The organism is Luteococcus sediminum, assembly GCF_054783495.1.
This window is the reverse complement of sequence record NZ_BAAGQL010000020.1, coordinates 1-57,671: the sequence shown is the minus strand read 5'-3', so window position 1 is coordinate 57,671 and position 57,671 is coordinate 1. Positions and strand designations below refer to the sequence as shown.

At 68.6% G+C, this 57,671-nt stretch carries 46 protein-coding genes and 1 pseudogene (1 of these 47 running past the window's edge); 28 read left to right on the top strand and 19 right to left on the bottom strand.

Annotated features, from left to right (window positions below):
• Together ACYVKA_RS11495 and ACYVKA_RS11490 are read right to left on the bottom strand one after the other, a co-directional pair.
• A protein-coding gene (locus tag ACYVKA_RS11495) for a UvrD-helicase domain-containing protein (protein ID WP_460705548.1) crosses the window boundary here: on the bottom strand, window positions 1-918 show its 5' portion. 669 nt of this gene lie to the left of the window's left edge; only the first 918 of its 1,587 coding nucleotides appear in the window; the start codon lies at window positions 916-918; its stop codon lies off the left edge, out of view.
• Window positions 915-2,846, bottom strand: coding sequence for an ATP-dependent nuclease (locus ACYVKA_RS11490; RefSeq protein WP_460705546.1), 1,932 nt, complete (start codon window positions 2,844-2,846; stop codon window positions 915-917). Before ACYVKA_RS11490 ends, ACYVKA_RS11495 begins: the two co-directional genes overlap by 4 nt.
• A gap of 597 nt (window positions 2,847-3,443) precedes the next feature.
• On the opposite strand from ACYVKA_RS11490, the gene ACYVKA_RS11485 reads away from it, so the two are divergent.
• The 5 genes from ACYVKA_RS11485 to ACYVKA_RS11465 all read left to right on the top strand — a co-directional run bounded on the left by ACYVKA_RS11485 (window position 3,444) and on the right by ACYVKA_RS11465 (window position 11,176).
• Entirely contained in the window at window positions 3,444-6,095 is a 2,652-nt protein-coding gene (locus ACYVKA_RS11485) for an ExeM/NucH family extracellular endonuclease (RefSeq protein ID WP_460705544.1), read from the top strand.
• 94 nt (window positions 6,096-6,189) lie between these two features.
• Entirely contained in the window at window positions 6,190-7,332 is a 1,143-nt protein-coding gene (gene ispG, locus ACYVKA_RS11480) for a flavodoxin-dependent (E)-4-hydroxy-3-methylbut-2-enyl-diphosphate synthase (protein ID WP_460705542.1), read from the top strand.
• Between the two features lies 1 nt (window position 7,333).
• Window positions 7,334-8,188 (top strand): GNAT family N-acetyltransferase, encoded by an 855-nt coding sequence (locus tag ACYVKA_RS11475; RefSeq protein WP_460705540.1) that lies wholly within the window; start codon window positions 7,334-7,336, stop codon window positions 8,186-8,188.
• A 375-nt stretch (window positions 8,189-8,563) separates the two neighbouring features.
• Window positions 8,564-10,309, top strand: a complete 1,746-nt coding sequence (locus ACYVKA_RS11470) for a proline--tRNA ligase (protein ID WP_460705538.1) — start codon at window positions 8,564-8,566, stop codon at window positions 10,307-10,309.
• 78 nt (window positions 10,310-10,387) lie between these two features.
• Window positions 10,388-11,176 carry a sulfite exporter TauE/SafE family protein gene (locus ACYVKA_RS11465; protein ID WP_460705536.1) on the top strand — a complete coding sequence of 263 codons (789 nt, stop codon included), beginning with the start codon at window positions 10,388-10,390 and terminating at the stop codon, window positions 11,174-11,176.
• Between the two features lie 49 nt (window positions 11,177-11,225).
• On the opposite strand, the gene ACYVKA_RS11460 is transcribed toward ACYVKA_RS11465, so the two are convergent.
• Window positions 11,226-12,221 carry a ferritin family protein gene (locus ACYVKA_RS11460; RefSeq protein ID WP_460705534.1) on the bottom strand — a complete coding sequence of 332 codons (996 nt, stop codon included), beginning with the start codon at window positions 12,219-12,221 and terminating at the stop codon, window positions 11,226-11,228.
• 179 nt (window positions 12,222-12,400) lie between these two features.
• Between ACYVKA_RS11460 and rimP the strand changes: the two genes are divergently transcribed.
• From rimP to rbfA, 5 genes are all read left to right on the top strand, one after another.
• Entirely contained in the window at window positions 12,401-12,952 is a 552-nt protein-coding gene (rimP, locus tag ACYVKA_RS11455) for a ribosome maturation factor RimP (protein WP_460705532.1), read from the top strand.
• On the top strand, window positions 12,952-13,929 hold the full coding sequence (gene nusA, locus ACYVKA_RS11450) for a transcription termination factor NusA (RefSeq protein ID WP_394275995.1): 978 nt from the start codon (window positions 12,952-12,954) through the stop codon (window positions 13,927-13,929). The genes rimP and nusA overlap by 1 nt, the downstream gene beginning before the upstream one ends.
• Window positions 13,930-14,018: 89 nt before the next feature.
• Window positions 14,019-14,249 (top strand): YlxR family protein, encoded by a 231-nt coding sequence (locus tag ACYVKA_RS11445; protein WP_460705530.1) that lies wholly within the window; start codon window positions 14,019-14,021, stop codon window positions 14,247-14,249.
• A gap of 220 nt (window positions 14,250-14,469) precedes the next feature.
• Entirely contained in the window at window positions 14,470-17,511 is a 3,042-nt protein-coding gene (gene infB, locus ACYVKA_RS11440) for a translation initiation factor IF-2 (RefSeq protein WP_460705528.1), read from the top strand.
• A 169-nt stretch (window positions 17,512-17,680) separates the two neighbouring features.
• Window positions 17,681-18,106 (top strand): 30S ribosome-binding factor RbfA, encoded by a 426-nt coding sequence (gene rbfA / locus ACYVKA_RS11435; RefSeq protein WP_460705526.1) that lies wholly within the window; start codon window positions 17,681-17,683, stop codon window positions 18,104-18,106.
• Window positions 18,107-18,186: 80 nt separating this feature from the next.
• Here rbfA and ACYVKA_RS11430 read toward each other — a convergent pair whose 3' ends face one another.
• Entirely contained in the window at window positions 18,187-19,800 is a 1,614-nt protein-coding gene (locus tag ACYVKA_RS11430; protein ID WP_394276519.1) for a solute symporter family protein, read from the bottom strand.
• Window positions 19,797-20,210: a DUF485 domain-containing protein gene (locus tag ACYVKA_RS11425; protein WP_394276518.1), complete on the bottom strand. Its 414-nt coding sequence runs from the start codon at window positions 20,208-20,210 to the stop codon at window positions 19,797-19,799. The genes ACYVKA_RS11430 and ACYVKA_RS11425 overlap by 4 nt, the downstream gene beginning before the upstream one ends.
• Before the next feature lie 263 nt (window positions 20,211-20,473).
• Between ACYVKA_RS11425 and truB the strand changes: the two genes are divergently transcribed.
• Window positions 20,474-21,361, top strand: coding sequence for a tRNA pseudouridine(55) synthase TruB (gene truB, locus ACYVKA_RS11420; RefSeq protein WP_460705524.1), 888 nt, complete (start codon window positions 20,474-20,476; stop codon window positions 21,359-21,361).
• Between the two features lie 7 nt (window positions 21,362-21,368).
• Here the strand turns inward: truB and ACYVKA_RS11415 are convergent, their stop codons facing one another.
• Window positions 21,369-21,680 (bottom strand): AzlD domain-containing protein, encoded by a 312-nt coding sequence (locus ACYVKA_RS11415; protein ID WP_394276516.1) that lies wholly within the window; start codon window positions 21,678-21,680, stop codon window positions 21,369-21,371.
• Window positions 21,677-22,339, bottom strand: a complete 663-nt coding sequence (locus ACYVKA_RS11410) for an AzlC family ABC transporter permease (RefSeq protein WP_394276515.1) — start codon at window positions 22,337-22,339, stop codon at window positions 21,677-21,679. The genes ACYVKA_RS11415 and ACYVKA_RS11410 overlap by 4 nt, the downstream gene beginning before the upstream one ends.
• A gap of 116 nt (window positions 22,340-22,455) precedes the next feature.
• On the opposite strand from ACYVKA_RS11410, the gene ACYVKA_RS11405 reads away from it, so the two are divergent.
• Window positions 22,456-23,352 (top strand): bifunctional riboflavin kinase/FAD synthetase, encoded by an 897-nt coding sequence (locus tag ACYVKA_RS11405; RefSeq protein ID WP_394276514.1) that lies wholly within the window; start codon window positions 22,456-22,458, stop codon window positions 23,350-23,352.
• Between the two features lie 33 nt (window positions 23,353-23,385).
• Here ACYVKA_RS11405 and ACYVKA_RS11400 read toward each other — a convergent pair whose 3' ends face one another.
• The 7 genes and pseudogenes from ACYVKA_RS11400 to ACYVKA_RS11370 all read right to left on the bottom strand — a co-directional run bounded on the left by ACYVKA_RS11400 (window position 23,386) and on the right by ACYVKA_RS11370 (window position 29,466).
• Window positions 23,386-24,468, bottom strand: a complete 1,083-nt coding sequence (locus ACYVKA_RS11400) for an SLC13 family permease (protein ID WP_460705556.1) — start codon at window positions 24,466-24,468, stop codon at window positions 23,386-23,388.
• Entirely contained in the window at window positions 24,468-24,938 is a 471-nt protein-coding gene (locus ACYVKA_RS11395) for a hypothetical protein (RefSeq protein ID WP_460705522.1), read from the bottom strand. Before ACYVKA_RS11395 ends, ACYVKA_RS11400 begins: the two co-directional genes overlap by 1 nt.
• Before the next feature lie 311 nt (window positions 24,939-25,249).
• Window positions 25,250-26,404, bottom strand: a complete 1,155-nt coding sequence (locus tag ACYVKA_RS11390) for a sodium ion-translocating decarboxylase subunit beta (RefSeq protein ID WP_460705520.1) — start codon at window positions 26,402-26,404, stop codon at window positions 25,250-25,252.
• Complete coding sequence (locus ACYVKA_RS11385) at window positions 26,401-26,907, bottom strand: acyl-CoA carboxylase biotin carboxyl carrier protein subunit (RefSeq protein ID WP_460705518.1); 507 nt, start codon at window positions 26,905-26,907, stop codon at window positions 26,401-26,403. Before ACYVKA_RS11385 ends, ACYVKA_RS11390 begins: the two co-directional genes overlap by 4 nt.
• A 169-nt stretch (window positions 26,908-27,076) precedes the next feature.
• Entirely contained in the window at window positions 27,077-27,265 is a 189-nt protein-coding gene (locus ACYVKA_RS11380) for an OadG family transporter subunit (RefSeq protein WP_460705516.1), read from the bottom strand.
• Window positions 27,266-27,274: 9 nt separating this feature from the next.
• Window positions 27,275-28,820: pseudogene (locus ACYVKA_RS11375) on the bottom strand (acyl-CoA carboxylase subunit beta).
• A 163-nt stretch (window positions 28,821-28,983) separates the two neighbouring features.
• The gene (locus ACYVKA_RS11370; RefSeq protein WP_460705514.1) at window positions 28,984-29,466 is read right to left on the bottom strand and encodes a GNAT family N-acetyltransferase; all 483 of its coding nucleotides are present in this window, start codon (window positions 29,464-29,466) and stop codon (window positions 28,984-28,986) included.
• A gap of 283 nt (window positions 29,467-29,749) precedes the next feature.
• Between ACYVKA_RS11370 and rpsO the strand changes: the two genes are divergently transcribed.
• Together rpsO and ACYVKA_RS11360 are read left to right on the top strand one after the other, a co-directional pair.
• Complete coding sequence (gene rpsO / locus ACYVKA_RS11365) at window positions 29,750-30,013, top strand: 30S ribosomal protein S15 (protein ID WP_394276507.1); 264 nt, start codon at window positions 29,750-29,752, stop codon at window positions 30,011-30,013.
• Window positions 30,014-30,352: 339 nt separating this feature from the next.
• The gene (locus ACYVKA_RS11360) at window positions 30,353-32,560 is read left to right on the top strand and encodes a polyribonucleotide nucleotidyltransferase (RefSeq protein WP_460705512.1); all 2,208 of its coding nucleotides are present in this window, start codon (window positions 30,353-30,355) and stop codon (window positions 32,558-32,560) included.
• Window positions 32,561-32,859: 299 nt separating this feature from the next.
• Here ACYVKA_RS11360 and ACYVKA_RS11355 read toward each other — a convergent pair whose 3' ends face one another.
• On the bottom strand, window positions 32,860-33,045 hold the full coding sequence (locus tag ACYVKA_RS11355) for a hypothetical protein (RefSeq protein WP_460705510.1): 186 nt from the start codon (window positions 33,043-33,045) through the stop codon (window positions 32,860-32,862).
• Between the two features lie 140 nt (window positions 33,046-33,185).
• On the opposite strand from ACYVKA_RS11355, the gene ACYVKA_RS11350 reads away from it, so the two are divergent.
• The 4 genes from ACYVKA_RS11350 (at window position 33,186) to ACYVKA_RS11335 (ending at window position 42,712) form a co-directional block, all read left to right on the top strand.
• Window positions 33,186-34,478 carry a M16 family metallopeptidase gene (locus ACYVKA_RS11350; protein WP_460705508.1) on the top strand — a complete coding sequence of 431 codons (1,293 nt, stop codon included), beginning with the start codon at window positions 33,186-33,188 and terminating at the stop codon, window positions 34,476-34,478.
• Window positions 34,479-36,623: 2,145 nt separating this feature from the next.
• Entirely contained in the window at window positions 36,624-37,355 is a 732-nt protein-coding gene (locus ACYVKA_RS11345; RefSeq protein WP_460705506.1) for a hypothetical protein, read from the top strand.
• An 83-nt stretch (window positions 37,356-37,438) separates the two neighbouring features.
• Window positions 37,439-41,341, top strand: coding sequence for a Pls/PosA family non-ribosomal peptide synthetase (locus tag ACYVKA_RS11340; RefSeq protein ID WP_460705504.1), 3,903 nt, complete (start codon window positions 37,439-37,441; stop codon window positions 41,339-41,341).
• Between the two features lie 54 nt (window positions 41,342-41,395).
• On the top strand, window positions 41,396-42,712 hold the full coding sequence (locus ACYVKA_RS11335; RefSeq protein ID WP_394277702.1) for a M1 family metallopeptidase: 1,317 nt from the start codon (window positions 41,396-41,398) through the stop codon (window positions 42,710-42,712).
• Between the two features lie 580 nt (window positions 42,713-43,292).
• On the opposite strand, the gene pulA is transcribed toward ACYVKA_RS11335, so the two are convergent.
• A complete protein-coding gene (gene pulA, locus ACYVKA_RS11330) occupies window positions 43,293-46,007 on the bottom strand; it encodes a pullulanase-type alpha-1,6-glucosidase (RefSeq protein WP_460705502.1) in 2,715 nt (904 codons plus the stop codon).
• Window positions 46,008-46,198: 191 nt separating this feature from the next.
• Here pulA and dapB point away from each other — a divergent pair, with 191 nt between their 5' ends.
• Window positions 46,199-46,939 carry a 4-hydroxy-tetrahydrodipicolinate reductase gene (dapB, locus tag ACYVKA_RS11325; protein ID WP_394277700.1) on the top strand — a complete coding sequence of 247 codons (741 nt, stop codon included), beginning with the start codon at window positions 46,199-46,201 and terminating at the stop codon, window positions 46,937-46,939.
• A gap of 204 nt (window positions 46,940-47,143) precedes the next feature.
• On the opposite strand, the gene ACYVKA_RS11320 is transcribed toward dapB, so the two are convergent.
• The gene (locus ACYVKA_RS11320) at window positions 47,144-47,773 is read right to left on the bottom strand and encodes a GNAT family N-acetyltransferase (RefSeq protein ID WP_460705500.1); all 630 of its coding nucleotides are present in this window, start codon (window positions 47,771-47,773) and stop codon (window positions 47,144-47,146) included.
• A 282-nt stretch (window positions 47,774-48,055) separates the two neighbouring features.
• Between ACYVKA_RS11320 and ACYVKA_RS11315 the strand changes: the two genes are divergently transcribed.
• From ACYVKA_RS11315 to hepT, 5 genes are all read left to right on the top strand, one after another.
• Window positions 48,056-49,732 carry a ribonuclease J gene (locus tag ACYVKA_RS11315; RefSeq protein ID WP_460705498.1) on the top strand — a complete coding sequence of 559 codons (1,677 nt, stop codon included), beginning with the start codon at window positions 48,056-48,058 and terminating at the stop codon, window positions 49,730-49,732.
• 155 nt (window positions 49,733-49,887) lie between these two features.
• Complete coding sequence (gene rpmB / locus ACYVKA_RS11310) at window positions 49,888-50,073, top strand: 50S ribosomal protein L28 (protein WP_394276477.1); 186 nt, start codon at window positions 49,888-49,890, stop codon at window positions 50,071-50,073.
• A 115-nt stretch (window positions 50,074-50,188) separates the two neighbouring features.
• Window positions 50,189-52,414 (top strand): ATP-dependent DNA helicase RecG, encoded by a 2,226-nt coding sequence (locus ACYVKA_RS11305; protein ID WP_460705496.1) that lies wholly within the window; start codon window positions 50,189-50,191, stop codon window positions 52,412-52,414.
• A gap of 30 nt (window positions 52,415-52,444) precedes the next feature.
• Complete coding sequence (locus ACYVKA_RS11300) at window positions 52,445-52,852, top strand: hypothetical protein (protein WP_394276475.1); 408 nt, start codon at window positions 52,445-52,447, stop codon at window positions 52,850-52,852.
• On the top strand, window positions 52,849-53,286 hold the full coding sequence (gene hepT / locus ACYVKA_RS11295) for a type VII toxin-antitoxin system HepT family RNase toxin (protein ID WP_394276474.1): 438 nt from the start codon (window positions 52,849-52,851) through the stop codon (window positions 53,284-53,286). Before ACYVKA_RS11300 ends, hepT begins: the two co-directional genes overlap by 4 nt.
• Before the next feature lie 70 nt (window positions 53,287-53,356).
• Here the strand turns inward: hepT and ACYVKA_RS11290 are convergent, their stop codons facing one another.
• A complete protein-coding gene (locus tag ACYVKA_RS11290; protein ID WP_394276473.1) occupies window positions 53,357-53,773 on the bottom strand; it encodes a pyridoxamine 5'-phosphate oxidase family protein in 417 nt (138 codons plus the stop codon).
• A gap of 139 nt (window positions 53,774-53,912) precedes the next feature.
• Here ACYVKA_RS11290 and ACYVKA_RS11285 point away from each other — a divergent pair, with 139 nt between their 5' ends.
• The 4 genes from ACYVKA_RS11285 to coaD are packed head-to-tail and all read left to right on the top strand — an operon-like array spanning window position 53,913 to window position 56,778.
• Window positions 53,913-54,410 carry an RNA polymerase sigma factor gene (locus ACYVKA_RS11285; RefSeq protein ID WP_460705494.1) on the top strand — a complete coding sequence of 166 codons (498 nt, stop codon included), beginning with the start codon at window positions 53,913-53,915 and terminating at the stop codon, window positions 54,408-54,410.
• Window positions 54,407-55,639 (top strand): hypothetical protein, encoded by a 1,233-nt coding sequence (locus ACYVKA_RS11280; RefSeq protein ID WP_394276471.1) that lies wholly within the window; start codon window positions 54,407-54,409, stop codon window positions 55,637-55,639. The genes ACYVKA_RS11285 and ACYVKA_RS11280 overlap by 4 nt, the downstream gene beginning before the upstream one ends.
• Before the next feature lie 40 nt (window positions 55,640-55,679).
• Window positions 55,680-56,291 carry a 16S rRNA (guanine(966)-N(2))-methyltransferase RsmD gene (rsmD, locus tag ACYVKA_RS11275; RefSeq protein ID WP_460705492.1) on the top strand — a complete coding sequence of 204 codons (612 nt, stop codon included), beginning with the start codon at window positions 55,680-55,682 and terminating at the stop codon, window positions 56,289-56,291.
• Window positions 56,284-56,778 (top strand): pantetheine-phosphate adenylyltransferase, encoded by a 495-nt coding sequence (coaD, locus tag ACYVKA_RS11270; protein WP_394276469.1) that lies wholly within the window; start codon window positions 56,284-56,286, stop codon window positions 56,776-56,778. The genes rsmD and coaD overlap by 8 nt, the downstream gene beginning before the upstream one ends.
• Window positions 56,779-56,920: 142 nt before the next feature.
• Here coaD and ACYVKA_RS11265 read toward each other — a convergent pair whose 3' ends face one another.
• A complete protein-coding gene (locus ACYVKA_RS11265) occupies window positions 56,921-57,544 on the bottom strand; it encodes an IMPACT family protein (protein ID WP_460705490.1) in 624 nt (207 codons plus the stop codon).
• Window positions 57,545-57,671 lie beyond the last annotated feature (127 nt).

Below are 57,671 nucleotides of genomic sequence, written 5' to 3'. Positions count from 1 at the left end.
GACAAGTCCTTGTCCAGCCCGAAGGTTAGTGGCCAGGTCGTGCTGCTCCCCGGACCGCCACCGGAACGACTTGGTGAGTTTGCGAGTGCCCACTCCGGCCCGTGCCAGAAGCTCGGGAATGGCCTGCGGACGGGCGCCACGGAATAAGTACAGGGCCTGCCATGGGTCTCCGACTAAGGTGACGGCAACGCCAGCGGTGATGGCGGCCTCGATGATGGCGATGTCCAGGTCGTTGGCGTCGAAGACCTCGTCGACAATTAGGGCTCTCATCGTACCGCTGAGCCGTTGCCGCACCCGGGCTGCCGAAGGTGGGTTCTGGAGAGCGAGCGCAAGGATGTCCCGAACGTCTTGGTGGGTACACACGCCCTGCCTCATTAGGGGCACCACCCTTACCGCAGGGAACCGCGCGGCGTAGTCTGAAGCGAATGTCTCGCGAAACCTGAGTTGGCGCCCGACGAGGGACAACTCGTAGACGGACTTAGTCCAGACCGTTCCGCCCGTCGAGGCCCAGCTATCCCGCACGTCCAGAGCGATATCCCCGTCTGGCCACACCGTGGAGGCATCCGGCCAGACAACGAGTTGCTGTCGCATCAAATCGTGAAGAAGGTCGCACATTATCGCGTCCAGGGTGACGATCCGGTGTGGCCAGGTCAGGGCCGCGGGGCCCCACAGCCGTTGGACGCGTCGGCGCAGGTTGTAGGTCGCGGCACGGGTGAAGCTGACAGCTACGACCGCGCGTGCGTCTTGCCGGTGCGCTGCGGAGAACAGTTGCACCCCGAAGCGCTGCGCGGACACCGTGGTTTTGCCCGTGCCTGGGCCTGCCTCAATAAACAGGTTGGTCTGCGAGGTGGCTGCGGCGAGGCGCTGCTCGTTGGTTAGGTCGTCGATGACGCCGGCGTGGCTGAGTGCCTTGCTCAAAGCTGGATGTCCGGCTCGGCGCTCGAAACGTCCTCGGCCTCGACGGCTGGCTCAGGCGTCGGGTAGAGGAAGTCGAAGACGCGCTCGATCGGCGCTGGCACGCGAACCTCGGCGCCGATGAGCTCCCGGTTGTCGCGGAGCCGGCCGGCGAGGGCCTCTGCAAACTCGCCCTTGCGGGCTGCTGCTGCGCCTGCGGGCACCGTCTCCTTGCCATCTTTGTGTTTGCCGCGGAACAGGTCTCTGATCGTCTGCGGTGTGACCTGCTCGGGGACGGCCACGTTGATGTCCGTCAAAGCGGCTGTGACCAGGGACTCGTTGCCCTCGGTCAGTTGAGGCTCCAGCGTCGGGTGACTGTGTTCGACTAGCAAGACGTGCGGGTCGTGTTCGTCGGCCCACGGGGGCAGGGTCGGGGTCTGGTCGAAGTCAAGGTCGCTGTCGCGTAGAACGGCCAGACGGCTGCACAATTCGTGGCCCGGGGTGGCGAGCAGGCGAACCGCCCATGGGCCCACCTTCGTTCCCATCGGCACGATGCTCAGCGCGTCAACGAACGACTGCTTGTCATGGTCATCTTGGGCCCACGCCCAGCCGAACTCGCGAAGCACCGCCGCCTCGGTGACGCCCTCGACGAGCAGGAGACGGTCGGCGAAGAGAGAGGCTGACCTGCTGGCATCCAAATGAAGTCGAGCCTTACGCAGCACCTCAGCTGAGTTCTTGCCCAAGGGGATGTCGGCCACGGCTCGGCAGACTCGTCCTCCGGTGCCGTCTCGGCGAGCGATGACGAGCTCAGTTGGATCGCACGAAGTTATGATGTCTGTGGCGTGGCTGGACAGGATGACCTGAAGCTCAGGGCGCTGTTCGACCTGTCGGCGCAGGTAGCGGACGAGGGAGTGCTGTAGCTGCGGGTGCAAGTGGGCTTCGGGTTCTTCGATGACCACAGTGACGTGGAAGGGTCCGTCAGGATAGAAGGAATCCTCGACACTCTCGCTCTCGACGCGAGCCTGTCGCAGGGTCCGTTCCGCATCCTCAAGCTCGCTGGCGGTCGTACCGTCGTCATCCACAGCCGACCGTCCCGTCGAACCTGCGGTGACGTCCGCTACCGCCCTCGCTATCTGCGTGGAGTCTGGGATGGCCGCGAGAGTTACTGCGATGTGCAGCAGGTTGACATAGCCCAGCCCGGCGACTTCAAGGGGAAGCGCGTTAGAACGTCCTTCCGACGAGGAGAGCATCAACTCCAGCACGCGCGCCAAATAGCGGTCATCGACGACCTGGCCGCGGATGTAGGGCCAATTGCGGGACACGCCTGCTGACAGCGCGCGAAGTTGCTCGCCGACCCTGGCCTCAAGGCCAGCAAGTATCTCATCTGTCGCAAGGGCGTCGAGAAGGCCCGACGCCCGGCCCCGCAACCGGGACAAGTCGCGTCCGCGGCCGCGGTTCTGCTGCTGTGCACGGAGCAACTCGACCAAGACGCGGGTCTCACGGCGCGCTAGTTCTTCGATGGGGTTGCGCCACGCCGGCAGGTAGACGAGTCGGGTACGCGGCTCCACCTCGCTAACGGCACCGAGTGCGCTCGTCGAGATGAAGCCGAGGTCGCGGTGCAGCGTTCGCGACCACTCGGCAGCGACAGTCCCTGGGGCGAGGCGCCCACCTTGCGCCTGCAACTGCTGCCCGAGTGGGCCCTCCTTGTCGGGTTCGTCCTCGAAACGGTATGCCACCTCAATGTCGCGATCTCCCATGCCGAGCGCCGCTGCGGAGTGCCTCGGGAGGTGGGGAAAGCGCTTGCCGTGGCTGAGGTAGATCGCGTCCGTCAGGGTGGTCTTGCCGCCGCCGTTTGGGCCCGCGATGACGGTAAAACGCCCCGGGATCCTGAGTTCCAGGGGGCCGTCAACCGCGCCGCGCATCCCGCGGACACACACATTACTCAGGTACACGACAAAGCCTCCTCGGCGTCCTGCGACATCACGGCCACGATCCTCTGCCGCTTGGACTCATCGTATCCACTGGGGTAAGCCGTCCGGCCAAGGTCCTTGTCGCGACAGACGTGGACTGGGTCGCAAAACGGCTGACGTCCCTTCCTCAGGGCCATGAGGAAAGTGGCGACGCTCTCGACGTCCTCTATCGATTTGAAGTAGCGACGCTGAAGCAGCCACGGATTCCCTCGTACCAACCAGCTGGGCGAATCACCCTGAGGATAGAAATGGTGTCAAGAACCGCCCCATGGCGAACCCCGATCACCCGAGAGCCTCAGTCCGCATGCTCTACAGCTGGTTGGCTGGGACGTGCGCTCATCGGCGGTTGAGGATGCTCACGCACCTCACGCATGACCCACCGCGGGCGGCCCAGGCTGCCGCCGGGCTGCCATGGGCAGCCACGAACCCTGCCGGGGCCCCGTGAAGCGATGGGGCCCATGACGGCCAGATGAATTCTCGGGGTCGGGCCCGCAGGGTGGTGCCCCGGCCCGCGGGCAGCGTCGATAGCCTGTGCGAGGCACTCGCAACACCCCCTCGTCCCCGCGTGATGGAGATCCCATGCAGCACACATCTGCTCGCCGCCCCCTCGGCGCGGCCGCGACCTTGATGGCCCTCGGCCTGGCCGCCCAGACCGTCCTGGCCACGCCGGCCCTGGCCGCCAACGGCGCACCGGTCATCAACGAGGTCTACGGCGGCGGGGGCAACTCCGGTGCCACCCTCACCCACGACTTCGTCGAGCTCCTCAACCCCGGCACCACCGCCGTCGACCTGTCCGGCTGGAAGCTCAACTACTACTCCGCCGCTGGCAACCCCGGCGTCAGCTGCAGCCTGACCGGCAGCATCGCCCCTGGCGCGCACTTCCTGGTGCAGCAGGCCAAGGGCACTGGCGGCACCCAGGCGCTCCCGACCCCCGACGTCACCTGCAGCACCGCGATGAGCGCCACCGCCGGCAGCGTCGAGCTGGTGCGCGCCGACGGCACCGTGGTCGACCTGGTCGGCTTCGGCGGCGCGACGAAGGTGGAGGGCACCGCCGCCCCCGCCCCGTCCAACAGCACCTCGATCAGCCGCTCCGCCGGTGCCGACACCGACGTCAACCGGGCCGACTTCACCACCGGCGCCCCCAGCCCCGAGAGCCAGGGCGGCGTGGTCGACCCCGCACCCACCGATCCGACCCCCACCACCGATCCCACCCCCACCCCTGCCCGCACGGTCTCCATCGCCGAGATCCAGGGCACGGGCGATGCCACCCCGCTGGCCGGCCAGAGCATCACCACCACCGGCGTGGTGACCGCGAGCTACCCGACCGGCGGCTTCAACGGTTTCTACCTGCAGACCCCCGGCAGCGGCGGCACCGCCAAGGCGGCCGGCCAGGCCTCCGACGGCATCTTCGTCTACACCGGCAGCGCCCCCACGGTGGAGCCGGGCCAGTGCTGGACCGTCACCGGAATCCCGGCCGAGTTCAACAAGCTCACCCAGATCACCAAGCCCGAACTTGCCCCGGCCACGGACTGCGACCCGGTCGCGCCCACCGAGCTGGCCACCCTGCCCGCCACCGACGCGGACAAGGAGGCCTATGAGGGCATGCTCGTGCTCCCCAAGGGCGAGTACACGATCACCAACAACTACGCGCTCAACAACTATGGCCAGATCGGCCTGACTCCCGGTGGCGAGCCGCTGTGGGCCGCCACCGACCGCGTCGCCCCCGCCGAGGCGGCCGTCTTCGAGGCCGAGCAGGCCAAGCGCTACATCACCCTGGACGACGGCTCCAGCTGGGACTACCTGCGCAACACCACCGCGCAGAAGAGCCCGCTGCCCTACCTGAGCCAGGACGAGCCGATGCGCACCGACTCCCAGGTCAGCTTCACCCTGCCGGTCATCCTGGACTACCGCTTCCAGTGGAACTACCAGCCCGTCGACCAGATCGTCGGCGCCACCGACGCCAACGACCCGCTGTCCACCGAGAACGACCGTCCCACCGCGGCCCCGGCCGTCAGGGGAGACCTCAAGCTGGGCGCCATGAACGTGCTCAACTACTTCACCGACCTCGGGCAGGACGAGGAGGGCTGCGCCGGCTACAAGGACATCTACGACACCCCCGTGGGCGCCAATGGCTGCACCGTGCGCGGCGCCCACACCCCCACCGCACTGGCCGACCAGCAGGCCAAGATCGTCGCCGCCCTGCAGATGCTCGATGCCGACGTGGTCGGCCTGATGGAGGTGGAGAACTCGGCCCGCTTCGGCCACGAGCGCGACGCCGCCCTCAAGACCCTGGTCGAGGCCCTCAATGCCAGGGTCGGCGCCGGCACCTACGCCTATGTCCCCAGCCCGGCCGTGCTGCCTGCCAGCGAGGACGTCATCCGGACCGCCTTCATCTACAAGACCGCGAAGGTGACCCCCACCGACGCCTCGGTGGTGCTCGACAGCCCCGACTTCGCCAATGCCCGCCAGCCGCTGGGACAGAAGTTCACCTCGGTGGCCAGCGGCGAGAGCTTCACCGTCGTGGCCAACCACTTCAAGAGCAAGGGCTCGGGCGTTGACGACGGCACCGGCCAGGGTCTGAGCAATCCCTCCCGCGAGGAGCAGGCCCGCGACCTGACCGCCTGGACCGAGCAGATGTGGCCCGGCGAGCCGGTCTTCCTGGTGGGTGACTTCAACGCCTACACCGAGGAGACCCCCATCACCATCCTCGAGCAGGCCGGCTTCACCGACCTGGTGCGCCAGTTCAACCCGGAGTCCACCAGCTACCAGTTCGGCGGACGACTGGGCTCGCTCGACCATGCGCTGGCCAATGCCGCGGCGCTGACGATGGTCACCGGCGCCGATGACCTCAACATCAACGGCGACGAGTCGGTGGCCATGCAGTACTCCCGCCGCAACTACAACATCGTGGACTTCTACGCCCCGACCGCCTACGGCGCCAGCGACCACGACCCGGTGCTCGTCGGCATCAAGAGCGCCCCGCTGCCCACGCTCACCAGCGGCGCGAACAGCAAGTGGTTCTACTTCGACGTTGCCGGCGCCCAGAGCGGCGACAAGCTGCAGGTCACCGCCACCTGGAAGGGCAGGCAGCGCACCATCACCGTCGATGCCGCCAAGGGCTATGACTCGCCGCGCGAGCCCAGCTGGACCACCGCCTCGGCCGTCATCGTGCGCGACGGCACGGTGCTGGAGCAGACCCGGGTGACCATCAAGAACCCCAGCAAGTCGTGACACCAGCCCGGCGGCCAAAGGCCAGCTGAGGGAATGAGAAGGGCCGCAGGAAGTTGCTCCTGCGGCCCTTCGGCCGTCCACTACTGTTGGCACCATGACCGTCGCACTTGGCATGCCCGCACTCCCCGCGCCCGTCCTGGCCCCCCGTCGCCAAACCCGCCAGATCCACGTCGGCAAGGTGGGGGTGGGCAGCGACCACCCCATTTCGGTGCAGTCGATGACCACCACCAAGACCACCGACATCAACGCGACGCTGCAGCAGATCGCCCAGCTGACCGCGGCCGGTTGTGACATCGTGCGCGTGGCCTGCCCCAGCCAGGACGACGCCGAGGCGCTGCCGATCATCGCCAAGAAGTCCGCCATCCCGGTGATCGCCGACATCCACTTCCAGCCGAAGTACGTCTTCGCCGCCATCGACGCCGGCTGCGCCGCGGTGCGCGTCAACCCCGGCAACATCAAGAAGTTCGATGACAAGGTTGCCGAGATCGCCAAGGCGGCCAGCGACGCTGGAGTGAGCCTGCGCATCGGCGTCAATGCCGGCTCCCTCGACCCGCGCCTGATGAAGAAGTACGGCTCGGCCACCCCCGAGGCGCTGGTCGAGTCGGCCCTGTGGGAGGCGAGCGTGTTCGAGGAGATTGGCTTCAAGGACTACAAGATCTCGGTCAAGCACAACGACCCGATCACCATGGTCCAGACCTACCGCCTGCTGGCGGCGCAGACCGACGTGCCGCTCCACCTGGGTGTCACCGAGGCCGGCCCCGCCTTCCAGGGCACCATCAAGTCCACCGCGGCCTTCTCCATCCTGCTGGCCGAGGGCATCGGCGACACCATCCGCGTCTCCCTGTCGGCCGATCCGGTCGAGGAGGTCAAGGTGGGCACCAAGATGCTGGAGGTGCTCAACCTGCGCCCCCGCAAGCTCGACGTCGTCTCCTGCCCCGGCTGTGGCCGTGCCCAGGTGGACATCTGGGGCCTGGCCGACAAGGTCAGCGCCGGCCTGGAGGGCATGACCGCCCCGCTGCGCGTGGCCGTGATGGGCTGTGTCGTCAACGGTCCCGGTGAGGCACGCGAAGCCGACCTGGGCGTGGCCGCAGGCAATGGCAAGGGCCAGATCTTCATCCGCGGCGAGGTCGTCAAGACGGTTGCGGAGGAGCAGATCGTCGAGACCCTCATCGAGGAGGCGAACCGTCTTGCTGCAGAAATGGGCGAAGTGGGCCAGCCCCAGGTCCAGGTCAGCTGAGGTGGAGCGGGCCCGTCCCTCCTCCGGAGTACTGCGGGTACTGGACAACCAGGACCTCGACGAGGCCCTCGCCCTGCTCGACCGCAATCGGGTCGCCAATGTCTTCGTCCGCTCCCGCATCTCGCGGGCCGGCCTCGACCCCTGGCTGCTCGGATGCCAGGTGGTCGGCTGGGAGCGCGACGGCGAGCTGGTGAGCCTTGCCCACCTGGGCTCGAACCTGGTGGCGGTGGACGCCGACGCCGAGGCACTCGATGCCTATGTGCGCTATCTGGGACCGCACCGTCGTTCGGCCTCCATCATGGGTGTGGCAGAGCCCACCATCGCCCTGTGGGAGGGGTTGAGCCAACACTGGGGAGGGCAGTGGTCCAGCGTGCGTGACATGCGGCCAGTCCAGCCCCTGATGGCGATCCGCGAGACCCCGCAGGTGGGCGTCGACGAGCGGGTGCGCCCGATCACGATGGCCGACTTCGACAGCTACTTCGAGGCCGCCGTGGCGATGTACACCGAAGAAGTGGGGGTGAGTCCGCTGGAGTCCAGCGGCAGTTACCGGCGCCACGTGCAGTGCACCATCGAGGAGCAGCGCGCCTTCGGCATCGTGGAGGACGGTCGGGTGGTCTACAAGTCCGACGTGGGCTGTGCCAGTGGTCAGGTCTGTCAGGTCCAAGGTGTCTGGATGCGTCCCGACCTGCGCGGCCGGGGCTTGGCGGCCGGTGCGATGGCTGGCGTCGTGGAGCTGTGTCGGGCCCGCTGGGGCACGGTGAGCCTGTACGTCAACGACTACAACTCCGTTGCCCTGAAGCTCTACCGGCGGGTCGGTTTCGAGCAGGAGGGGACGCTGGCCACCGTGCTCTACTGAGCAGGCCGGCAGGGTCCCGTCCGGCCACCTCGCGTCCCTGTTCGAGTGGCCCGCACACAAAGAGAGCACCTGTGCGGTCTCGGGGGATACCACGCAGGTGCTTCAGGCCAATCATGCCGGAAAGGCCCCGCAATGCCAAGCCCGTAAGGAAAGTTGGACATCTTCCAGTCTGGGCCCGCGCGGAAGGTTGGAAGTCTGCCAGTCTGGGCCGGAGGATCCGTCCGGGACGCTGCGCAACGGGCAGGCGCGGCGGGCCTGTGACGGATAGGCTTGGCCCGCTCCACGACGCCAGGCTGAAGGGCAGCCGAGGGTGTTCCTGGCAGGCGGACGTCACGTGCCGGTGGGGCAGGAGGAAAGTCCCGAATGATCTCCCGCATGAGTTCTCTGTTCGTCCGCACCCTGCGCGACGATCCGGCCGACGCCGAGGTACCCAGCCACCGCTGGTTGGTGCGCGCCGGCTACATCCGCCGCGTCGCGCCCGGCATCTACTCCTGGCTGCCGCTGGGACTCAAGGTGCTGCACAAGGTGGAGACGATCGTCCGCGAGGAGATGGATGCAATCGGGGCGCAGGAGGTCCAGTTCCCGGCCCTGCTGCCGCGCGAGCCCTATGAGGCCACCGGCCGCTGGGCCGAGTACGGCGAAAACCTCTTCCGCCTCAAGGACCGTCGCGGCGCCGACCTGCTGCTCGGCCCCACCCATGAGGAGATGTTCACCCTCATGGTCAAGGACATCTACAGCTCCTACAAGGACCTTCCGCTGTCGCTCTACCAGGTGCAGAACAAGTACCGCGACGAGGCCCGTCCGCGCGCCGGGATCCTGCGCGGGCGCGAGTTCGTGATGAAGGACTCCTACTCCTTCGACGTCGATGATGCTGGCCTGGAGGCGAGCTACCAGAAGCACCGCGAGGCCTACATCAGGATTTTCGACCGCCTGGGCTTCGACTATGTCATCGTGCAGGCCATGGCCGGTGCCATGGGCGGTTCCAAGAGCGAGGAGTTCCTCGCCGTGGCACCCAATGGCGAGGACACCTTCGTGCGCTCGCCCGGTGGTTATGCCGCCAATGTCGAGGCCGTCCGCATCGCCGCGCCCGAGCCGCAGCCGATCGAGGGCGCCCCCGCCGCACACGTCGAGCCGAGCCCCGGCGCGGACACCATCGAGACCCTGGTGACCTGGCTGAACCGTGACCACGCCCGCAGCGACCGTGAGTGGACCGGCGCCGACACGCTGAAGAATGTGGTCTTCAAGCTGGCGCATCCCGACGGCACCGTCGAGGTCTTGGCCATCGGGCTGCCCGGTGACCGCGCCGTGGACGAGAAGCGTCTGGAGGCCGCGGTCGAGCCCGCCGTGGTGGAGCCCTTCACCGAGGAGGACTTCGCCGCCAATCCGCTGCTCCAGAAGGGTTACATCGGCCCCGAGGTGCTGGGCGAGAAGAACGCGTCCAAGGTGCGCTACCTGGTCGATCCCCGCGTGGTCGACGGCACCCGCTGGGTGACCGGCGCCAACCGCCACGAGCACCACGTCATCGACCTGGTCTGTGGCCGCGACTTCACCCCCGACGGTGTCATCGACGTCGCCGAGGTGCGGGAGGGCGATCCGGCCCCCGATGGTTCGGGACCGATGAGCCTGGCCCGCGGCATCGAGATGGGCCACATCTTCCAGCTCGGCCGCAAGTATGCCGACTCGCTGGGCCTGAAGGTGCTCGACCAGAACGGCAAGCTGGTCACCGTCACCATGGGCTCCTACGGCATCGGCGTCTCCCGCGCCGTGGCCGCGGTGGCCGAAGGCACCAGCGACGAGAAGGGCCTGAGCTGGCCCCGCTCGCTGGCGCCCTATGACGTCGAGGTGATGGCCACCGGCAAGGGGGCGGAGATCTTCGACTTCGCAGAGAAGCTCGCCACCGAGCTCTCCGAGGCCGGCCTGGACGTGCTCTACGACGACCGCAAGGCCAGCCCGGGCGTGAAGTTCGCCGACTCCGAGATCCTCGGCATGCCCACCACCGTGGTGGTCGGCCGCGACCTGGCCAATGGCCTGGTGGAGCTGCGTGACCGCGCCAGCGGCGAGAAGCGCACTGTCGCCAGCGAGGACGTCCTGGCCGAGGTGCTCAAGGAGGTTCGCGGCTGATGGAGTGGCGGGGCGGCCCCGGCCTCGATGAGCTGTCCGGCGCCCGGCGGCGCTGGCCCGACTGACGGGGGGCAGCCCGTGGGCACCGAGCTCGCCCTGGGCGTCGTGGCGATGCTCGTGCTGGCCGCCCTCGTCGCCGGCTGGATCGATGCCGTGGTCGGTGGGGGAGGACTGGTCCAGCTGCCCGCGCTGGTGATCGGAATGCCGGACGACACCCCAGTGGCCACCTTGGGTGGCACCAACAAGGTGCCGGCCAGCGCCGGCACCTTGATGGCGACCCTGAACCACCTGCGCACCGTCACCGTCGACTGGTCCAGCGCCCTGCCGCTGATGGCCACCGCCGGCCTCGGCTCGGTCTGCGGCGCCCAGCTGGCGCAACACTTCCCCAAGCAGTGGTTCACGCCGCTGCTGCTGGTGGTCGTGCTGGTGGTCGGCGGCTACACGGTGCGACGACCCCAGCTGGGGCTGCGCCAGGAGCTGAGGCACTCCTCGCGGGCCCACACGCGACGGATGGTGCTGATCGGTGGCGGCATCGGGCTCTATGACGGGCTGGTGGGCCCGGGAACCGGGACCTTCTTCACCATCGCCCTGGTCTCGGTGCTGGGCTACGGCTTCCTGCAGGCCACCACGCTGACCAAGCTCGCGAACCTCACCACCAATCTGTCCGCGATTGCCGTCTTCGCCCACAGCGGGCACGTGGTCTGGGGCCTGGCGCTGACGATGGCCGCCGCGAACCTGTGCGGTGGGCTGTTGGGCGCGCGCACCGCGGTGCGTCGGGGCAATGCCTTCGTCCGCAAGGTCTTCCTGGTGGTCATCGCCCTGCTGGCGGCGAAGCTGGCGCTGGACAGCGTGCAGCTGCTGCTGTGAGCCCTGGAGGTCCGGACGCGGGCTGTGGGCGTTGCCCGGACCGGCCGGTTCAGGCGCTCGCGGCACTCCATCCCGGCCAGACCGGCAGCGGCGCCCCGAGCTGGTCCAGGCGAGCGGCCTGGCCCCGGGCCATCCCCAGGGCGCGCACCCGTCGGGCACCGGCAGGGCTGGCGCCCGCCAGCCGGGTGGCGGCATCGAGCACGAGGGACTCCAGCTGGGTCCAGGTGGCCAACACCGAGCGGGCGTCGGTGAGCGGGCCGGGCATCCGATAGGACAGCTCGGCCGGGGGTACCGCCGCCCCGGCCTCGACGATCCACTGCGCCACCTGGTCGCGAAGCTCCATGGCCCGCGGGAGGCGGGTGCGCCCGTCGGTGGCGCGCGCGTCGGTGGGACGCACCTGGCCGCATCCCACCTGCAGGCCCTCCACCAGCGCGCGCAGCCGACTGAGCAGCACCTGCAGCGATTCGGTCTCGGTGCCCGGTGCCGCCGTGGACGGGTCCATCGTCACGGCGGCCACGCCCCAGGCGGTGGGAGCGGCCTGGCAGAAGACCGCCAGGGATGCCAGCAGCAGGGCCGGAGGGCCGGCCGGGGTGCGGCCGAGCGCGGCCAGGTGCTGGGTGTGCGCCGAGGCCTCCTGCGCGGCCAGCTGCTGGGCGGCAGACGTCCAGTCCTTCCCGACCGGCGCCGGAGCCGGGGTGGCAGAGGGCTGCACCACCAGGCTGCTGCGCAGGAGCTCGGCATGGGCACCGTGGGCCGCGGCGAGGGCTCGCAGACGGGCCTGCTGGGGGCCCGGGACGGCCAAGGCCTTCGCGTGGTCGAGCACCGCACGGGCCTGGGTTGCCAGGGACTGCTCGAGGAGCAGGGCCCGCTCGGCCTGGGGGTCGGTGCTGGGGCTGGCACTGGCCCGGCTACCGCGTCCTGCCCGGGGCTCCACGGTCGGGGAGGCCACGCATCCGGTGGTGCCTGCCAGTGTGGTGCCGGCCAGTGCGGTGGCGAGCAGGGCCCGGCGGGTGGGGCGCAATCCAGTCTCGGGGGCGGGCGGCATGAGCACGATCCTAGTGGGGTGGGTCGCGTGAGCCGGGGCGGTCGTCGCCAGCCGGTAGGATTGACGGGATCCTTCGCCCCCGGGCGGGGGATCGTGCGCATCGGGCAGTGCCCGTGCCGCAGGAAGCCGACCACAACTTCATCCAACACAACTGGATCACAACTGGAAGGTGGCAAGACGTGAAGGAAAGCGTCGTGACGCCCATCATCACCCCGGTCCTGGCCCACCACGGGCTGGAACTGGACTCCCTCGACATCATCCCCGCCGGCAAGCGCAAGGTGCTGCGCATCACGGTGGACGGCGACGGCCCCCTGGGGCGCGGTCCACTGCTCGACGACATCGCCGCCGCCACCCGCGACATCTCCGACGAGCTGGACGCCTCGCCCGATATCGGCGATGCGCCCTTCACCCTCGAGGTGAGCTCCCGCGGCGTCGGCAAGCCGCTGACGCAGGCCAAGCACTTCCGCCGCAACATCGGCCGTCTGGTGCTGGCCATCCTGCTCGACGGCAGCCAGGTGCGCGGTCGCATCACCGAGGCCGACGAGACCCGCGTGGTCGTGGCGCTCGAGCCCGAGCCGGGCAAGAAGCTGCCCAAGGATGCCCCGACCAGTCGCGAGCTGGCCCTTGACGAAATCACGAAGGCCACCGTGCAGGTGGAGATGAACCGCAAGTCCGATCCCGAGCTCGACGAGCTCGGCGATGACGAGGATGCGGACGAGGAGGAGAACTGATGGACATCGACATGGCTGCCCTGCGGGCGATCGAGCGCGACAAGGAGATCCCCCTGGACTATCTGGTCCAGGCCCTCGAGGACGCGATGCTCAATGCCTATGACAAGACCCAGCACGCCATCCGCGGCGCACGGGTCGAGCTCGACCGCAAGAGCGGACGGTTCGCGGTCCTGGCCCCCGAGAAGGACGAGGGGGGCCAGACCGTCGGCTGGTACGACGACACCCCGCGCGACTTCGGTCGCGTGGCCGCCTCCACAGCCCGCCAGGTGATCTTCCAGCGACTGCGCGAGGCCGAGGACGAGCGCAAGTACGGCCACTTCGCCGCCAGCGAGGGCGACATCCTGCTGGGAACCGTCCAGCAGGACCGGGACTCGCGCACCATCCGGGTGGCCCTGGGCGACAAGATGGAGGCCATCATGCCGCTGGCCGAGCAGGCCCCCGGCGAGGAGTACACGCACGGCAAGCGCCTGCGCGTGTTCGTGGTGAGCGTGCGACGCGAGGCCCGCGGACCCCAGGTGGTCGTCTCGCGCACCCACCCCGGGCTGGTCAAGAAGCTCTTCGCCCTGGAGGTGCCGGAGATCGAGCAGGGCGTGGTGGAGATCAAGGAGATCGCCCGCGAGGCCGGTCACCGCACCAAGATCGCCATCGTCAGCCACAATCCCGACGTCTCGGCCAAGGGTGCCTGCATCGGCCCCATGGGCCAGCGCGTGCGGGCGGTGATGAGCGAACTGAATGACGAGAAGATCGACATCATCGACTGGTCGGAGGACCCGGCCGAGTTCGTCGCCCAGGCCCTCAGCCCGGCCAAGGTGAGCAAGGTGACCGTGGTCGACGCGGCCGCCCGCGCGGCCCGCGTCGTGGTTCCCGACTACCAGCTGAGCCTGGCCATCGGCCGGGAGGGGCAGAACGCCCGCCTGGCCGCCCGGCTGACGGGCTGGCGCATCGACATCCGTTCCGACGCCGCCCCGCAGAACTGACGGCAGGACCGGTGGGCCAGGGGCTGCGAGCCTGCTCGCAGCCTCTGGCCGTCGCCGCCACTGCCAGGCACGAACGGTAGGATGGAGCGGTGGATCAGCCAGTACGTACCTGTGTGGGATGCCGTCGCACGGACGCGCAGGACCAGCTCCTGCGCCACGTCGTGGTCGACGGTCAGGTGGTGCCCGACCCGGCCCGACGGATGCCGGGCAGGGGAGCGTGGCTTCACCGCGACCCGCAGTGTGCCGAGCTGGCCGCCCGCAAGGGGGGCTTCGCCCGGTCCTTCCGGCGGCGCGTCCTCCCGCCTCCAGTCACGGCCTGACTGCGCCATTGGCCCTGAAGTGGCCCTTCGCGGTAACATGGACAGCGCGCGTCCGCTCGGATCCCCGAGTCGGATCTACCAAAAAGCCCCTGCACCCGCTGCTGGGGCTGACCAGAAAGTGGGCTAACGCTCATGACCACTCGATGAGTAATCACCAATGAGCATCAACACCAACTAACTGGTCCGGCGTCGTGCAAAGACCCGGACCTGAAGGAGAGTAGTGGCAAAGGTCCGCGTCTACGAGCTCGCTAAGGAGCTCGGACTCGAAAGCAAAGACGTCCTCAAGACGCTGAAGGACATGGGCGAATTCGTCCGGTCCGCGTCGTCAACCATCGAAGCGCCAGTCGTGCGTCGCCTCCGCGACCAGATCCAGGGCAGCAAGCCCCAGGGCAATGGCGCTCCCAGTACTTCCGGCCAGGGCCCCGTGGCAACCCCCGGGCCCCGTCCCGGTGCTGCACCCAAGCCCGGTCAGATGGGCCGCCCCGGTGCTGGCCGTCCCGGCCCGGCCGCGACCCAGAAGCCTGCCCAGCCGCAGGCGAGCGCCCCGGCCGCTGCCGAGCCGGTCGCCGAGCAGCCCAAGGCCAGCGCGTCGCAGGCCGAGGCCGCCCCGGCGCCAGAGCAGCCTGCTGCCGCGCAGCCGGCCGCCCCGAAGACCCCTTCGGCGCGACCCGGTGAGCGTGCCCGTCCGGGCAGTGCCCCCAATGCGCCCACGCCGGCCCAGCCGCAGGCCCGGGCACCGCGCCCCGAGCAGCAGCGTCCTGAGCAGCAGCGTCCCGCCGCCCCCCGTCCCGGTGCCCAGGCTCCGCGTCCGGGTGGCTCGGCAGGCCTGCCCACCAGTGCCACCCCCGGTCCGCGTCGCCCCGCCCAGGGTGCGGCTCCGCGTCCCGGTGGCGCCCCGCGTCCGGGTGGTGCCCCGCGTCCCGGTGCGCCCCGCCCGGGTGGTGCCCCGCGTCCTGGCAACAATCCCTTCGCCTCCTCCCAGGGCATGGGCGCTCGTCGCCCCCGTCCCGAGGGCCAGGGTGGCGGCGCCCCCCGTCCCGGCGCACCGGCGGGTGCCCGTCCGGGCGCGCGTCCCGGTGGTGCCGGCGGCGGCGAGAACCGCATGCCCCGTCCCGGTGGTTCCGGTGGCGTCTCGGGCATGCCCCGCCCCAATCCCGCGATGATGCCCAAGGTGCAGAATGCCGCCGTCGGTGCTCCTGCCCGTGGTGGTCGTCCCGGCGGCGGCCCCGGCCGCGGCCGCCCCGGTGGTGGCGGCGGTGGCGGCGGTGGCCGTCCCGGCTTCGGTGGCACCGGTCCGGTCGGTGGCGGTCGCGGCGGACGCGGCGGTCGCGGTGGCTCGGGCACCCAGGGTGCCTTCGGTCGCGGTGGCCAGTCCCGTCGCGGGCGCAAGAGCAAGAAGCAGCGCAGGCAAGAGTTCAACGAGATGGAGGCGCCGTCGATCGGTGGCGTGCGCATCCGTCAGGGCAATGGCGAGACCGTGCGCCTACGTCGCGGTGCCTCGCTGACCGACCTCGCCGAGAAGATCAATGTCGAGCCGGCGCAGCTGGTGCAGGTGCTGTTCAACCTCGGTGAGATGGTCACCGCCACCCAGTCGGTGGCCGACGACACCCTCGAGGTGCTGGGTGCCGAGCTGAACTACAAGCTCGAGGTCGTCTCGCCCGAGGACGAGGACCGCGAGCTGCTGGAGAGCTTCGACCTGGAGTTCGGCGAGGACCTCGGCGACGACGAGGACCTGGCTCCCCGTCCGCCGGCCGTCACCGTCATGGGTCACGTCGACCATGGCAAGACCAAGCTGCTGGATGCGCTGCGCCATGCCAATGTGCAGGGCGGCGAGGCTGGCGGCATCACCCAGGCCATCGGTGCCTACCAGGTGGAGACCACGGTCGACGACGAGGATCGCAAGATCACCTTCATCGACACCCCGGGTCACGAGGCCTTCACGGCCATGCGTGCCCGTGGTGCCAAGGCCACCGACATCGCAGTGCTCGTCGTGGCTGCCGATGACGGCGTCATGCCCCAGACGATCGAGGCGCTCAACCACGCCCAGGCGGCCGAGCTGCCGATCGTGGTCGCGGTCAACAAGGTCGACAAGGAGGGCGTGGACCCGAGCAAGGTGCGCGGACAGCTCACCGAGTACGGCTTGGTGCCCGAGGAGTACGGCGGCGACACCATGTTCGTCGACGTCTCCGCCGTGCAGCGCACCGGTCTGGACGAGCTGCTCGAGGCCATCGTGCTCACCGCCGATGCCGCCCTCGACCTGCGCGCCAATCCCGACATGCCCGCCCAGGGCGTGGCGATCGAGGCGCACCTCGACCAGGGCCGTGGCCCGGTCGCGACCGTCCTGATCCAGCGCGGAACCCTGAAGAAGGGTGACTCGATCGTGGCCGGTTCGGCCCACGGCCGCGTCCGTGCCATGATCAACGACAAGGGCGAGACCGTCACCGAGGCGCCCCCGTCGATGCCCGTCCAGGTGCTCGGACTCACCTCCGTGCCTGGCGCCGGTGACAATTTCCTGGTCGTCGACGACGACCGGATGGCTCGCCAGATCGCTGACAAGCGCGAGGCGCGCATGCGTGCCGCAGCGCAGGCCAAGGGCTCGCGCCGCAAGACCCTCGACCAGCTCTTCGAGCAGCTGGAGAAGGGCGAGACGCAGGAGCTGCTGCTCATCCTCAAGGGCGACGGCGCTGGTTCCGTCGAGGCCCTGGAGGACGCGCTGTCCCAGATCGACGTGGGCGACGAGGTCGACCTGCGCGTCATCGACCGCGGTGTCGGTGCGATCACCGAGACCAATGTCTCGCTGGCCGCCGCCTCCAAGGCAGTCATCATCGGCTTCAACGTGCGGCCCACGCCGCACGCCGCCAAGATGGCTGACGCGGAGGGCGTGGATGTCCGGTACTACTCGGTCATCTACGACGCGATCGACGAGATCGAGGCCGCGCTCAAGGGCATGCTCAAGCCGATCTACGAGGAGAAGGCGATGGGTACCGCGGAAATCCGCGAGATCTTCCGCAGCTCCAAGTTCGGCAACATCGCAGGCTGCATGGTGCTCGACGGCACCATCAAGCGCAATGCGAAGGCTCGCCTGGTCCGCGACGGTGTCGTGGTCCGCGAGACGAGCATCGCCTCGCTGCGACGTGAGAAGGATGACGCCTCCGAGGTGCGCGAGGGCTTCGAGTGTGGTCTGACGGTTGCGAACTACAACGACATCCAGATCGGTGACCACATCGAGACCTACGAGATGGTCGAGAAGCCGCGTGACTGATCGTTGATGCAAGGAGGGCGACCTCCTTGCACCCCACTGGGTCCGCGCAGCTGCGATCCTCGTCGGTTCGCAGCTGCGCCCACCAGCCGAACCAGTACCGTGGGCGGTGACCTCCTGGTCACCGCCCACGGTGCTGTCCTGACACCACCACTGACGAAAGGGGCCTCCCATGCCCAATCCCCGCGTCGCCAAGCTGGCCGACCAGATCAAAGTGATCACCGCCGAGATGCTCGAACGCCGCATCAAGGATCCCCGGCTGGGCTTCGTCACCATCACCGACGTGCGCCTGACGGGCGACTCCCGCGAGGCCACGATCTTCTACACCGTGTTCAGCGAGGAGGAGACCGGAGGCAGCGCGGCCGCGCTCGAGTCGGCCAAGGGGCTGATCCGCTCCACCATCGGCAAGAAGCTCGGACTGCGCTTCGCCCCGTCGATCGCCTTCATTCCCGATGCCACCCCCGAGGCGGCCCGGGCCATCGAGGACCTGCTCGCCCAGGCCCAGGCCTCGGATGCCGAGGTCGCCCGCCAGCGCGAGGGCAAGGCCTTCGCCGGCGAGGCCGACCCCTACAAGCACGACGAGGACGACGAGGCCTGAGACACGGCCCTGCCACCGCACCACGCACGAGGCCCCCGACACCGATGGTGTCGGGGGCCTCGTGCGTCCAGGGTCAGGGCTCAGTGGGCGATCGCGCCGCCCGCGCCGATACCGGTCATCGAGCAGACCTCCATCTCGGCCTGCAGCGTGGTGTCCGCCTTCTCCTTGGCGGTCAGGGTGCCGAGGATGCCCGCCACGAAGGCCAGCGGCAGGCTGATGATGGTCGGATTGGTCAGCTCGGTGAGGGCGAAGTCAGCCCCGGGGAAGAAGGCCTTCGGGCTGCCGGAGATCGAGGTGGAGAAGATGATCAGCAGCACCGCAGAGCCCAGGCCGGCATAGATGGACCAGACCGCACCGCGGGTGTTGAAGCGGCGCCAGTACATCGTCATCAAGATGGCGGGCAGGTTGGCCGAGGCGGCCACACCGAAGGCCAGGGAGATCAGGAAGGCGATGTTCTGGCCGTTGGCGAAGATGCCGCCGACCACGGCGAGGATGCCGATGGTCACCGAGGTGATGCGGGCCACCTTCACCTCGTCGGCCGGGTCGACCTCTCCGTCGTGCAGCACGTTGTTGTAGATGTCGTGGGCGAAGGAGGCGCTCGCGGTGATCGTCAGGCCGGCGACGACGGCGAGGATGGTGGCGAAGGCCACGCCCGAGATGATCGCCATGAAGACCGAGCCGCCCAGGTGGTGGGCCAGCAGGGGAGCGGCGGCATTCGGACCGCCCGGGGCGGCGGCGATGGCCTCGGCACCCACCAGGGCGGCGGCGCCGTAGCCGAGCACGAGCGTGAAGATGAAGAAGATGCCGACCAGGCCGATGGTCCACACGGCCGACTTGCGCGCGTCCTGGGCGGTGGGGACGGTGTAGAAGCGCATCAGCACGTGTGGCAGGCCCGAGGGGCCGGCGACCAGCGCCAGGGCGAGCGAGACGAAGGAGAGCTTGGTCCAGAAGTTCGCGCCGTACTGGAGCATCGGCTGCATGATCAGCTCACCCTTGGGATGGGTGGCGACGGCGCTGCCGAAGAGCGTCGACAGGTTGAAGCCCTGCAGGGCCATCACCCAGGCGAACATGATCCCTGCACCGCTGACCAGCAGCACGGCCTTGATCATCTGCACCCAGGTGGTGCCCTTCATGCCGCCGATGAGCACGTAGACGATCATGATGGCACCCACCAGGGCGATCACGAGGCTCTGCCCATTCTTGGAGCTGATGCCCAGCAGCAGGGCCACCAGGCCCCCGGCGCCGGCCATCTGGGCCAGCAGGTAGACGAAACTGATGGTCAGGGTGGAGGCAGCAGCCGCGGTGCGCACCGGCTTCTGGTTCATCCGGAAGCTCATCACGTCGGCCATCGTGTACTTGCCGGTGTTGCGCAGGGGCTCGGCCACCAGCAGCAGGGCGATGATCCAGGCAACGAAGAAGCCCACGGAGTAGAGGAAGCCGTCGAAGCCGTTGACGGCGATCGCGCCGGTGACGCCCAGGAAGGCGGCCGCCGACAGGTAGTCACCGGTGATGGCCAGGCCGTTCTGCCGGCCGGAGAAGGCGCCGCCGCCGGTGTAGAAGTCGGTCGACTTCTTGGCGGAGTCGCGGGTCACCTTGATCACCACGGCCATGGTGCCGATCACGAACAGGGCGAAGATCGAGATGTTCAGGATCGGGTTGCCGACGGTCTCGAGCAGGGGAAGAGTGCGGTTCATCGGACGGCCTCCGTCTCCAGGCGGGTGCGCAGGCGGGCGGCGCGCGGGTCGAGGTTCTTGTTGGCGTGACGGACGTAGAGGAAGGTCACCAGGTAGGTGGTGGCGAAGTTGAGCAGCCCGAACAGGATGCCGATCGTCACGAAGCCGGCCACCTTGCGGGCCATGAACTCGGGGGCATAGGTGGCGGCGAGCACGAAGACGAAGTAGACCCCGACGAAGGTGGCCACCATGGGGAAGGCAAAGCTGGTGAAGGACTTGCGCAGCTCACGGTACTCCGCGGAGTCCTGGGCGGCCACGAAGTCGATCCCGTCGATGCTGGGTTCGGGGCCGACCTGGCTGAGCTCGGGCAGCGGCCAGTGGTCCTCGGGGAGGTGGGCCTCCACCTCGTCATGGGTATGGGGGTGCGTCATGGCAGCTCCTGTGTGGGCACGCTCGCATCGCTTCGTGGCGATGGATGCGTGGGTGCAACGGTGTCTCGGGCCCCGGGCACGGGGTCGTGAGCAAGGGCACTCATCGAGCCAGGGGTCCGACGGCCGTGCCGCGCGCTCGATGCGATGAGACTGGCATGTTGTGAAGCAGTGCACAAGCAATTGGGTGGAATTTCTCACCAGCGGGCGGGAAGGGTGCCGAATCGTGGCACGCTGCGGTGGCAACGGTCGGTCACAATGGGGGCATGACCTTCGCCGATTCAGGACTGCTCGTCTGCGACAAGCCCCAGGGCTGGACCTCCCACCAGGTGGTGGGGCGGGTCCGCCGGCTGATGGGCACCCGCAAGGTGGGCCACGCCGGAACCCTCGACCCGATGGCCACCGGCGTGCTGCTGGTGGGGGTGAACCGCGCCACCCGCCTGCTGGGACACCTGGCCCTGCACGACAAGCGCTATGAGGCGACGATCCGGCTGGGGCAGGCGACCACCACCGACGACGCCGAGGGCGAGCTGACCACCACGGCCGATGCCTCGGGGCTGGACCGGGCTGCCGTGGAGGCCCAGCTCGACGCCTTCCGCGGCGAGATCCAGCAGGTGCCCAGCTCGGTGAGCGCCATCAAGGTCAACGGCCAGCGGGCCTACAAGCTGGTGCGTGACGGCCAGCAGGTAGAGCTCACGGCGCGCACGGTGACGGTGAGCCACTACGAGGTCCTCGACGTGCGTCCCGGTGACGGGGTGCTGGACGTGGACGTCGAGGTGGAGTGCAGCTCCGGCACCTACATCCGGGCCCTGGCCCGTGACCTCGGCGAGGTGCTGGGGGTGGGCGGCCACCTCACCGCCCTGCGCCGCACCCGGATCGGCAGCTACAACCTGGTGGACCTGCCGGTGGCGGACCTGGAGTCCGACGAACGGCCCGAACTGCTGTCGATGGCCGAGGCGGCCCGGCTGAGCTTCCCCGTCGTCACCCTCGACGAGGAGCAGGCACGCCATGTCTCCTTCGGTCGCTCACTGCACGGCCTGGCCGTCCCGTCGAACCCCACCGGCGTGCTCTCGCCCGACGGGGAGCTGTTGGCCCTCTACCGGCCGGACGCCGAGGACCCCGGGACGGCCCGCCCGGTGGCAGTCGTCTCCTGAGTCCCGTTCAGGGCAGGCCGGCCAGCCGGACCAGTGCGGCGGCGGCCGCACCCAGCACGACCACGCCCAGGAAGGGCACCCGGCGCCACAGGGCCAGTGCGGCGACGGCCAGGGCCACGAGCCGGGCGTCCAGCACGAGTTCCTGCCCGGCAGCAACGGCATTGAGCGCCACCAGCGAGCCCAGCAGGCCGACCGTCATGGCCGACATGGTGGCCAGTACCGAAGGGGAGTCCAGCCAGCGACGGGGCAGCAGGTAGCCGACCAGCTTGGTCAGGAAGGCCACCAGGCTGGCGGCGAGCACCCAGGACCACAGGCTCATCGGGCCCTCCCGCGGCGGCCGAGCAGCCGCGCCATGGCCGCAGCCACCGCGGCCGCCACCAGCAGCGGCAGGCCCTGGGGCAGCACGGGAACCAGCAACAGGGTGACGAAGGCCGAGGCGACCGCCACGGCCACCGCCTGGCGGTCCTTCAACCGCGGCCACAGCAGGCCCAGGAAGGCAGCCACCGCGGCACCGTCGAGGCCCCACTGGCGCGGATCGCCCATGCTGTTGCCGGCCACGGCACCCACCAGCGTGAACAGGTTCCACAGGGTGAACACGCCCAGCCCGGCGGTCCAGAAGCCCAGCGACTGCTCCCGCGGGGACTCCTGGGCCGCCGCCGTGGCGACGGACTCGTCGATGGTGACGTGCGCCTGGAGCAGGCGTCGCCAGCCGGTGGGGGCGAAGGTGGCATTCATCTGCGCGCCGTAGACCATGTTGCGCAGGCCCAGCAGGCTGGCCGAGACCAGGGCAGCCGCGCCGCCACCACCCAGCGCCCCGACGAAGGCGAACTGGGAGCCGCCGGTGAACATCAGCAGGCTGAGTGCCTGCGCCTGCAGCACGCTCAGGCCCGCCGCGGTGGCCAGGGCGCCGAAACTGATCCCGTACAGCCCCGTGGCAACGGAGATGGACAGTCCGGTGCGGACGGCGGGCGAGGACATGATGGATCGAGCCTGCCACGCCCGTCGCGTCGACATGACCTGCGTCCATGGGGCGAACTAGACTCCGTCGCGCAGTCTGCACGCGGTGTGCGGCTGGTCGGGGATGAGGTGGCGACGTGGGTTCGAACGTGGTGGCGATCGGCAATTTCGACGGGGTGCACTCCGGGCACGTCGAGGTGCTGCGTCACGCCCACTCCTTGGCGCCCGACGAGCCCTTGGTCGTGGTGACCTTCTGGCCGCACCCGATGCAGGTGCTGCGCCCCGAGGGTGCCCCGCGGCTGCTGACCGACCTTCCCACGCGCCTGGCGCTGCTCAAGCGCGCCGGGGCCAGCGAGGTGCGGGTGGTGCAGTTCACCCGCGACGTGTCCACCTGGAGCCCGGAGGAGTTCGTCCAGCGGATCCTGCTGCCGCTGGACCCCTCCCACGTGGTGGTGGGCACCAACTTCCGCTTCGGCTACCGCGCTGGCGGCACCGTCGACACCTTGCGCGAGCTGGGATCCGGTCGCTTCCAGGTGGAGGCGATGGACCTGCTGGGCGTCGAGGGCCAGACCACCTGTTCCACCGCCGTGCGCGAGGCATTGTCCATCGGCGACGTCGAGCTGGCCGCCACCCACCTGGGCCGCCCCTTCCGCGTGCAGGGCGTTGTGGTGGTGGGCGACCAGCGCGGACGCGAGCTCGGCTTCCCGACGGCCAACCTGCCGGTGGCCCCGGACATGGCCACACCCCTCGACGGCGTCTACGCCGGCTGGCTGACCTGTCTGGGGGACCCGGACGCGCAGCCGATGCCGGCCGCGATCTCGGTGGGCAGCAATCCGACCTTCCAGGGCCTCGAGCGGCGCGTCGAGACCTATGTGCTGGACCGCACGGACCTGGAGCTGTACGGCACCGAGATCGCCGTCGACTTCGTCGCCCGGCTGCGCGGGCAGATCACCTTCACCGGTATCGAGGCCCTGGTCGAGCAGATGGCCCAGGACGTCGAGCGGACCCGCGAACTGCTGGGCGCCAGGCCCTGACCTGCGCCGGTCCCGCTCGTCGCGCGCAGGCGGTCACAGGACCAGGAAGGCCAGCCAGGTGCTCACCGGCGCGATGACGATCATGCTGAAGGCCCAGGTCTTCAGCCACTTGATGGTCCGGTCGTAGAGGTATTGCCCGGTATTGGCCAGCATGAGCGCACCGGCCGTGGAGAAGGGGCTCGAGTCCACGGTGGAGGCCGACAGGCACAGTGCGATGACGAAGCCGAGCAGCTCCACCCGCCCGGTGAGCAGCAGCGGTGCGGCGAGCGGCACCAGCACCACGAACATGGCATTGGTCAAGGCGAAGGCCGAGGTGAGGGCCGCCACGACCAGCATCAGCAGGGCCGCCAGCAGGGGTGTGCCGATGTGGGCGACGTTGTTGGCCACCAGGGTGACGATCCCGGCGGTCTCCACCATGTTGATGAAGGTGACGATGCCGGCAATCAGCAGCACGACGCCCCAGCCGATCTCCTTGGTGCCCTCCTTGCCGGCGGCGGGGTCGATCACGGTGAGCACCAGGGCGATGCAGAAGGCCGTGTAGCCCACGTCGAGGTGGAAGAAGACGGCCCCGACGACCATGGCCGCGAACAGCGCCATGGTCAGCAGCTGCTGCCAGGTCCAGCGCTGGCCGTCCACGGAGGAGTTGCCCTCCAGACCCTCCCCGGTGGTGCGCGTCGGGGTGAGGCCCAAGCGGTCTCCATTGCGTCCCGAGTAGAGCAGGCAGGCGCCGATGTTGAGCAGCACGTTCACCACGAAGGTCCACCAGAAGACCGGCATCGGCTGGACGTGGATGCCGTTGTCCACCAGCACGTTGTCGACGATCACCCAGTGGATGGCGATGGGGGAGAATCCTCCGGCATTGGTGCCGTTGAGGATCGACAGGCCCATCACCAGTGGGCTGACCTTGTGGGAGCGGGCGAAGGACAACGCCAGTGGGATCAGGATGGAATAGGTGGCCAGCGAGAGCGCGCCCGAAGCGGTGATGGCGGCGGCCAGCATGAAGAAGACCCAGGGGATCAGTGACACCTTGCCTTGCATCAGCCTGACCAGCGAGCGCACGATCTGCTGGATCGTGCCATTGGTGTGCGCCACGCCGAACATGTAGGTGACGCCGATCAGCGTGGTGACAAGCGCCCCCGGGAAGCCCTTGCTGATCTCGGCGGCGGGACGTCGAAGTGGAGGGTGCCGGAGATGAAGGCGACCGGGAAGGCGACCACGCCCATGCTGATGTCGCGCCACATCGAGATGCCGAAGATGAACACCAGCAGTGTGATTGCCAGCAACTGTCCGTGCGCCAAGGCCGGCGGCGGGAAGGCAACCAGGGACCCGGCCGCTGCCAGCAGCGGGAGGCCGGCCAGGGCGAGACCGCGGCGTCGGCGGGGACGGCCCGGGTCGGGGTGGTCGATGGCATCCGGCACCGCGGTCTCGGTCTCGACGAGGGCGGTGGTGACCGGGTCGGGCTGGGAGGACTGGTCGGGGTGGGGGCCGGTGATGGAGCTGATGTCGTCGGGGACGATGACCACGTGCGGGTCAGGGTGCGGATGCTGGCTGGTGCTGTGGGCGGGTTCATCGTGGGCGGTGGGCATGCCATCGTCCTCCTCTGCCCGTGACTGGGCGGACGCCGCCGGGTCACCTGTCGTGAGCCGTCTCGTGTCCGCCGGTGTACTCACCGTTGAGCAGGGGCGTCGAGGGGTGGACCCTCAGGCGTCATGAGGAAATCTTGCCCGCCATGGTACATCCGTGGAGGTCCAGTTCCACGGCGAATGAACGAACTGGTGGCGTGTGAAATCCCACCCAGCAGCATCGGCGCCCGGACGTGCGACGGCTGCCGTCCGATGGTGACCATCGAACGGCAGCCGTGGCGCAGGAGCCGGGTTGTGCCCGACGGGGCCTGGGATCAGGCGGTGCCCATCAGGGCCAGCAGCACGCCGCCGGCGACGGTGGAGGCCACCTGGCCTGCCGCATTGGCTCCCATCGCGTGCATCAGGATGAAGTTCTCGAAGTCGGCCCGCGAGGCCTCCTTCTGCACCACGCGTGCCGCCATCGGGAAGGCCGAGATCCCGGCAGCACCGATCAGCGGGTTGAACTTCCCGCCGGACAACACGTTCAGCAGCTTGCCGAAGAGCACGCCGGCCGCGGTGTCCAGGCAGAAGGCCAGCAGGCCCAGCACCAGGATCATCAGGGTGGAGATCTTCAGGAAGGACGAGCCCACCATCGTGGAGCCGATGGCCAGACCCAGGAAGAGGGTCACGGCATTGGCGATCTCGTTCGACGAGGCCCCCACCAGGCGTTCGACGACGCCCGACTCGAGCATCAGGTTGCCGAACATCAACATGCCGATCAGCGGCGTGGCGAAGGGAACCAGGACACCGACCACGACCGTCACCACGATCGGGAAGAGCACGCGGGTGCGCTTGCTGATCACGCGCTGCGAGTAGGGCATCCGGATGGCGCGTTCCTTCTCGGTGGTCAACGCCCGCATGATCGGCGGCATGATGATCGGGACCAGCGACATGTACGAATAGGCCGCCACCGTGATCGGGGCCAACAGCTGCGGCGCCAACTGACGGCTCACATAGATCGAGGTGGGGCCGTCGATGGCGCCGATGATGCCGATGCTGGCGGCCTCGTTGCGGCTGAAGCCGAGCAGTGCCGCGAGGATCAGCGTCAGGAAGATGCCGAACTGGCCGGCAGCACCCAGCAGCACCATCTTCGGGTTCTCCAGCAGGGGCCCGAAGTCGGTGATGGCGCCGATGCCGATGAAGATCAGCAGCGGGAAGAGCTCGTTGTCGACGCCGGCGTGGCGCAGGACCGTCAGCATGCCCTCGTCGCCCACCAGTGGGGACAGCGGCAGGTTGGTCAGCAGGCAGCCTGCGCCGATCGGCAACAGCAGCAGCGGCTCGTACTCCTTGACCACCGCCAGGCCGATCAGCAGGCAGCCGACGAGCATCATCACCACCGACTGCCAGGTGACATTGGTGATGCCGCGCATCAGCAGGTCGATGGTCGACTCCAGTGGCAGCAGCGCCAGGGTGGCTGCGGCGCCGGTCATGGTTCGAACACCACCAGGACGTCCCCGAAGGCCACCTGGGCGCCGGCCTCGACCGGTACGGAGGCCACGGTCCCGTCACGCTGCGCGCACAGTTCGTTCTTCATCTTCATGGCCTCGAGCACCAGCAGGGGATCGCCCCGCTTGACGCTCTGGCCGGGCTTGGCGGAAACCGAGAGCACGACGCCGGGCATCGGGGCCGTCATGTTGCCCGCGCCTCCTCCACCCACGGGTGCCGATGCCTGGACGGCAGCGCTCGGGGCCGGGGCCGGTGCGGGTGTGTGCTGGGTCACCCGCGGTGCGGTGGAGGGGCTGGCGGGTAGGATGGTGTGCCCGTGCGCAACCTCCACCTTCGGGGTGATCATGGCCTCCGCCAGGTCCTGGTGGTCGCGCAGCTTGACGTCGATGGTGCGCCCGGCGATCTGCACGCGGAAGCTGTTGGAGGTGACCTCCTCGACGTCCACCTCGTGGTCTTCGTCATTGATCGACATGGTGTAGCGACGCATGGCCTACCTCCTTCTCCAGGACTGGTTCTGGCTGCCGCGGCCAACCGACACCCACCGGCTGGTGTGGATCTGGCTGCCGGGGGCATGGGTTCGTGTCTCGGGGGCCGCCTGTTCGACGGTGAGGTCGTCGGTGAGGAAGTCGACGACCGGGACGGCCTCGGCCGTCGTGTCAGTGGTGGCGGTGGAATCGGGGGGCGAGCGGCGGCGGGTCGTCGCCGGCCGGCAGGGGCTGGGCGGGTGCCGGCTCCTTGTCGAGCCGCCCCATCAGGAAGAGCACGCCCATCAGCAGCACCAGCAGGCCGAAGACCACGCCCATGCCCACCACGGTCATCTCGAGTCCCCAGGCAAGGTTCTCCATGTCAGTCACCTACACCGGGAAGAGGCCGTGCTTCTTGGGGACATTGCTCTGCACCTTGGTGCGCAAGACCTCCAGGGCACGGATCAGGCGGGGGCGGGTCTCGGCGGGTTCGATGACCTCGTCGATCTGGCCGACATCCGCGGCGCGGTAGGGATTGAAGAACTTCTCGCGGTACTCCTCGACGAAGTGCTGTTCCACGGCGGCGGGGTCCTCGGCGTGCTGGATCTCGCGACGGTTCAGCAGCCGGGCCGCCCCCTCGGCACCCATCACCGCGATCTGGGCGGTGGGCCAGGCGAAGGCGATGTCATTGCCCATCTGCCGCGAGCTGAGGGCCACATAGGAGCCGCCGATGGCCTTGCGGGTCACCACGCTCATCTTCGGGACGGTGGCCTGGCAGTAGGAGTAGATGACCTTGGCGCCGTGCCGGATCACGCCCGCGTACTCCTGCTGCACGCCGGGCAGGTAGCCGGGGCAGTCGACGAAGGTGATGATCGGGATGTTGAACATGTCGCAGATGCGGATGTGCCGGCTGATCTTGTCCGAGGAGTCGATGTCGAGGCAGCCGCTCATCACGGTCGGCTGGTTGGCGATGATGCCCACCGAGTGCCCGTCGAGCCGCGCGAAGGCGCAGATGGCATTGGCGGCCCACTGCTCGTGCACCTGCATCACCGAACCGGAGTCGAAGATGCTGTCCAGCACCAGCCGCATGTCATAGGCGGTGGTGTCGTCCTCGGGGACGATCGTATTGAGCATCTCGTCCATCCGGTCGGGCCAGTCATAGCCAACGATGGAGGGGGCGTCCTCGGTGTTGTTCTGCGGCAGGTAGCTGAGCAGCCGCTTGACCATCTCGATGGCTGCCTGTTCGTTGGCCGCGCTGAGCTGGGCGACGCCGGAGCGTCCGTTGTGCACGAAGGAGCCGCCGAGGTCCTCGGCACTGACCTGCTCGCCAGTGACGGCCTTGATCACCTCGGGGCCGGTCAGGAACATGTTGGAGGTCGTCTCCACCATCACGGTGAAGTCGGTCAGTGCGGGGGAGTAGACGGCGCCGCCGGCGCAGGGGCCCATGATCAGGCTGATCTGCGGGATCACCCCGGATGCGGCCACATTGCGGTAGAAGACCTCGCCATAGGCGGCCAGGGAGCGCACGCCCTCCTGGACGCGGGCGCCCCCCGAGTCGTTGAGCCCCACCAGGGGGCACGCCTGCCTCTAGCGCGAGGTCCTGGATCCGGCTGATCTTCTGGGCCTGCACCTCGCTGAAGGAGCCCCCCAGGACGGTGAAGTCCTGGGCGAAGACCGCCACCCGCCGGCCGTTGATCTTGCCGAAGCCGGTGATCACGCCGTCGCCGGGGAAGCGCTTGTCCCCCATGCCGAAGTCGGTGGTGTTGTGGGTCGCCAGTGCGCCGAGTTCCTGGAAGGAGGCCTCGTCCAGCAGGAAGGAGAGCCGCTCCCGGGCGGTCATCTTCCCCTTGGCGTGCTGGGCGTCGATCCTGTCTGGACCGCCTCCGGCGAGGGCCTGTTCGCGCATCCGGCGAAGGGCCTCGAGTCGCTGCGTCATTGCCTCGTCTCCTGATTGCCCGGGATTCCTGGTCTGTGGTCCCGGGCCGGCTCCAACGCTAGACCTCCCTGCTGACAGGCGGAAGGGCGGTGTGCGCTGTTGTGGAACAGCTCACACCGCCCTTCCGCAAGTGGCATGCAGGTGCAGGCCGCAGCCTGCCGGATCAGTAGGCGCGCAGCGACTTGCGATAGATCGCGTAGTGGTTGCTGATCTGGTCGGGATCGGCAACCACGTGCTCCTCGGGGTTCTCGATGACCAGGTGGTTCCCGGTGGGGGCATAACCCAGCTGCAGGAACAGCGAGATCGCCTTGGCATTGTCGGGCGAGACCGACAGGTAGACCTTCTCGTGGCCGGCCTCGCGGGCCTGCTCCTCCAGCCAGGTCCACAGGGTGTGGGCGGCACCGGCGCGGCGGTGCTCGGGGTAGATCCACAGGTTCTTGATCTCGGGCTGCAGTTCCTCGTCGACGTAGTCGAGGAAGCCGCTGCCGACGACCTTGCCGTCCAGCTCGACGACGGCGTAGATGCCGGTTCCGTCCTGCATCTCCTGGTAGCGCCTTCCCACCAGGTCGATCTCGGGGCGTGGCTGGTTCGTGCGCAGCCCTTCCAGGTCGCGTTCCTCGGCTCGGCGTGCGGTGATTTCGCTCATGACAGCTCCTCCTGGGGGTGCCACGACCGGTGCGTGGCGGGTTGCGAAGACGGATTCTCCTGTGTCACAGGGTAGTTGGGCCCAGCCCATCCGGCACGGAGCTGCGACCCGGGGGACCGGAATTGGGGCGGGGGAGCACCGGACTGGTACAGTGGCTGACTGCCGTCATGTCGGCCGCGGCCCAGCAAGAGCTCCACAGGCACCAGACGTGCCGGAGTCCAGTACCAGTGGTACCGGGCACCAGGGGCGCCGCGCAACGGGAAACCGAAGGAGGAGCATCGTCATGGACGCTGCCCAGAAGAAGAAGATCGTCGAAGAGTACGCGACCCACCCGGGCGACACCGGCTCCCCCGACGTGCAGATCGCGCTGCTGACCAAGCGCATCTCCCACCTCACCGAGCACCTGAAGCAGCACAAGGGTGACCACCACAGCCGTCGCGGCCTGATGCTGATGGTCGGCCAGCGCCGCCGTCTGCTGAACTACGTCATGAAGAACGATGTCGAGCACTACCGTGCGCTGATTGCCCGTCTGGGCCTGCGCCGCTGATCGCAGACGTCATCGAGGGGGAGTGGCCCGACGGGTCGCTCCCCCTCAGTGCATCCGGCCCCGCGTCCTCGCGTCGGCCCCCTTTCGTCGGGGGCGGTCGCTAGGCTGGGGGCCATGGGCCCACGGGCCCGCAGCAAGAACTGAACACGTACTGCCCCTGCGCAGGCCACCCAGACCACCGAGCCCCGCTCGTCTGGTCCTCGGTAGTGGCCCTCGGGTCGCCCTCCCAAGGAGTGCGTCGCCCCGTGGGCCTCGATCGAAGACCGGCAGCAGGCCGCGTCGACAGCACGAGGCTGTCCCCGGGTGTGGGTGGACCTGCACCAAGAGAAAGGAGTCCCCATGGAGGGACCCGACCTGAAGTTCGCCGAAGCCGTCATCGACAATGGCTCCTTCGGCAAGCACACCGTCCGTTTCGAGGCCGGCGTGCTGGCCCAGCAGGCCGACGGCGCCGCAGCCGTCTACCTGGACGGCGACACCATGCTGCTGAGCGCCACCACCGCGCAGAAGTCGCCGCGTGAGTCCATCGACTTCTTCCCCCTGACCGTCGACGTCGAGGAGCGCATGTACGCCGCGGGACGCATCCCCGGCTCCTTCTTTCGTCGTGAGGGCCGCCCCTCGGAGGGCGCCATCCTGGCCTGTCGCCTGATCGACCGCCCGCTGCGCCCGTCCTTCGTCAAGGGCCTGCGCAACGAGGTCCAGGTCGTCGTCACCGTGATGGCCCTCAACCCGCAGGTCTACTACGACGTCGTGGCCATCAACGCCGCCTCGATGTCCACCCAGATCGCCGGGCTGCCCTTCTCGGGCCCGATCGGCGGTGTGCGCGTCGCCCTGATCGGTGACCAGTGGGTCTGCTTCCCCAGCGTCGACCAGATGGAGCAGGCCACCTTCTCCATGGCCGTGGCCGGCCGGGTCCTGCCCGATGGCGACGTCGCCATCATGATGGTCGAGGCCGGTGGCACCGAGGCCACCTGGGAGCTCGTGCGCGGCGGCGCCACCGCCCCTACCGAGGAGGTCGTCGCCCAGGGCCTGGACGCCGCGAAGCCCTTCATCAAGGCGCTGTGCGATGCCCAGTCCGAGCTGGCCGCCCAGCTGCCCAAGGAGACCTTCGACTTCCCGGTCTTCAAGGAGTACAGCGACGAGGCCTGGGAGGCCGTGCAGTCGATCAAGGACGAGCTGGCCAAGGCGATGACCATCGCCGGCAAGCAGGAGCGCGACGACGCCACCCACGCCCTGCGCCAGCAGGTCACCGAGGCCAATGAGCAGATCGCGCCCACCGATGTCTCGGCCGCCTTCAAGGCCCTGACCAAGAAGATCGTGCGCCACCGCACGCTCACCGAGAAGGTCCGCATCGACGGCCGTGGCGTGCGCGACATCCGCACCCTGTCGGCCGAGGTCGGCGTGATCCCGCGCGTGCACGGCTCGGCCCTGTTCCAGCGTGGCGAGACCCAGATCCTGGGCGTCACCACCCTGAACATGCTCGACATGGAGCAGAAGCTCGACACGCTGAGCCCCGAGCGCACCAAGCGCTACATGCACAACTACAACTTCCCGCCGTACTCGACCGGCGAGACCGGCCGTGTGGGTTCGCCCAAGCGTCGCGAGATCGGCCACGGTGCGCTCGCCGAGCGCGCCCTGGTGCCCGTGATCCCGCCGCGCCAGGAGTTCCCCTACGCGATCCGCCAGGTCTCCGAGGCGCTGGGCTCCAACGGCTCCACCTCGATGGGTTCGGTCTGCGCCTCCACCATGGCGCTGCTCAATGCCGGCGTGCCGCTGAAGGCCCCCGTGGCCGGCATCGCCATGGGCCTGATGAGCGAGGAGGTCGACGGCCAGGTGCAGTACGTCGCCCTCACCGACATCCTGGGTGCCGAGGACGCGCTGGGTGACATGGACTTCAAGGTCACCGGTACCTCCGAGTTCGTCACCGCCCTGCAGCTCGACACCAAGCTCAACGGAATCCCCGCCGACGTGCTGGCCGCCGCGCTGCTGCAGGCCCGCGAGGCCCGTCACACCATCCTCGAGGTGATGGCCGAGGCCATCGACGGCCCCGACGAGATGAACGAGTACGCCCCCCGCATCATCACGGTGAAGATCCCCGTCGACAAGATCGGCGAGGTGATCGGCCCGAAGGGCAAGATGATCAACCAGATGCAGGACGAGACCGGCGCGAACATCTCCATCGAGGACGACGGCACCATCTACATCGGAGCCGACAACGGGACCTCCGCCGAGGCTGCCCGGGCCATGATCAACTCGATCGCCAACCCGACCATGCCGGAGAAGGGCGAGCGTTACCTGGGCACCGTGGTCAAGCTGACCGCCTTCGGCGCCTTCGTCTCGCTGCTGCCCGGCAAGGACGGCCTGCTGCACATCAGCAAGCTGAAGCCGCTGAACAACAACCAGCGCGTCGAGTCCGTCGAGGACGTGCTGAGCGTTGGCCAGAAGCTGCAGGTGGAGATCAATGAGGTCGACGAGCGCGGCAAGCTCTCGCTCGTCCCCGTGGTCGAGGAGACGGCCGCCGAGGCCGAAGAGGCTCCTGCTGCCGAGTGACCTGACAGAAGTACGCCGCCCGCCGGGAATTCCCGGCGGGCGGCGTCTTTGTTCGTCCAGAGCTTTTGCGGCGCTGCTCAGTCAGCGCTGTCGGCGTTGATCTGCCCGAGACTGTTCATGATCTCGGCCCGGGTCTCGGCTGGGAGCTTCTCGCCATCGAAGCGAACCGCCAGGCGGTCCATGGTCTCGCAGTCGCACTGTGCTGCGTAGGAATTGGCCTGGTCGGTCGACTCGAACTTGAGGATGGTGATCCACTGGTTCCTGGCCGCCTGGATGCACTGTGCCTCTGGGCAGTTCTCCTACGTGGCGATCCTTGCGTCGAGGTAGGGCCAGGACTGGTCAGGGTGCTTCTCGAACTGGGCCAGGTAGATGTCCATGTGCTTCGTCGTCGCGGCTTCGTGGACGGTGCAGCCTGCGGTCGTGCAGACAAGGGCCGCCAGGACCACGAGGGACGGCCTTCGGAGTCCGGCCATGCCCATGGTCACCAGTTTCCTCTGCAGCTCGACGGATTTCCTGCCCATTCTGGCGGGGTCCGGCTGGCCGTCCAATGTCCTGGTGCACACCTGGCCCCAGACCAGCCCACCGGTGTGAAGGATCGACCGGGGATCGCGGCTAGGCTGGTCCGATGGCCGATTCTGCTCCTGCTGCCCGTCGCTCGTCGCTGCCGGGCGGTCTGCGCGTCGTGACCGAGCAGGTACCTGGATCACGCGCCTTCGACGTCGGTTTTCTCGTGGCCGCCGGTTCCCGCGACGAGCAGCCCGGTGAGCACGGCGCCAGCCACTTCCTGGAGCACGTGCTCTTCAAGGGCACCCCGACCCGCACCGCGGAGCAGATCTCGGCGCAGGTGGAGAACTTCGGCGGCGACCTCAACGCCTACACCACCCGCGAGTACACCTGCTTCCACGCCAGGGTGCTGAGCGAGCAGGCCGGGGCGACGGTCGACGTCTTCTGCGACATGCTCGCAAACTCCCTGCTGCGGCCCGTCGACGTCGGTGCCGAGCGCGGAGTGATCCTCGACGAGATCGCCATGCACGCCGACGACCCCTCCGAGGTGGCGGTCGAGGCCGCCATCGACGCCCTGTTCGCCGGCACCCGGCTGGCGCCGCTGGTGATCGGCTCGTCCACCTCCATCCGCCGGATGAGCACCCAACGAGTGCGTGACTACTGGCGTCGCAGCTATACCAGCGACCGGATCGTCGTGGCCGCTGTCGGTGCCGTGGACCACGAGGAGCTGTGCCGGCGCCTGTCCGGCTTCGACAGCTCCCTCGCGTTCGCGCAGTCGAGCCTCGAGCGCGAGCCTGCCCGACCTACGGTGCTCTCCCCGGTGAGGGTGCGCTCCAATGACCTTGCCCAGACCTCGGTGGTGCTGGGATTCGGCACCTTCGGTGCCCTGGACCCCCGGCGTGAGGCACTGGCGCTGCTGGCCGTCGCCTTGGGTGGCGGCATGAGCTCGAGGCTCTTCCTCGAGGTGCGGGAGCGCCGCGCACTGGCCTACACCATCGACTGCAGTGAGGCGGCCTGGACCGATGCGGGCCTGATGACCATCGACTGGCAGGCGCTTCCCGAGCGCACCGCCGAGATCATGCAGGTGGTGCGAGACATCGTGGCCGAGGTGCGTGAGCACGGCATCACCGCCGAGGAGCTCGCGGCGGCCAAGGGGCAACTGGTGGGCCAGAGCATCCTGCACTACGAGAACCCGTCGGCCCGGATGAGCCGCCTGGGCAGCGCCGAGTTGACGGGGGAGCGGCGCACCATCGCCGAGCTGCTCGACGCCTACGCCGCGGTGACACTCGACGAGGTCAACGCCCTGGCCCGCGAGGTCCTGGCGCCCGCCCCGGTGGTCAGCATGGCGGGGGCGGCCGCTCCCCGCGGCGCTGCTCACCGGCTGCGTACGCGGTGGCGCCTCCAGGCCCGGTGAGTACCGGTTACCCTGTGCCTGGGGGCCTGTGATACCGACCTACATGGGGAGACAAGATGACCAAGTCCGCGCCGGGGCCGACTAGTTCAGTCACTCTCCTCTTTGTACACGGGATTGGCAACCAGCGGCCAGGTGCTTCGCTCAAACGCTGGGGGGACGTCGTTTCGCGAGCGATGGAACAGGTGGCGGACGGACGTGACCTCGCCTTCGCGGAAGTGCCGTCCGAGAAGGCCGAGAGAAGTTTCATTGTCTCTCGCAAGAGGAGTAAGAAGAATTCGCGCGCAGTGATATTTCGTGAAGCACACTGGGCAAATCAATTTCAGCGACCAGCTCCGCTGGTAACGTGCGCCTGGCTCCTGAGAGTATTTCCCGTAGTGCTGCTCCTCCTTGCATTCGACCATCGTGACAGGAATGGAATTTCCGCTCTGGTTGAGCCAATGCCGAGGGGTTCAATTCTGTGGAGAATTCTCCCGAAATCACCAGATGCCCTTCTGGCCGAGCCGGAGGTGGCCCTTGCTATGCGGCTCTTCGGACGGGTCGTCACTGCCATATTTCTGGCATCAGGTGTATTGGCTGTCGGTAGAAGTCAACCTATGGCCGCGTGGCTTTTATGCGGCCTCCTTGGCATGTTGCTTCTGACGCGCAGATTCAACTGGGCTGGCCATGTGATGGTGGCTGCACGGCGCCTTCCGCAATATCAGAGCATTTTAGATAGAGTCCGGAATGAGGTGGAGGAGGCATTGGCGGAATCCCGCCAAGTTATATTGGTCGGACACAGTCAAGGTGGGATGGTTTGCTTTGACGTGCTGAATGACATGCCTATCAAACAAGTTGACAGGATTCACTTCGTGTCCATGGGCTCTGGTGTTGCGCCGATTTCGCTGTTGCGCGAAGTGTCAGCTGACACGCGGCGTCTGGCTCTCGCTTGGCTTGGCTTTTTGGTAGCGCTTGTACCGGGAATTTTGCTGAGCCTCGCAGTGGATCTCCGCGTTACGGATGGGGCTCAACGGCAGATGGTTCAGCTACTTCAACTAATTAGTTCGACATTGTATTCCCCCTATGAGGTCCCACCTCAGATTGACGTTGAGATTGTGACTCTTCTCCGAGAGTCACTGCCATGGTCAGGTATGCTGTTGCGGCATGGATGGTGGTTCGTTCTCCTGACTGTTGTTGTTTCCATTTGCCTTGCACTTGGGCTTCGAGCTTTCTTGGGGAGGGCTAGTATCTCGCTCTCGGTGCCGTGGATCGACGCAGTTCGTTGGACGGACCTCACATCACCCCATGACGTGGTGGGTAGGGTTCTCTGGCCTAGTCTCCCCGTCAAAGTCAATACTGCCAATATCTCGGTTGGTGGTAATCCAATCTTGGATCACATGTCCTATTTTCGATCAAGTAGTGTGGCTCCCCACTTGGTATCTGAATTGATTCTCGATAGTGTGCGAAAGCCAGGTAAGGTGACCGCTCGGGACGATCTAGTTAATGGATTGTGGTGGGGGGCAACCAGAAGACGTACGTTCAGGTATTCCTTGCTGATCAGCTTGGCGGCGCCGGCAATTTGGACTGGTCTCTTTGTGTATCAGCTGACGCTGACTCAAATTTTGGAATCTATTGCTCCTGTGATGGCTATCTATATGGTAGTTTCTTCCGCTGTTCTCGTCGCCGTTGAAAGGCGTCAACAGGCTAGCCTGCTTTCGCTGTCGCCATGGCCAGATGCAGTATTGGAGCGTATAGCATTGATGAGAGGGCGAGCGCCGGGGGTTGCAGGGAGGAGATTCTCTTGGCTTGTGCTGTCTCATGCTGCACTGCTTGGCCTGTGCTCGATAATCCTTCGATTGCATGGGGATCTTGCTTTCGCGGCGCTGGCGCGCGTAGAGGCAGTCGTGATCATGGTGGTCGGAACGCTGTTGTTTTCTGGCTATAGAATCACTTCGTTGTTTTCTGCGGTGCTTCTAGGTTGGATGGTCTTGGTTTGCAGTTCGGTGTCAGTAACTCAGGGACCACCGACTGCGGTTGTTTGGTTATCTGTGTTCCCTGTCGCGCTTGCGGGGTTCTTGGTCTTTCGTGGGCTTCGCAGATTTTCTCATTGGTTTCGGATTGGTGTCTAGGATGTTCATGGATAGGCCGCGGTCAAGTAAATGGCTTGAGGTGATCGGGATTCTCTTAATGTTCATCTATATTTCCGTCACGCTAATCGTCAATCGTATTGACGGCGTCGCGTTGGCTGGTTGGTGGCACGCGGCTATTCTCTTGCTCTCAATGTTGTGTGTCGGTCTTGGGCAGTTCATGCGGCGAAGCGATGACTGGGTCAGTGCTGTGGCGGCGCGATTTGTTTGTTACTCCTTGGCTGGTGTCGGGTTTCCAATCGTGCTAGCCGGCCTGGAGCATCAGCGTATCGGTCTGATTGTGTGTGGAACTCTGCTGGTAATCGCGATGGTTGTATCCATGTGGGCTAGTAGGAGAATGCGCGTACTCCTTGTGCTCAGGCAGAATCCAGCGTCGAGTCTTACCAAGGGTAAATTCCTTCGAGGGACAAAGGCGCTTCGTGGTTGGGTGATTGCTTGGCTTGCGCTGGTGATCGTCGCGTCGGCAGTGCTCTTGGCCGAGCTTTTGTTCGGTCGGAGTATCTCGCTAGATGCTGTCTATCAATTGATGGAATCGCAGTCCATAGTCGCTGGGCTGTCGTCCCTTGTCTTGCTGGGTAGTGTGGTGAAATTGTGGTCGGACTCCAAACCCGATTTTTGGGATGCTGTCGAGTCCGTGCCGAGTGAACTCTTGACCCAGGTGGAGGAAGTTGTCGGCTGGAGAGAGGAATGGCTTATGGTTGCGACCATGGCGCTCTGGCTGCTGGTGTTGCTGGTGTGGGCCGTGGCACGGTGATTGGTTTTCGCATGCTGGGGATGTCATCCGCCGGTTGGCGCGCCTAAAGACATCGTTCACCTGGGTTGGGCATACTCCCCCGGGTGAGTGCTGCAGAACCTCCCCAACCCACCGTCGCCGACCCGTTCCTGGCGGGCCGACGCGCGCCGTCGCCCCGCACCCTGGTGGAGGTCTTCGACGACGTTTGTGAGCGCTTCGGGGACCAGCCGGCGCTGGATGCCGGGGGACAGGTCCTCACCTACGACGAGTTCGCCGATGCCGCCGGGGAGGTGGCCGCCGAACTGGCCACGCTGGGCGTCGGCCGCGGTGACACGGTGGGGGTGCGGGTGCCGTCGGGCACCGCGGACCTCTACGTCGCCATCATGGGCATCCTGCTCGCCGGGTCGGCCTACGTCCCGGTCGATGCCGACGATCCCGACGAGCGGGCCCGCACCGTCTTCTCCGAGGCCGACGTCGCGGCCATCGTCACCGCAGACCTCGTGGTGACCAGCCGCCTGTCACCGCCCCGGACGGCCGCCGAGCTCACCGAACCGGAGCTCACGGACGACTGCTGGGTGATCTTCACCTCCGGCTCCACCGGCAAGCCCAAGGGGGTGGCGGTGAGCCACCGCAGCGCCGCCGCCTTCGTCGACGCCGAGTCCCGCATATTCCTGCCCCGCCAGCCGATCGGGCCCGGCGACCGGGTGATGGCCGGTCTCAGCGTCGCCTTCGACGCCTCCTGCGAGGAGATGTGGCTTGCCTGGGCGCACGGAGCCTGCCTGGTGCCGGCACCGCGCAGCCTGGTCAAGTCCGGCGTCGACCTGGGGCCGTGGCTGGTGGCCAACCGGATCACCGTCGTGTCCACCGTCCCCACCCTGGTCAGCCTGTGGCCCACCGAGGCGATGGACCGGGTGCGGCTGCTGATCGTCGGTGGCGAGGCCTGCCCGCCCGAGCTCGGTGCCCGCTTCGCCACCGACACCCGGGAGGTGTGGAACACCTATGGCCCCACCGAGGCCACCGTCGTGGCCTGCGCCGCGGAACTCGACGGCAGCCCGCTGGTGCGCATCGGCCTGCCCCTGGACGGCTGGGACCTGGCCGTGGTGGACGCCGAGGGCAACCCGGTGGCCGAGGGCGAGGAGGGGGAGCTGATCATCGGCGGTGTCGGTCTGGCCCGCTACCTGGACCCCGCCAAGGACGCCGAGAAGTACGCCCCGATGCCCACCCTGGGCTGGGAGCGCGCCTATCGCTCCGGCGACGTGGTGGTCAACGACCCGGCCGGGTTGGTCTTTCGCGGCCGTGCCGACGACCAGGTGAAGGTCGGTGGGCGACGCATCGAGCTGGGCGAGATCGACTCCGCGCTGCTGCAGCTGCCCGGGGTCGTCGGTGCCGCGGCGGCGGTGCGCAAGAGCGCTTCGGGCAATGCGCTGATCGTCGGCTATGTCACCGTCGACGAGCACTTCGACCGGTCCAGCTCGATGGCGCGGCTGCGCGCCGACATGCCCGCGGCCATGGTGCCGAGGCTGGCGGTGGTCGACGACCTGCCCACCCGCACCAGCGGCAAGATCGACCGCGACGCGCTGCCCTGGCCGCTGCCCGAGGACACCACGGTCAATGCCGAGCTGGGGGAGCGCGCCAACTGGGTGGCCGGCATCTGGCAGGAGGTGCTGGGCAGCCGCCCCACCTCGGCCGAGGAGGACTTCTTCGACCTCGGAGGCGGCTCGCTGACGGCCGCGCAGATCATCGCCCGGGTCCGCACCCAGTTCCCGACGGCAACCGTCGCCGACGTCTACGAGCACCAGACGCTGGGCGCCTTCGCCACCCGCCTGGCGCAGCTCGAGGCCCCTGCGGGGCGGCGCAACGAGAAGGTGCACCCGGTGCCGCTCAAGACGCAGCTGGGCCAGGTGGCCGCGCTGTTGGGGATCCGCACCCTGCAGGGTTTCCGTTGGGTCTTCTGGCTCGCGCTGGGTGCGCGCGTGCTCGACCTTGCCGGGTGGGGGCTTCCCGCCAGCTTGGCCCCGCTGGCGCCGTGGTGGCTGCTGGCGTTGCTGTGGGCGGTGCTGGTCTTCGCCCCGGGCCGGCTGCTGGTGGCCGCCGGTGCGGCACGGCTGGTGCTCGCGGGCATCACGCCGGGGCAGTACCCGCGCGGCGGCAAGGTGCACCTGCGGCTGTGGCTGGCCGAGCGCCTGGTCGACACCTTCGGTGCCGGCACCATCGGCGGGGCAGGTCTGGTGCGCTGGTATGCCCGGTTGCTCGGATGCCGCGTCGAACCGCACGTGGACCTGCACGCCCTGCCGCCCGTCACCGGTTTCCTCACCCTGGGGGAGGCCTGCTCCATCGAGCCCGAGGTGGACCTCAGTGGGCACTGGATCGACGGGGCGACCGTGCACCTGGGACGCATCGAGGTGGGTGCCGGCGCCCGTGTCGGCGCCCGCTCCACCATCTTCGGCGGCGTCCGCCTGGGGCCCGAGGCGGAGGTGGCGCCCGGATCGACGGTGCTGCACGACGTCCCGGCCGGTGAGCGCTGGTCGGGTTCGCCTGCGGTCCCGATCGGACGGGCCCGCGGCCCGTGGGAGGAGCAGCCCCCGTCGCGTCCCTGGTGGACCTGGATCTACGGCACTGCCGGTGCGGCGATCTCCTCGCTGCCGGTGTTGGCCATGGCGGCCGGTGCGGCCGTGCTGTGGCGTCCCGTCGCCGCCACCACCGGGATTCGCGACGCGCTGACGACCGCGGCGCTGTGGCTGCCGCTGGCCGGTCTGGCCGGCTACGCGACGCTGGTGCTGCTGGTGCTCGTCGTGGTCCGGCTGCTGGGGATCGGCCTGGAGGGAGGCCACCACCCGGTGCAGGGTCGCCAGGCCTTCCAGGCGTGGGCGACGCTGCGCGTGATGGACGAGGCCCGCACCTGGCTCTTCCCCCTCTACGCCGGCGCGGCCACCACCTGGTGGCTGCGGGCGCTGGGCGCCAAGGTGGGCAAGGATGCCGAGGCCTCCACGGTGCTGATGATCCCCGCACTCACCACGGTGGGTGCCGGCTCCTTCCTGGCCGATGACACCCTGATCGGGGGCTACGAGCTGGGCGGAGGCTGGCTGCGCATCGAGCGGGTCAAGATCGGCAAGGGCGCCTTCGTCGGCAACTCCGGCATGACGGCGCCGGGCCGCAAGGTGCCCAAGGGCTCACTGGTGGCGGTGCTCTCGGCCGCGCCGCGACGCAAGAAGGCCAAGGCGGGCGCCTCCTGGGTGGGCTCGCCGCCCGAGAAGTTGCGCCGCACCGCGCAAGTCTCGGACAGCTCCCGCACCAGCGCCCCCAGCCGCCGGTTGCGGTGGCGGCGCGGCCTGGTCGAGAGTTGCCGGGTGCTGGCGCTGCTCGCCCACCTGGCCATCGGGCTGCTGTGCGTCGGGCTGCTGGCGCTGCTGGTGGAGCGCTTCGGCTGGTGGGTGGCTGCCGCCGGATCGGGCCTGGTGCTGGTGTTGTGCGGCTGGGTCGCGGTGCTGCTGGCGGCCGCGGCCAAGTGGCTGCTGGTGGGCCGGTGGAAGGTCGACGAGCACCCGCTGTGGTCGGCCGCGGTCTGGCGCGGCGAGCTGGCCGATGCCTTCGTCGAGTCCGTCGCCATGCCGTGGTTCCTGCGCCACGTGCCCGGAACCTCGATGCTCAACGGCTACTTCCGCCTGATGGGGGCCCGGATCGGACGCGGTGTGTGGTGCGAGACCTACTGGCTACCGGAGCACGACCTGGTGGCACTGGGCGATGGCGCCACCGTCAACCGTGGCTGCGTGGTGCAGACCCATCTCTTCCACGACCGCATCCTGGCCACCGACCGGGTCACCCTGGACGCCGGCGCGACGCTCGGCCCCAACTCGGTGGTGCTGCCCGCGGCCCACATCGGCGCGCACGCCACGGTCGGGCCGGGCTCGCTGGTGATGCGCGGCGAGTCGCTGCCCGAGCGCACCCGGTGGGGTGGCAACCCGATCGGCCCGTGGGTGGAGGACGAGCCCGAGGCACCTAGGCCCTAGGCTGGACCGGCCCCGCACATCCCACTGCAGCACCAACCCCGAAGGAGCATCACCGTGCCCGCCCCCGATCCCTACCTTCCCGGCCATGGCGACGACGGGTACCGGGTGCTGCACACTGACCTGCGCCTGGACTACAAGGTGACCACCAACCGCCTCGACGAGCTGGCCCGGCTCACCGTCGTGGTGGACCAGCCCCTGACCAGGCTGGAGCTCGACCTGGTGGGGCTTAAGGCTTCGCGGGTGACCGTCGACGGGGCCAGGACCCGCCACCGCCAGACCCGCAACAAGCTCGTCGTCGAGACCGGGGCCCGCAAGCCAGGTGACCGGATGGAGCTGGTGATCGCCTGCGCCGGAAAGCCGACCACCGTCCCGGGAGTTCATGGCGCCGCCGGCTGGGAGGAGCTCACCGATGGCGTGATCGTCGCCTCGCAGCCCCAGGGCGCTCCCGGCTGGTTCCCGTGCAATGACGACGCCGCCCGCAAGGGCACCTACCGGATCGAGGTGCGCGCCGCCAGCGGTTACCGCGTGGTGTGCAATGGCACGCTGGCCGAGCACCAGGCCAGTGGCGGCACCACGCGCTGGGTCTACGAGATGGACCAGCCGATGTCGCCCTACTTGGCCACCGTGCAGATCGGCCGCTACACCGTCGACGAGCAACCGGCCGGTGTTCCGGTCGAGGTGGTGCATCCAGGCCGGATCGCCGTCGGCGCGGGAACCGCCTTCGAGCACCAAGGTCGCATGGTCGACCACCTGGCCGAGCTCTTCGGCCCCTATCCCTTCGACCAGTACCGCGCCGTCGTGGTCGATGACGTGCTGGAGATCCCGCTGGAGGCGCAGGGGCTGAGCACCTTCGGGCGCAACTTCGCCACCCCTACCTGGGAGAACGAGCGCCTGGTCGTGCACGAGCTGGCCCACCAGTGGTTCGGCAACTCGGTCACCGCGGCGCAGCTGGCCGACATCTGGCTGCATGAGGGCTTCGCCTGCTACAGCGAGTGGCTGTGGGCCGAGCAGCGCGCCGCCAGCGGCATCACCGTCGGCACCCAGCAGCAGGCCGCGCTGCACCATGCCGGACTCAAGGGGCAGCAGCAGTCCACGCTGCTGCGCAACCCAGGCATGCGCGACATGTTCGACGACTGGGTCTACAAGCGCGGCGCGCTGACCCTGCACGCCGTGCGCTGCCAGGTGGGCGATGAACTCTTCTTCGAGATCCTGAAGTCGTGGACCGCCGAGCACGCCGGCGGGGTGGTGACGACCGATGACTTCATCGTCCACTGCACCGCTCGGGCGCCTGAGCACGCGGCGAAGCTGGAGAAGCTCTTCGACGCGTGGCTGGGTCAGACGGCGCTGCCGCCGCTGCCGGTTCTGCGCTGAGGCTGGGTCCTGGCCCACTGAACCCGTCTGCGAGCACCGGCCGGCGGGGGCCGGCCATCGCGAGGGCGGCGCGCCACGGGACGAGGTCAGCCGTGCAGTCGAGGTCGAGGTCGAGGACCTGGACCGCTTCCCCACACGCTCGGCGATTCCCTGCAGGGACGGCGAATCCCGTCCCCAAGGCCTTCAGCCGCGCTTCGGTGCGAACCCAAACGCGGGTGCGGTCAGCTCCGTCGTCCAGTTCCCACAGCGATTCCAGACCGTCGGCTGCGCCGGGCCGCTCCAGGTCGACGCCCACCGGCGCCTCGACGCAGACCGCCACCAGGCAGTGCCCGTCGGCCCGCGACAGGTTCACATGCGGCGCCCTGGACTGGCCGAGGAGCCCCGGAGGCCCCACAAGAACTGGGCGGCCATGGGCGCTGCTGCCACACCGGCCGCAGGCATGGGCCAGGCGCCAGCCGTCGCGGCCGGTCACCCGCGCCGCCAGGGCGAGCAGCAGTGCGTGGGCGTCGCCGGTGCCGAAGCCAAGGTGCACCACCGTCTCGGCCGCGATTGTCTCGGGCACGGTTGCCTCGGACACTGCTCAGGCCCGCTGCCAGAAGACCGCCGCGGTGCGTCCCGGCACCTCCAGCACCCCGTCGATGAAACGCGCCGAGGCCGTCACCGGGTCGCGGCCGTCGGCCTGGGCCGGGCACAGGCGCAGGTCGAGCCCGGCCAAGGAGGGCACTGGCTGACGCACCGTGCCGGGGCAGGCATTGAGCACCACCACGGCGCCGTCGAGCACACCAGGGACCAGGCGTTCGCGGTTGTCGGCGTGCATCACCACCGCGCCGGGGGTCGCCAGCTCGGTGCCGGCCACCGGGAAGTGCACCATCTGGTGCACCAGCTCGGCGCGTCCCAGCCGCAGCAGCGGTGTCGAGGAGCGCACGTGCAACAGGTCGTGGGCGCGATGGTTCGCCTCGCGCACCTGCTCCGGCGTGGGCTTCAGCGTGGGATCGGCCAGCAGCGGACGCAGCCAGGGCCAGCGGGTCATGTTGTCGGGGGCCGGCGGCAGGCCGCGACCGAAGCCGTTGTGCGCGCCAGTCCAGTCGAGCCGGTTGAACCAGTCCCCGGAGTTGTAGGAGTTGCGGTCGAAGGACTTGCTGCGCAGCAGGTCGGCGCCGGCATGCCACAGGAAGGGCGACTGGCCCAACACCACCGTGGCCAGGGCCAGGGTGTTCATCCGGATCCGCTGGTCCATGGGGAGCTTGGCCGGCAGCTTCAGCGTGAGGGCATCCCACAGCGTCTCGTTGTCGTGGGCATCGACATAGTTCACGACGTCGAAGGGCTCGGCGGCATAGCCGGCCGGGCGGCCGCCGTAGTCGATCTGGTCGCCGCGGCGTCGCCAACCGTCGTGGCAGCGCAGCGAGTAGTCGCGCAGGTTCCCCGCCATGCCGAGCATCAGCAGGTCGGTGGAGCGGCCCAGTTCGTCGGCGGCGGTGACGTCCCACCGGCTTCCGTTGGGGTCGCCGGCCAGGCCCGTCGCGAAGCCCTGCCGGCGCGGGTCCTCGTCGAAGGGACGCCCGCCGCGCACCGCATCGCGGATCCGGTCGTTGAAGGTGGCGATCCGGGTGCCGTCCAGCTGGCCCTGCGTCGCCTGGGTGAACAGGGCATTGTCGGCCACCTCCCCGAAGTTCCAGCCCTCGCCGTAGAGGTGCACTTCGCGGCCGTTGATGCCGTCGCGTTCGACCGTCAACTGGTCCAGGGCGTGGCGCACCCGCGCCATGTTGCGGGCACTCGAATGGCCCATCAGGTCGAAGCGGAAGCCGTCGACGTGGTAGTCGCGGGCCCAGCGCACCACCATCTCCACCATCAGCTTCTCGGTCATCAACCGCTCGGTGGCCACATTGTTCGCGGTCGTCGAGCCCTCGGGAAGGCCCATCGCGTCCAGCCGGTGGTGGTAGCCGGGGGTGATCCGGTCGAGCACGCTGCGCTGGTCCTGGCCGCTGGCGGCGGTGTGGGTGAAGACCTGGTCCATCACCACCCGCAATCCCATCTGGTGCAGCGCGTGCACCATGGCGCGGAACTCGCCGACGCGCCGGGCCCCGTCTGCCGACTCGACGGTGGAGGCATAGGAGCCCTCCGGTACGCCCCAGTGCCACGGGTCATAGCCCCAGTTGAAGGCATCGGCGTCCCCCAGCGCGGCGAGCATCTGCTGCTGGCGGTGGTCGTCGGGACGAAGACGGGCCAGCTCCGCATCATTGGGCTGGGGCATCGGGGTGGCCTCGGGGATGCTGGCCACGTCGAAGCAGGGCAGCAGGTGCACCGTGTTGATGCCGGCCCGGGCGAGGGCCTCCAGGTGGCGGGTGCCGTGGCCGTCGTGGGCGAAGGCCAGGTAGCTCCCGCGAAGGGCCGCGGGCACCAGCCCGTCGGCCGTCGAGAAGTCGCGCACGTGCAGCTCGTAGACCGCCACGTCCACCTCGGAGCGCAGCCGCGGGCCGAAGGAACGCTCCCACCCGCCGGGCAGCGCCGCCGGATCGGACAGGTCCACCAGCACCGAGCGCTGGGAGTCCACGGTCAGTCCCGTCGACCAGGGGTCGGTCACCAGGTTGGTCTGTATGCGTCCCGTGGCCGGGCTGTGGACGCGCACCTCGTAGAGGTAGCGAGCGCCCAGGCAGTCACGTCCCAGACTCGCCGTCCAGGTGCCGTCGGTGGTGCGGGTCATCGCGCGCCGGCGGGCCGCTGCCAGCGGCGGGGCACTGCCCGCGTCGGCCGGCCACAGCAGCAGGTGCACCTGCTGGGCGGTGGGGGCCCACAGGCCCAGGTGGATCCGCTCGCCGTGCACGTGCGGGCCCAGTTCCCGTTGCCGGGCACTGGGGGCGTGCACGTCGTCGAGCACCGGCCCCAGCTGGAGGCCGGTGAGCACGTCCAGCCGACCGTCTAGCACCCTGCCGAGCAGGAGCTGGCCGGTGAGCATCTCGGGCACCAGGGGCTCCGCGGCGCGCGGCAGCCGCAGTGCCAGGTGGACGGCCTGCGCGCGGTGCCGGGCACGCAGCTGGTCCGGCAGGCCGGCCGGCTGTGCCTCCAGCTCGACCAGGCGGACGTCGTCAGCCTCCAGCCCGGTGACCGTCTGCCCCGACCAGTCCACCGAGGCCAGTGGCGACCACAGCAGCACCCAGCGCTGGCGGCGGCGTGGGTGTCGCAGGCCAGCATCCAGGTGGCGCGGCACGGCGATGGTTGCGCGGTCAAGCCAGACGGCCTGGCATCCGCGGTGTGCCAGGCCTTCGCGGGGGATCAGGGTGATCGACGGATTCTGCACGATGACAAGCCTAGATGCCTCGATCAACCGGAGGTGAACTGTGCGTGGCGCCTGCCGGTGGGTGGCACGGCGCGCGCCGAGATGGCTCCGCAGTCGGGGATCTGTTGCCACAATAGGGCTGAGAAACCAACAGCCCGGGGGGATCCCGGGGTGACGAGTCCGGGCAGTGCCCGGATGGAACAGGAGCAGGCGTGACTCGAGTGGCGGTCTTCGGTGCGAATGGACGAATGGGGGGCGAGGTCTGCCGTGCGGTGCAGCGCGCCGAGGGCCTCGAGCTGGTGGCCGCGGTCGACGCCGGTGATCCCCACGATGAGGCCGAGCGGGCCGACGTTGTGGTGGACTTCACCCATCCCGATGCCGTGATGGACAACCTGCGCTGGTGCATCGACCACAACAAGCACGCGGTGGTGGGCACCACGGGCTTCACCCCCGAGCGCCTGGAGACGTTGCGCGGCTGGCTGGCCGAGAAGCCGCAGGTGGGCGTGCTGATCGCCTCCAACTTCTCCATCGGTGCGGTGTTGATGATGCACTTCGCCAAGCAGGCGGCCGCCTACTACCCGAGCGTGGAGATCATCGAGCTGCACCACCCGAACAAGGCCGATGCGCCCTCCGGTACGGCCGGGACCACGGCCCAGATGATCGCCGAGGCGCGGCGCGAGGCGGGCCTGGAGGCGGTGCCGGATGCCACCCAGATCGACCCCGACGGTGCCCGCGGCGCCCAGGTCGACGGCATCCACATCCACGCCCTGCGCATCCAGGGCCTGATTGCCCACCAGGAGGTGCTCTTCGGCCAGGACGGCGAGACGCTGACGATCCGCCACGACTCGATGAACCGCGCCAGCTACATGCCCGGCGTCATCACCGCGGTGAGGGCCGTCGGGGATCGCCCCGGCCTCAGCCAGGGGATCGAGGGGCTCCTCGGCCTGGAATGAGCGAGGGGCTCCTCGGCCTGGAATGAGCGAGGGGCTCCTCGGCCTGGAATGAGCGAGGGGCTCCTCGGCCTGGAATGAGCGAGGGGCTCCTCGGCCTGGAATGAGCGAGGGGCTCCTCGGCCCGGAATGAGCGGGGGCTCCCCGTCGACGCGAAGGTGCCCGCACCCTGTGGCAGGGGGCGGGCACCTTCGCGTGGTCTCCTGGTCAGTCCTTGCGGATGTCGGTGTGCAGGCGTACCTGCTTGACGCGCACGATGCCGTCCTCGGTGCCCACCTCGCGGTGTGCCCCGTCGGCCGCCCAGCCACCCTCCACCAGCCAGGCGCGCAGGGCATCGTCATCGGAGCGCACCCACCAGGTGGCCCGTTCGTAGCCGTCGGCCTGCATGGTCTCGACCACGGCGTGCATCAGCCGATCCTCGTGGCCCTGACCGGTCAGCAACGGGTCGACGGTGAACTCGGCCACCAGCGAGTCGGTGACATCCGCGTCGGGGTCGTCGCTGGGGCCGATGGCCGCGAAGCCGCAGACCCGGGTGCGCTGGCGGGTGCTGCCCGGCTCGTCACCGGGTTCGGCTGCGCCGAAGGGCTGGATCGCCACCAGTACTCGGAAGTGCGCCAGCGGCGGACGGGTGATCGCCTGGTGCCAGACCTCGGCCATCTGCTCGGCGTCGACCTCGTCGAGCATCCGGCGGTTGAGCTGGTCGCCCACCCAGGCGCGGCGTTGGATCTCGACGATCTGCAGGGCCTCGGCCGGCATGGCCAGGCGCACGCTGGGCGCCACCGGAGTGGACGGCGCTCCCGGGGCAGGGGGGACGGGTGGCTTCGGCGCATCGGACATGCCGCCATCCTAGGTGTCCGGGCCGAATAGGTGTCCGGGCCGACGGGCTCTCGCCGGCGATGTCCGGGGTAGGCCCCGGTGTCACCCGTGCCAGTGGGCGGGAATCACCCCGGATTAAACTGTTTTCAACAGCGGCGCCCTGTGCCAGACTCGTTCCACGAGCCCGAGGCGTCCAACCCCCCGAGTGGATGACTCGGGCTCGCCATGTTCTGCTGGGGCAGGGAACCCGGGCTGACAGTGGCCGGTCTCCGGGGCCGCGGCGCCGGACACTAGGCTGGCCCGGTGAGCGAGCTGCAGAGCACCCCCGAGAACCGTCAACCTCTGAGGATCATCCCCCTGGGTGGGCTGGGTGACGTGGGCCGCAACATGACCTGCTTCGAACTGGACGGCAAGATCCTGCTGGTCGACTGCGGCGTGCTCTTCCCCGAACAGGACCATCCCGGTGTGGACCTGATCCTGCCCGGCCTGGGCTACCTCGAGGGCCGCCATGACGACATCGTCGGGCTGGTGCTCACCCATGGTCACGAGGACCACGTCGGGGCCGTGCCCTATCTGCTGCGCGAACGCAGCGACATTCCCGTGTGGGGTTCCAGGCTCACCCTCGCTCTGGTGGAGGCCAAGCTGCGCGAGCACCGCATCCGCAAGACCGCCCTCGAGGTGGTGGCCGAAGGTGACCGGTCCCGCGTCGACGGCTTCGACCTGGAGTTCCTGGCCGTCAACCACTCCATCCCCGACGCGCTGGCGGTCTGCATCCGCACCGCGGCAGGAACGGTGCTGCACACGGGTGACTTCAAGATGGACCAGCTGCCGCTGGATGGGCGCCTCACCGACCTGCGGGGCTTTGCCAGGATCGGCACCGAGGGCGTCGACCTGTTCATGGCCGACTCCACCAATGCCGAGGTCCCCGGCTTCACCACGCCCGAGCGCGACATCACCCCCGGCATCGAGCGGGTCTTCCAGCAGTCCACCGGCAAGCTCGTGGTGGCCTGTTTCGCCTCCCACGTCCACCGCGTGCAGCAGGTGCTCGACATGGCGGTGCGCCATGGACGCAAGGTGGTCTACGTGGGCCGCTCGATGGTGCGCAACATGGCGGTGGCCCGCGACCTGGGCTACCTGCACGTGCCTGGTGAGACCCTGGTGGAACTTCGCGACCTGGACAAGTACCGCGACGACGAGGTGGTCATCATCTCCACCGGTTCGCAGGGGGAGCCGCTCAGCGCCCTGGGCCGGATCGCACGGCAGGAGCACCCGACCATCCAGGTGGGCCCCGGTGACACCGTGTTGTTGGCCTCCAGCCTGATCCCCGGCAACGAGAACGCGGTCGGGCGCGTGATCAACGGCCTGTCGCGGCTGGGCGCCACCGTCGTCCACAAGGGCAATGCGCTGGTGCACGTCTCCGGCCATGCCAGCGCCGGGGAGCTGCTCTACTGCTACAACGTCGTCAAGCCGCGCAATGCCATGCCGATCCACGGCGAGGCCCGTCACCTCATCGCCAATGCCAAGCTGGCCCGGGCCACCGGCATGGCCGAGGAGAACGTGGTGGTGGTCGAGGACGGCGCCGTGGTGGAGCTGCTCGACGGCCGGGTGCGGGTGGCCGGCAAGGTGGACGCCTCCTACATCTTCGTCGACGGCCGCAATGTCGGCGGTGTGGGGGACAAGGAGCTGGAGGACCGTCGCATCCTGTCCGAGGAGGGCTTCCTCTCGGTGGTGGCCGCCGTCGACCTGGAGCGTCGTGCGGTGGTCGGTGGGCCCGACGTGCATGCCCGTGGCTTCGGTGACCCGAGCGAGGACTTCTCCCAGATCCGCACCGAGATCGCCGAGGCGCTGTCCACGGCCCTGGCCGAGGGGGTCGAGGACCCGCACCGCCTGCAGCAGGTGGTGCGCCGGGCCATCGGTCGCTGGGTCGCGCGGGCCCACCGGCGTCGTCCGATGATCCATCCGGTGGTCGTCTGCGTCTGAGTGGTGGCACTGATCACCGGCCTGTCGAGGGCTTTTGGTTCTCAGGCCCGACGGGCGCTATCATTCTCGGGTTGCCCTTTTCGGGGCTCACCATCTTCCCGCACAGGTCTGAGCAGGTCCGGTGCGAACATGTCCGTCTATCGAGGAGTACTCCAGTGGCTGCCGTTTGTGATGTCTGCGCCAAGGGCCCCGGCTTCGGCCACAACGTGCCGTGGTCTAAGAAGAAGACCAACCGTCGTTGGAACCCGAACATCCAGCGCGTCCGCGCCCTGGTCAACGGCACCCCGAAGCGCGTCAACGTGTGCACCTCCTGCCTGAAGGCTGGCAAGGTCTCCCGCTGACCCACCCCGCCCTGCGTGCAGGGCGCCGTGCAGGCCATCGGACGAGTCACGACTCGCCCGATGGCCTTTTCGTGCGCCTGGGGAACTGTCGGTGCCCCCGAGTAGGCTCGCCGACGTGACGAGCACATGGCAGCCGCAGTGGCGCACCGAGACCTTCGCCCAGCTGAACCGGCCCCTCTCCCAGCTGGTCGGCGCCCCCACGGCGAAGATCCTGTCCAGCAGGCTGCGCCTAGAGACGGTCGGGGACCTGCTGCGCCACCTGCCCCGTCGCTACCTGTCCGGCACCGAGGACTCACCGCTGGCCGACCTTCCCGTGGGTGAGGAGGTGGCGGTGCTGGCCAGCGTGGCCAGCGCGGCCGTGCGCGGACAGGAGCCCCGGCGTCGCCTGGAGGTGCGGTTGACCGACGGCGCCGGCTTCCTGACGTGCACCTTCTTCGGCAAGGGGCACCTGGTCAAGTACTGGGCCGGTCAGCTCACCCCCGGTACCCGCGGCATCTTCGTCGGCAAGGTCGGCTCCTTCATGGACCAGCCCCAGCTGACCCACCCCAACTACGTGCTCTTCGACACCAGCGGTGCCGTGATCGGCAGCAAGGACAAGGCGACCATGGTGCGCCAGGTGGTGCGCGGCGGCTTGGTGGGCATCTATCCGGCCAGCGCGAAGATGCCCACCTGGGAGATCGGCGAGACCGTGGAGCTGGTGCACGAGCAGGTTGGCCCGCTGGCCGATCCGCTGCCCCAGGCCGTTATCGAGCACGAGGGCCTGATGGGTCTCGACGAGGCCTTCCGCGAGGCGCACCGGCCGACCAGCAGGGACCACGCCCAGGCGGCGGCTGACCGGCTGCTCTTCGACGAGGCGCTGCAGATGCAGCTGACCATGGCCTACCGCCGCCACGACAATGCCCACTTCCGCGCGGCACCGCTGCCGGGCCGCGAGGACGGACTGCTGGCCGCCTTCGACCAGCGGCTGCCCTTCACCCTCACCGACGGCCAGCAGCGTGTGGGCGAGGAGATCTTCACCGCCCTGGCTGCGGAGTCGCCGATGCAGCGCCTGCTGCAGGGCGAGGTGGGCTCGGGCAAGACGATGGTGGCCCTGCGGGCCATGTTGCGGGCGGTCGACTCCGGCAAGCAGGCCGTCCTGTTGGCACCCACCGAGGTGCTCGCCAGCCAGCACTTCGAGTCGATCCGCACCCAGCTGGGCGATCTCGCGGCCGGCCAGACGCTCGGGGCGCCCGAGGGGGCCACCGAGGTGGTGCTGCTCACCGGTTCGATGAGTGCCGTGAGCCGACGCAATGCGATGCTGCGGATCGCCAGTGGCCAGGCCGGGCTGGTGGTGGGCACCCACGCCCTGCTGGCCGACCGGGTGAGCTTCGCCGACCTCGGTCTGGTGGTGGTCGACGAACAGCACCGTTTCGGCGTTGAGCAGCGCTCGCTGCTCAACGAGAAGGCCGAGCTGCGCCCGCACGTGCTGGTGATGACGGCCACCCCGATCCCGCGGTCGGTTGCCATGACCGTCTTCGGCGACCTGGAGGTCTCCACCCTCGACGAGCTGCCGCGCGGCCGGCAGGAGGTGCAGACCAACCTGGTCAATGCCACGCTGCACCCCACCTGGGTGGATCGTGCCTGGCAACGGATCCGCGAGGAGGTCGAGCAAGGCCGCCAGGCCTTCGTCGTGTGCCCGCGCATCGACGCCAAGGACACCGACGAGGTGGTCAGCGAGGAGGAGAAGCCGCCGCCCAGCGCCACCGTCGTCGAGACCGTCGAGATGCTGCGCGGCGGACCACTGCAGGGGCTGCGGGTCGAGGCCCTGCACGGGCGCATGCCCAGCGATGCCAAGGACGACGTGATGGCCCGCTTCGCCAGCGGCGAGGTGGACGTGCTGGTGGCCACCACCGTCATCGAGGTAGGGGTCGACGTTCCCAATGCCACCATGATGGTGGTGCTCGACGCCGACCGCTTCGGCATCAGCCAGCTGCACCAGCTGCGGGGCCGCATCGGACGTGGCCAGCACGCGGGGCTGTGCCTGCTCGTCACCCAGGCCCCGGTCGACTCGAAGGCCACCGAGCGGCTGCTGGCGGTCGAGTCCACCCGGGACGGTTTCCGGCTGGCCGAGCTCGATCTGGTGCAGCGCCGTGAGGGCAATGTGCTGGGGGCCAACCAGTCGGGTGGCCGCAGCAACCTGCGACTGCTGCGCGTGATCGAGCACGCCGACCTGATCGAGCACTGCCGACAGGTGGCCGAGGCGCTGGTGGCCTCCGATCCCGACCGCGTGAACCCCTACCTGTCCGACATGGTGACCCAGACCGAGATGCTCTCGGCAGGGGACTGGCTCGAGAAGAGCTGAGGCCACCCGCGGTCGCCTAGGATGAACTTCATGGGAGGTCCAGCCGAGCAGATCGCGCGCCTGCGCGCTGACGCGGACAGCGGTGTCCTGGGGGCCCTGTGCGCCCGTCTCCACATCGATCTCCTGGTGGTCTTCGGGAGCGTGCTTGAGCGCCCCGACACGGCGGGTGATGTTGACCTGGCCTACAGCTTCCTGCGGGATGATCCGGGCGACCATCTCGACGTCGTGATGGCCCTCATGGAGCGCTACGGGGAAGGGCTCGACATCATGTGTCTTGACCGTGCGGGCGTCGTGGCGCGGTGGGCAGCCCTGGGACCGGGGGAGGTGCTCGTCGAACGCACGCCGCAGAAGTACGCGGTGAGCCAGATGACGGCCTTCGGCCAGTACCGCGACACCCACCGGTTGCGCGAGCTCCAGCTGAGGACATTGATCGGATGACGCCCAGGGACCTGTCGACCGCAACCGTCATCGAGCGGCTGATGCTCATGCGGCGCATGCTCGACGTGCTCGACCAAGTCGGGGAACTCGCTGTCTGCGACGTGGAGGTCGACCTCGTCCGCACGGCCGCCGCCGAACGGGCCGTGGCCCAGCTGGTCGACCTTGCCAGCGACATCAATGCCCATGTGGTGGCGACGATGGCTGGCATGCTGCCGTCTGATGCAAGGTCCAGCTTCACGCAGGCAGCGGCCATCGGTGTGATCACGCCCGAACTGGCCGAGGCGATCAGCCCCAGCGTCGGCCTGCGCAACATCCTCGTCCATGAATACGGCACCCTCGACCGGGAGCGGTTCGTGGCGGCGCTTCCGATGGCTCGGGAGCAGTTCACCAGCTACATCGAGCAGGTCGGAAGCTGGATCGCTGGCCGTTCGTAGCGCATGGCGAACGGGCGCCCACCCGGAGGTGGACGCCCGTCGCGGAGTCTGGCCAGGTCTTGCGGTCCTGTCAGGCCTTGGGCTCGGGGCCGAAGGTGAAGCCGCGGCCGCTGATCTCGCTGGGCACCACCCGCACGTAGTGGCTCTTGACGGTGGGAACCCAGGGCTTGAGCGGCATCTTGTCGGCCAGCGCCAGCTCGTGGGCGGAGGTGATCTCGCTGGCATCACCCTTCAGCACGATGCTCCAGCCGCCCTCGTCGTTCCAGCCGTCGACCTCGAAGGCCACGTGGGCATTCTCCGAGAGCTCCTGCAGCTTCGAACCCGATGCGGTGCGGAAGACGATCGACTGACCGTCGACGCAGTAGTTGATGGGGAAGATCTCGGGCTGTCCGTCCTTGGCGGTTGCCAGACGACCCACCTCCTGGCTGGCCAGGTAGCCCCAGCAGGTGTCTTCTTCGATGATGGTGATCGGGTTGTTCTCTGCCATGGGGTCAATTGTGGCCTACCGCGCGGGGTTCCCGCGACGCAGGGGCCACTTCTGCCGTGCTGCCCGGACTTCTCTGCGTCGACTGTCACGCCGACGGGTCGAGCTGCATAGGACAGGGTGAACCCACGAAAGGCACACGATGCGCAGCAGACAGGACTTCGAGGACTACGCCCGGGACATCACCCCCGGCCTGCTGCGACGCGCCCGGCTGCTGTGTCGCGACGAGCACCGGGCCGAGGACCTGGTGCAGGAAACCCTGGCCCGCCTCTACCGCGGCCGACGGCGCATCGACGAGGGCCGCAACCCGACGGGCTATGCCCACACGGTGCTGTTCAACGTCTTCCTGGAGCAGGCACGACGCCGCTCAAGCAGTGAGCTGGCGCTGGCCGATCCAGTACCCCCGCCGTCGCCCGACCCCACCGACGAGGTGGACCGGCGCCTGCTGCTCGAGGCGGCACTGCAACGCCTCGGCGAGACCGAACGGATCGCCGTGGTCGCCCGCTACCTCGACGACCGCCCGGTCAAGGAGGTCGCACAGCTGACGGGCCGCAGCGAGGCATGGGTTCGCACCACCCGTCACCGGGCGCTGGAACGGATGCGCCCCTACGCCACCGCCACCGAGGAGGCACTGCGATGAAGGACCTGGAGACGGAGCTGCGACGCCTTGCGTCCCGGCCGGAGGCCGAGGAGGCCGATCCCGACACCGTGGAAGGACTGGTGCAGGGCGGCATCGAGCGCGGCCGGCGGCGCTCGCGCCGCGCGGGGGCTGCCGCCCTCGCGATCTCGACGGCACTGCTGGGCACCGCACTGGTGGTGCAGCAGTCCGGCATCCTCGACCCACCCACCACACTGGCCGACCATGCTGCGGTTCCACCCCAGCTCGAGAAGGCAGGTAGCCAGACATTGTCGGCGCTGGCGTCGGTCATGCCTGAGCAGATGCGGGTTGAAGCCCACCCTGGCGGGTTCTCGAGCTCGGCAGAGGTGGTCCAGCGATTCACTGTCACCGGTGACCACGGCACTGCCAGTGGTGAGCTGTCAGTCACCCATGCCCCGGGATCTCCGGTGGACGAGCCGAAGGGCGTCGAGCACCGCTGGGGACAGCAGGGGGAGATCCTGGCCCAGCACGTGGCTGACGACGGGCGGGGCGGTGAGCGTCTGGTTGCTGCCGTGGAACTCAAGTACGACTACGTCATGACGATGACCTTGTGGAATCGCAAGGCCGGGGCTGCGAGCCCTGTCACGGCGGACCAGCTGCCCCTGACATCATCCCAGGCATTGGTGGTGCTCGATCGGCCCGATCTCGACAAGGGTGTGGAGCCGGTCCTGGAGGCGATGGCCAGTGTGCGTCACCAGCAGGAACTGTGGGACGAAGAACACGGCGGGCCTGCCCGGACACCTTTGGACGAGGAAGTCTTCACCGATGCGGTGCGGAAGGCATTGGCTCCGGAGGAGGTGAACCACTTCCAATTCAATGGGGACAATGCGGCCGACTTCTGGCTTCCGGACATCCGAACGGAAGCAATGCTTCAGGTCCAGGCGCAGCTGGTCGGTCCCACGCAGTGCTCCGACATGTCCTGGGGGACCGTGTCTTGCCGGAGGATCGCCAGCAGGGATGGCGTGGGAACCGCCGTCGAGCAGGAAGGGCGATGGCCCGGGCTGGGCGGAGGACGGGCTGCCACGTTCGTCCACGCCTCTCCGCGGCGCACCACTGCATGGGGTGACATCGGGATCGTCACGAGGCTGAGCCACACTCCCGAACCGCAGGCCGCGAGCCTCTCCGGCAGGAGTCTCGAAGCGGACCTGGACGTCGTCAGATCTCCGGCCCTGGACCCGCTGGTGGACAGTGCCGCCCGTCAGATGGAGTGATTCCCGAAGCCAGACGGACGCCCGGCTAGTCTTGGACCCCATGAGCAGGATCATCGCCGGCAGCGCCCGCGGCGCCAGGCTGCAGACACCGCCGGGGGAGCGCACCCGCCCCACCACCGACCGGGTGCGCGAGGCACTGTTCAGCAGCCTCGCCACCTGGAATGGCAGTGCCGCCGAGGGGGCCGAGGCCCACCTGGAGGGCATCGCCTTCTGCGACCTGTTCGCCGGCTCCGGCGCCGTCGGGCTGGAGGCCGCCAGCAGGGGAGCGCGGTGCGTGGTCTGCGTCGAGAAGGACCAGCCGACCAGCCGCATCATCAAGGCCAATGCCAGCAAGGCGAAGCTCGGCGTCGAGGTGGAGTGCGCCAGCGTCGACGCCTTCCTGCAGCGCGGCACCGACCTGTTCGACGTCATCTGGCTCGACCCGCCCTATCCCTTCACCAATGACCAGGTGGCCCAGACCCTCGCCCTGGCCATGCCGCGGCTGGTGCACAACGGGCTGGTGGTGCTGGAACGCTCCCGGCGCAGCGGCGTCCCCGCCCTGCCCGAGGGCACCGAGCACTGGCAACGCGACTACGGCGAGACGGTGCTGCACCACGTCCAGTGGTCCGACGATCCCCCATCCGCGCAGCAGGAGGAGAAGACCGATGACTGAGGCCAGCACCCGAGCGATCGTGCCAGGATCCTTCGACCCGATCACCAAGGGCCACCTCGACGTCGTCGAGCGGGCCCACCGCGTCTTCGGCCAGGTGCTGGTGGCGGTGGGTCGCAACTCCACGAAGGCACCGCCCATGTTCGACGAGGCCGAGCGCATCGAGCTGGTGCGTGACGCCGTCGCCCACCTGGACGGTGTCGAGGTGGGGCTGATCGACGGCCTGCTGGTCGACTATGCCAAGGCCCAGGGCTGCGACGTGATCGTCAAGGGCCTGCGCTTTGCCTCCGACTTCGACTACGAGCTGCAGATGGCCCACATCAACACCCACGTCTCGGGCCTGGAGACCGTCTTCCTGCCCGCCGGCGGCCCCTATGCCACGATCTCGTCCACCATGATGCGCGAGATCGCCCGCTTCGGCGGCGACGTCAGCGAGTTCGTCACCCCGACCGTGGCCGAGGCCATCCGCCGCAAGGTCTCCCGCGGCTGACCCGGCCCGGTCGCCGGCGCCCTTCACCGACTCCCGTCCACAAACCACATCGAGGGCCTGTGATGGTGCAGCATCTGCACCAAGGGCTGCTGTGGATGTGGTTTCTGGACGAGGGCAGGAGATCAATCGCCGTGCGGCCGGCTCAGCAGTCCACCCAGCGGCTCCCGACGCGCACCAACTCGGCCCCGCCATGGCTGAGGCTCGCCAGCAAGGCCTCGACCTGGTCGAGATCCTCGTCGCGGATGCCCAGGGTCATCGTGACGTCCCTGCCATAGCTGGTCCCAAGCACGCTGGTGCCGCCCGCACACAGGGCCGACTCGGCCCGCGCCGCCAGCGCATGGTCCAGCCGAACCTCGTGCTCACCCACCAGCTCGTGCTCCCGGACGGTCGCGGCCTCCAGCCCGGCCCGCACCGCATCGGAGTAGGCGCGCACCAGGCCGCCGGCTCCCAGCAGCGTTCCGCCGAACCAGCGGGTCACGACGGCCACCACCTCGGTGAGGCCGGAGCCCCGCAGCACCTCCAGCATCGGGGCGCCGGCTGTGCCGGAGGGCTCGCCGTCGTCGGAGCTGCGCGCCATGGAGCCGTCGGCCTGCCAGATGAAGGCGGAGCAGTGGTGCCGGGCATCCCAGTGCTCATTGCGGGCCTGCTCGATGACCTCCCGGGCGGCGGCCTCGTCGCTGATCGGGGCGAGCTGGCAGCGGAAGACGGACCGTTTCACCTCGATCTCGGCGCCCACCGGGGCGAGGATGGTGCGGTAGCGGTTCACCACTCCAGCCAACCACATGCCCGTGGTGCGGCATGGGGAGCTGGTCCTGTTGACTCATGTCAAGATGCCCGCGTGGGTCGGGTCGTTGACTCACCTCAAGATGCCCGCTTGTTGAGCTTGGTTCGTG

Bases quoted from the DNA above. Each gene is read 5' to 3' on its own strand.
- hepT (WP_394276474.1), top strand. From the start codon at position 52,849: ATGACGCCCAGGGACCTGTCGACCGCAACCGTCATCGAGCGGCTGATG.
- ACYVKA_RS11410 (WP_394276515.1), bottom strand. From the start codon at position 22,339: ATGTCCTCGCCCGCCGTCCGCACCGGACTGTCCATCTCCGTTGCCACG.
- ACYVKA_RS11385 (WP_460705518.1), bottom strand. From the start codon at position 26,907: ATGCGTCGCTACACCATGTCGATCAATGACGAAGACCACGAGGTGGAC.
- ACYVKA_RS11320 (WP_460705500.1), bottom strand. From the start codon at position 47,773: ATGTCCGATGCGCCGAAGCCACCCGTCCCCCCTGCCCCGGGAGCGCCG.
- ACYVKA_RS11280 (WP_394276471.1), top strand. From the start codon at position 54,407: ATGAAGGACCTGGAGACGGAGCTGCGACGCCTTGCGTCCCGGCCGGAG.
- ispG (WP_460705542.1), top strand. From the start codon at position 6,190: ATGACCGTCGCACTTGGCATGCCCGCACTCCCCGCGCCCGTCCTGGCC.
- ACYVKA_RS11370 (WP_460705514.1), bottom strand. From the start codon at position 29,466: ATGAGCGAAATCACCGCACGCCGAGCCGAGGAACGCGACCTGGAAGGG.
- rpsO (WP_394276507.1), top strand. From the start codon at position 29,750: ATGGACGCTGCCCAGAAGAAGAAGATCGTCGAAGAGTACGCGACCCAC.
- ACYVKA_RS11425 (WP_394276518.1), bottom strand. From the start codon at position 20,210: ATGACGCACCCCCATACCCATGACGAGGTGGAGGCCCACCTCCCCGAG.
- nusA (WP_394275995.1), top strand. From the start codon at position 12,952: ATGGACATCGACATGGCTGCCCTGCGGGCGATCGAGCGCGACAAGGAG.
- rsmD (WP_460705492.1), top strand. From the start codon at position 55,680: ATGAGCAGGATCATCGCCGGCAGCGCCCGCGGCGCCAGGCTGCAGACA.
- ACYVKA_RS11485 (WP_460705544.1), top strand. From the start codon at position 3,444: ATGCAGCACACATCTGCTCGCCGCCCCCTCGGCGCGGCCGCGACCTTG.
- ACYVKA_RS11350 (WP_460705508.1), top strand. From the start codon at position 33,186: ATGGCCGATTCTGCTCCTGCTGCCCGTCGCTCGTCGCTGCCGGGCGGT.
- ACYVKA_RS11390 (WP_460705520.1), bottom strand. From the start codon at position 26,404: ATGACCGGCGCCGCAGCCACCCTGGCGCTGCTGCCACTGGAGTCGACC.
- ACYVKA_RS11290 (WP_394276473.1), bottom strand. From the start codon at position 53,773: ATGGCAGAGAACAACCCGATCACCATCATCGAAGAAGACACCTGCTGG.
- ACYVKA_RS11470 (WP_460705538.1), top strand. From the start codon at position 8,564: ATGAGTTCTCTGTTCGTCCGCACCCTGCGCGACGATCCGGCCGACGCC.
- ACYVKA_RS11285 (WP_460705494.1), top strand. From the start codon at position 53,913: ATGCGCAGCAGACAGGACTTCGAGGACTACGCCCGGGACATCACCCCC.
- ACYVKA_RS11395 (WP_460705522.1), bottom strand. From the start codon at position 24,938: ATGCCCACCGCCCACGATGAACCCGCCCACAGCACCAGCCAGCATCCG.
- ACYVKA_RS11360 (WP_460705512.1), top strand. From the start codon at position 30,353: ATGGAGGGACCCGACCTGAAGTTCGCCGAAGCCGTCATCGACAATGGC.
- rbfA (WP_460705526.1), top strand. From the start codon at position 17,681: ATGCCCAATCCCCGCGTCGCCAAGCTGGCCGACCAGATCAAAGTGATC.
- coaD (WP_394276469.1), top strand. From the start codon at position 56,284: ATGACTGAGGCCAGCACCCGAGCGATCGTGCCAGGATCCTTCGACCCG.
- ACYVKA_RS11300 (WP_394276475.1), top strand. From the start codon at position 52,445: ATGGGAGGTCCAGCCGAGCAGATCGCGCGCCTGCGCGCTGACGCGGAC.
- truB (WP_460705524.1), top strand. From the start codon at position 20,474: ATGACCTTCGCCGATTCAGGACTGCTCGTCTGCGACAAGCCCCAGGGC.
- ACYVKA_RS11380 (WP_460705516.1), bottom strand. From the start codon at position 27,265: ATGGAGAACCTTGCCTGGGGACTCGAGATGACCGTGGTGGGCATGGGC.
- ACYVKA_RS11460 (WP_460705534.1), bottom strand. From the start codon at position 12,221: ATGCCGCCCGCCCCCGAGACTGGATTGCGCCCCACCCGCCGGGCCCTG.
- ACYVKA_RS11415 (WP_394276516.1), bottom strand. From the start codon at position 21,680: ATGAGCCTGTGGTCCTGGGTGCTCGCCGCCAGCCTGGTGGCCTTCCTG.
- ACYVKA_RS11430 (WP_394276519.1), bottom strand. From the start codon at position 19,800: ATGAACCGCACTCTTCCCCTGCTCGAGACCGTCGGCAACCCGATCCTG.